Annotated in this window: 52 protein-coding genes (2 of these 52 only partly in view); 41 read left to right on the plus strand and 11 right to left on the minus strand. The window is 60.6% G+C overall.

The features are described 5' to 3' along the window. Both CAK95_RS12865 and CAK95_RS12870 read left to right on the plus strand, forming a co-directional pair. Nucleotides 1-453, plus strand: the 3' portion of a protein-coding gene (locus CAK95_RS12865; RefSeq protein WP_086088275.1) for a permease. Its footprint begins 111 nt before the window's first position; the window shows 453 of its 564 coding nt (coding positions 112-564); its start codon lies off the left edge, out of view; the stop codon is at nt 451-453. Next, nucleotides 450-947, plus strand: a complete 498-nt coding sequence (locus CAK95_RS12870) for a hypothetical protein (protein WP_147413654.1) — start codon at nt 450-452, stop codon at nt 945-947. The genes CAK95_RS12865 and CAK95_RS12870 overlap by 4 nt, the downstream gene beginning before the upstream one ends. A gap of 110 nt (nt 948-1,057) precedes the next feature. On the opposite strand, the gene CAK95_RS12875 is transcribed toward CAK95_RS12870, so the two are convergent. Beyond that, the gene (locus CAK95_RS12875) at nt 1,058-1,984 is read right to left on the minus strand and encodes a sugar kinase (protein ID WP_086088276.1); all 927 of its coding nucleotides are present in this window, start codon (nt 1,982-1,984) and stop codon (nt 1,058-1,060) included. Nucleotides 1,985-2,205: 221 nt separating this feature from the next. Here CAK95_RS12875 and CAK95_RS29190 point away from each other — a divergent pair, with 221 nt between their 5' ends. The 6 genes from CAK95_RS29190 to CAK95_RS12900 all read left to right on the plus strand — a co-directional run bounded on the left by CAK95_RS29190 (nt 2,206) and on the right by CAK95_RS12900 (nt 7,128). Next, nucleotides 2,206-2,364, plus strand: coding sequence for a hypothetical protein (locus tag CAK95_RS29190; RefSeq protein ID WP_157699612.1), 159 nt, complete (start codon nt 2,206-2,208; stop codon nt 2,362-2,364). After that, entirely contained in the window at nt 2,364-3,098 is a 735-nt protein-coding gene (gene aztA, locus CAK95_RS12880; RefSeq protein ID WP_086088277.1) for a zinc ABC transporter ATP-binding protein AztA, read from the plus strand. The genes CAK95_RS29190 and aztA overlap by 1 nt, the downstream gene beginning before the upstream one ends. 114 nt (nt 3,099-3,212) lie before the next feature. After that, complete coding sequence (locus CAK95_RS12885; RefSeq protein WP_086088278.1) at nt 3,213-4,088, plus strand: metal ABC transporter permease; 876 nt, start codon at nt 3,213-3,215, stop codon at nt 4,086-4,088. Nucleotides 4,089-4,105: 17 nt separating this feature from the next. Continuing rightward, nucleotides 4,106-5,008, plus strand: coding sequence for a metal ABC transporter substrate-binding protein (locus tag CAK95_RS12890; RefSeq protein ID WP_086091385.1), 903 nt, complete (start codon nt 4,106-4,108; stop codon nt 5,006-5,008). A gap of 51 nt (nt 5,009-5,059) precedes the next feature. Beyond that, the gene (locus CAK95_RS12895) at nt 5,060-6,109 is read left to right on the plus strand and encodes a CobW family GTP-binding protein (protein WP_086088279.1); all 1,050 of its coding nucleotides are present in this window, start codon (nt 5,060-5,062) and stop codon (nt 6,107-6,109) included. A gap of 8 nt (nt 6,110-6,117) precedes the next feature. Further along, nucleotides 6,118-7,128 carry a WD40 repeat domain-containing protein gene (locus CAK95_RS12900; RefSeq protein WP_245303743.1) on the plus strand — a complete coding sequence of 337 codons (1,011 nt, stop codon included), beginning with the start codon at nt 6,118-6,120 and terminating at the stop codon, nt 7,126-7,128. 2 nt (nt 7,129-7,130) lie between these two features. On the opposite strand, the gene CAK95_RS12905 is transcribed toward CAK95_RS12900, so the two are convergent. Next, nucleotides 7,131-8,114, minus strand: a complete 984-nt coding sequence (locus CAK95_RS12905) for a LysR family transcriptional regulator (protein ID WP_086088281.1) — start codon at nt 8,112-8,114, stop codon at nt 7,131-7,133. 221 nt (nt 8,115-8,335) lie between these two features. Here CAK95_RS12905 and CAK95_RS12910 point away from each other — a divergent pair, with 221 nt between their 5' ends. Continuing rightward, on the plus strand, nt 8,336-8,884 hold the full coding sequence (locus CAK95_RS12910) for a DUF924 family protein (protein ID WP_086091386.1): 549 nt from the start codon (nt 8,336-8,338) through the stop codon (nt 8,882-8,884). Between the two features lie 134 nt (nt 8,885-9,018). On the opposite strand, the gene CAK95_RS12915 is transcribed toward CAK95_RS12910, so the two are convergent. After that, entirely contained in the window at nt 9,019-9,738 is a 720-nt protein-coding gene (locus CAK95_RS12915; RefSeq protein WP_086088282.1) for an SDR family oxidoreductase, read from the minus strand. A gap of 121 nt (nt 9,739-9,859) precedes the next feature. Here CAK95_RS12915 and CAK95_RS12920 point away from each other — a divergent pair, with 121 nt between their 5' ends. Continuing rightward, a complete protein-coding gene (locus CAK95_RS12920; RefSeq protein WP_086088283.1) occupies nt 9,860-10,774 on the plus strand; it encodes a LysR family transcriptional regulator in 915 nt (304 codons plus the stop codon). 52 nt (nt 10,775-10,826) lie between these two features. Here CAK95_RS12920 and CAK95_RS12925 read toward each other — a convergent pair whose 3' ends face one another. From CAK95_RS12925 to CAK95_RS12945, 5 genes are all read right to left on the minus strand, one after another. Further along, nucleotides 10,827-12,260, minus strand: coding sequence for a homospermidine synthase (locus CAK95_RS12925; RefSeq protein ID WP_086088284.1), 1,434 nt, complete (start codon nt 12,258-12,260; stop codon nt 10,827-10,829). Nucleotides 12,261-12,493: 233 nt separating this feature from the next. Further along, nucleotides 12,494-13,066 carry a GNAT family N-acetyltransferase gene (locus tag CAK95_RS12930; RefSeq protein ID WP_086091387.1) on the minus strand — a complete coding sequence of 191 codons (573 nt, stop codon included), beginning with the start codon at nt 13,064-13,066 and terminating at the stop codon, nt 12,494-12,496. Between the two features lie 149 nt (nt 13,067-13,215). Continuing rightward, nucleotides 13,216-14,346 (minus strand): type III PLP-dependent enzyme, encoded by a 1,131-nt coding sequence (locus CAK95_RS12935; protein WP_086088285.1) that lies wholly within the window; start codon nt 14,344-14,346, stop codon nt 13,216-13,218. Nucleotides 14,347-14,930: 584 nt separating this feature from the next. Continuing rightward, nucleotides 14,931-15,092, minus strand: coding sequence for a hypothetical protein (locus tag CAK95_RS29195; protein ID WP_157699613.1), 162 nt, complete (start codon nt 15,090-15,092; stop codon nt 14,931-14,933). A 153-nt stretch (nt 15,093-15,245) separates the two neighbouring features. Next, complete coding sequence (locus tag CAK95_RS12945) at nt 15,246-15,491, minus strand: hypothetical protein (RefSeq protein WP_086088287.1); 246 nt, start codon at nt 15,489-15,491, stop codon at nt 15,246-15,248. 139 nt (nt 15,492-15,630) lie between these two features. Here CAK95_RS12945 and CAK95_RS12950 point away from each other — a divergent pair, with 139 nt between their 5' ends. Further along, complete coding sequence (locus tag CAK95_RS12950; protein ID WP_086088288.1) at nt 15,631-17,727, plus strand: M3 family metallopeptidase; 2,097 nt, start codon at nt 15,631-15,633, stop codon at nt 17,725-17,727. Nucleotides 17,728-18,056: 329 nt separating this feature from the next. On the opposite strand, the gene CAK95_RS12955 is transcribed toward CAK95_RS12950, so the two are convergent. Continuing rightward, the gene (locus CAK95_RS12955) at nt 18,057-19,073 is read right to left on the minus strand and encodes an alpha/beta fold hydrolase (RefSeq protein ID WP_086088289.1); all 1,017 of its coding nucleotides are present in this window, start codon (nt 19,071-19,073) and stop codon (nt 18,057-18,059) included. 187 nt (nt 19,074-19,260) lie between these two features. Here CAK95_RS12955 and CAK95_RS12960 point away from each other — a divergent pair, with 187 nt between their 5' ends. From CAK95_RS12960 to CAK95_RS12980, 5 genes are all read left to right on the plus strand, one after another. Next, nucleotides 19,261-20,856 carry a gamma-glutamyltransferase family protein gene (locus tag CAK95_RS12960; protein WP_086088290.1) on the plus strand — a complete coding sequence of 532 codons (1,596 nt, stop codon included), beginning with the start codon at nt 19,261-19,263 and terminating at the stop codon, nt 20,854-20,856. Nucleotides 20,857-20,932: 76 nt separating this feature from the next. Further along, the gene (locus CAK95_RS12965; RefSeq protein WP_086088291.1) at nt 20,933-21,571 is read left to right on the plus strand and encodes a DUF1007 family protein; all 639 of its coding nucleotides are present in this window, start codon (nt 20,933-20,935) and stop codon (nt 21,569-21,571) included. Beyond that, nucleotides 21,565-22,710 (plus strand): nickel/cobalt transporter, encoded by a 1,146-nt coding sequence (locus CAK95_RS12970; protein WP_086088292.1) that lies wholly within the window; start codon nt 21,565-21,567, stop codon nt 22,708-22,710. Before CAK95_RS12965 ends, CAK95_RS12970 begins: the two co-directional genes overlap by 7 nt. Before the next feature lie 44 nt (nt 22,711-22,754). Beyond that, nucleotides 22,755-23,528 (plus strand): SDR family NAD(P)-dependent oxidoreductase, encoded by a 774-nt coding sequence (locus CAK95_RS12975; protein ID WP_086088293.1) that lies wholly within the window; start codon nt 22,755-22,757, stop codon nt 23,526-23,528. Between the two features lie 105 nt (nt 23,529-23,633). Further along, on the plus strand, nt 23,634-24,860 hold the full coding sequence (locus tag CAK95_RS12980; protein WP_086088294.1) for an MFS transporter: 1,227 nt from the start codon (nt 23,634-23,636) through the stop codon (nt 24,858-24,860). A gap of 58 nt (nt 24,861-24,918) precedes the next feature. On the opposite strand, the gene CAK95_RS12985 is transcribed toward CAK95_RS12980, so the two are convergent. Then, nucleotides 24,919-25,917, minus strand: a complete 999-nt coding sequence (locus CAK95_RS12985) for a Bug family tripartite tricarboxylate transporter substrate binding protein (RefSeq protein WP_086088295.1) — start codon at nt 25,915-25,917, stop codon at nt 24,919-24,921. 303 nt (nt 25,918-26,220) lie between these two features. On the opposite strand from CAK95_RS12985, the gene CAK95_RS12990 reads away from it, so the two are divergent. From CAK95_RS12990 to CAK95_RS13075, 18 genes are all read left to right on the plus strand, one after another. Beyond that, a complete protein-coding gene (locus CAK95_RS12990) occupies nt 26,221-29,694 on the plus strand; it encodes an indolepyruvate ferredoxin oxidoreductase family protein (protein ID WP_086088296.1) in 3,474 nt (1,157 codons plus the stop codon). Nucleotides 29,695-29,777: 83 nt separating this feature from the next. After that, nucleotides 29,778-30,455, plus strand: a complete 678-nt coding sequence (locus tag CAK95_RS12995) for a Crp/Fnr family transcriptional regulator (RefSeq protein ID WP_086088297.1) — start codon at nt 29,778-29,780, stop codon at nt 30,453-30,455. Between the two features lie 243 nt (nt 30,456-30,698). Further along, the gene (locus CAK95_RS13000; protein ID WP_183044275.1) at nt 30,699-32,624 is read left to right on the plus strand and encodes an AMP-dependent synthetase/ligase; all 1,926 of its coding nucleotides are present in this window, start codon (nt 30,699-30,701) and stop codon (nt 32,622-32,624) included. Then, nucleotides 32,621-33,421: an ABC transporter ATP-binding protein gene (locus CAK95_RS13005; protein WP_086088299.1), complete on the plus strand. Its 801-nt coding sequence runs from the start codon at nt 32,621-32,623 to the stop codon at nt 33,419-33,421. Before CAK95_RS13000 ends, CAK95_RS13005 begins: the two co-directional genes overlap by 4 nt. Nucleotides 33,422-33,549: 128 nt before the next feature. Further along, nucleotides 33,550-34,506 (plus strand): branched-chain amino acid ABC transporter permease, encoded by a 957-nt coding sequence (locus CAK95_RS13010; protein ID WP_086088300.1) that lies wholly within the window; start codon nt 33,550-33,552, stop codon nt 34,504-34,506. Nucleotides 34,507-34,693: 187 nt separating this feature from the next. Then, nucleotides 34,694-35,770 (plus strand): branched-chain amino acid ABC transporter permease, encoded by a 1,077-nt coding sequence (locus tag CAK95_RS13015; RefSeq protein WP_086088301.1) that lies wholly within the window; start codon nt 34,694-34,696, stop codon nt 35,768-35,770. Between the two features lie 96 nt (nt 35,771-35,866). Further along, on the plus strand, nt 35,867-37,195 hold the full coding sequence (locus CAK95_RS13020; RefSeq protein ID WP_086088302.1) for an ABC transporter substrate-binding protein: 1,329 nt from the start codon (nt 35,867-35,869) through the stop codon (nt 37,193-37,195). A gap of 129 nt (nt 37,196-37,324) precedes the next feature. After that, nucleotides 37,325-38,656, plus strand: coding sequence for an ABC transporter substrate-binding protein (locus CAK95_RS13025; protein WP_086088303.1), 1,332 nt, complete (start codon nt 37,325-37,327; stop codon nt 38,654-38,656). A 154-nt stretch (nt 38,657-38,810) separates the two neighbouring features. Beyond that, nucleotides 38,811-39,656, plus strand: a complete 846-nt coding sequence (locus CAK95_RS13030) for an ABC transporter ATP-binding protein (RefSeq protein ID WP_086088304.1) — start codon at nt 38,811-38,813, stop codon at nt 39,654-39,656. A gap of 36 nt (nt 39,657-39,692) precedes the next feature. Next, entirely contained in the window at nt 39,693-40,376 is a 684-nt protein-coding gene (locus tag CAK95_RS13035; RefSeq protein ID WP_086088305.1) for a zinc metallopeptidase, read from the plus strand. A 26-nt stretch (nt 40,377-40,402) separates the two neighbouring features. Continuing rightward, nucleotides 40,403-41,635, plus strand: a complete 1,233-nt coding sequence (locus CAK95_RS13040; RefSeq protein WP_086088306.1) for a phenylacetate--CoA ligase family protein — start codon at nt 40,403-40,405, stop codon at nt 41,633-41,635. Nucleotides 41,636-41,689: 54 nt separating this feature from the next. Next, nucleotides 41,690-42,904, plus strand: a complete 1,215-nt coding sequence (locus CAK95_RS13045) for an FAD-binding protein (RefSeq protein ID WP_086088307.1) — start codon at nt 41,690-41,692, stop codon at nt 42,902-42,904. A 2-nt stretch (nt 42,905-42,906) separates the two neighbouring features. Beyond that, the gene (gene glcF / locus CAK95_RS13050; RefSeq protein WP_086088308.1) at nt 42,907-44,259 is read left to right on the plus strand and encodes a glycolate oxidase subunit GlcF; all 1,353 of its coding nucleotides are present in this window, start codon (nt 42,907-42,909) and stop codon (nt 44,257-44,259) included. Nucleotides 44,260-44,293: 34 nt separating this feature from the next. Further along, entirely contained in the window at nt 44,294-44,671 is a 378-nt protein-coding gene (locus tag CAK95_RS13055) for a hypothetical protein (RefSeq protein WP_183044258.1), read from the plus strand. Nucleotides 44,672-44,887: 216 nt separating this feature from the next. Next, nucleotides 44,888-45,856, plus strand: a complete 969-nt coding sequence (locus CAK95_RS13060) for an ABC transporter substrate-binding protein (RefSeq protein ID WP_086088309.1) — start codon at nt 44,888-44,890, stop codon at nt 45,854-45,856. Nucleotides 45,857-46,122: 266 nt separating this feature from the next. Next, nucleotides 46,123-47,190, plus strand: a complete 1,068-nt coding sequence (locus tag CAK95_RS13065) for a hypothetical protein (protein ID WP_086088310.1) — start codon at nt 46,123-46,125, stop codon at nt 47,188-47,190. Nucleotides 47,191-47,501: 311 nt separating this feature from the next. Then, a complete protein-coding gene (locus CAK95_RS13070) occupies nt 47,502-48,425 on the plus strand; it encodes a TorF family putative porin (RefSeq protein ID WP_086088311.1) in 924 nt (307 codons plus the stop codon). A gap of 133 nt (nt 48,426-48,558) precedes the next feature. After that, the gene (locus tag CAK95_RS13075; RefSeq protein WP_157699614.1) at nt 48,559-49,002 is read left to right on the plus strand and encodes an HPP family protein; all 444 of its coding nucleotides are present in this window, start codon (nt 48,559-48,561) and stop codon (nt 49,000-49,002) included. A 1-nt stretch (nt 49,003) separates the two neighbouring features. Here the strand turns inward: CAK95_RS13075 and CAK95_RS13080 are convergent, their stop codons facing one another. Next, complete coding sequence (locus CAK95_RS13080) at nt 49,004-50,749, minus strand: ABC transporter ATP-binding protein/permease (RefSeq protein WP_086088313.1); 1,746 nt, start codon at nt 50,747-50,749, stop codon at nt 49,004-49,006. 284 nt (nt 50,750-51,033) lie between these two features. Between CAK95_RS13080 and CAK95_RS13085 the strand changes: the two genes are divergently transcribed. The 7 genes from CAK95_RS13085 to CAK95_RS13115 form a co-directional block, all read left to right on the plus strand. Continuing rightward, nucleotides 51,034-52,143, plus strand: a complete 1,110-nt coding sequence (locus tag CAK95_RS13085) for a TRAP transporter substrate-binding protein (protein ID WP_086088314.1) — start codon at nt 51,034-51,036, stop codon at nt 52,141-52,143. A gap of 98 nt (nt 52,144-52,241) precedes the next feature. After that, entirely contained in the window at nt 52,242-52,862 is a 621-nt protein-coding gene (locus CAK95_RS13090) for a TRAP transporter small permease subunit (RefSeq protein WP_086088315.1), read from the plus strand. Then, a complete protein-coding gene (locus tag CAK95_RS13095; RefSeq protein WP_086088316.1) occupies nt 52,862-54,370 on the plus strand; it encodes a TRAP transporter large permease in 1,509 nt (502 codons plus the stop codon). The genes CAK95_RS13090 and CAK95_RS13095 overlap by 1 nt, the downstream gene beginning before the upstream one ends. A 29-nt stretch (nt 54,371-54,399) precedes the next feature. After that, nucleotides 54,400-54,600 (plus strand): hypothetical protein, encoded by a 201-nt coding sequence (locus CAK95_RS13100; RefSeq protein WP_086088317.1) that lies wholly within the window; start codon nt 54,400-54,402, stop codon nt 54,598-54,600. 30 nt (nt 54,601-54,630) lie between these two features. Next, a complete protein-coding gene (locus CAK95_RS13105; RefSeq protein WP_086088318.1) occupies nt 54,631-55,992 on the plus strand; it encodes an amidase in 1,362 nt (453 codons plus the stop codon). Between the two features lie 168 nt (nt 55,993-56,160). Beyond that, entirely contained in the window at nt 56,161-57,246 is a 1,086-nt protein-coding gene (locus CAK95_RS13110) for a TRAP transporter substrate-binding protein (RefSeq protein WP_086088319.1), read from the plus strand. Between the two features lie 10 nt (nt 57,247-57,256). Beyond that, nucleotides 57,257-57,671: the 5' portion of a TRAP transporter small permease subunit gene (locus tag CAK95_RS13115; RefSeq protein WP_245303850.1), read on the plus strand. It continues 80 nt past the right edge of the window; only the first 415 of its 495 coding nucleotides appear in the window; the start codon lies at nt 57,257-57,259; its stop codon lies off the right edge, out of view.

The following is a 57,671-nucleotide window of genomic DNA, read 5'->3' on the forward strand; positions in this document are numbered from 1 at the left end:
GACGGGCCGGCGAAATTCCTCGATGTCGTCTGGAATGACACCGACCTTTTCATCTCCATGTTGCCGAAAGTATTGGCCGGCTGCCTGACCGCGGCGTTTCTTGCGATCCTCTTGCCGCGAGAAACCATAAACCGTTGGGTTGGGGCGGATTCCGGGTTCAAGGGCATTCTGGTCTCGACCTTCGCCGGCGTCATTTTGCCGGGGGGACCTTTCACGATTTTTCCGATCGCCGCCGCTTTCGTCGGTATGGGAGCCGATATTGCTGCGGCCGTGACGTTGATCACAAGCTGGACGCTGATCGGCCTGAACCGCGTTGTGACCTGGGAGATGCCGTTTCTCGGCTTCGACTTCGTCGCTTGGCGTTGGGTTGTGGCTCTACCATTGCCGATCCTTGCTGGGCTCTTCGTGCGTGCGATTGAAAAGCGTCTCAAGACCAAGGCATCCGCGTCGTGATTGATGTCATCGTCACCATCGCCTTGTGGTTGATTGTCGTTGCACTCGGATTTCTTGTGGTGCGCCGGAGCAAGCCGCTGTTCCGCGAGAGCGGCAAAAGCGGCGTCTCTGAGTTCCTGCATCTCTTGCCGCGCATCGCCATCGGTGTTCTGGGATCGGGATTCATTGCCGCGGCGCTGCCTCCGGATTTTGTCGGGCAATGGCTTGGCTCTTCATCCGGTATCATTGGGATTGTTCTTGCGATTGTTGCCGGTGCCGCGACTCCGGGCGGGCCTGTAGTGGGGTTTGCGATCAGCGCGGCGGCGTTGAAGGGCGGTGCCGGCGCGCCTCAAGTGATTGCCTACTCGACCGCTTGGGCGCTGTATGCGTTTCCGCGGCTGCTCTCTTACGAATTGCCGATCATGCCGGCGCGCGTCGTATGGCTGCGGGTGCTGGCGAGTCTGCCTCTGCCGTTTATCGCGGCCGCCGCGGCGATGCTGCTCAGCAAACCCTAGAGCATGATGCCGAAAAGTGCGAAGCGGTTTTCGGACGACATCATGCTCTAACGTCTTAGAATCGATCACGTTTATGATTTTGGATCGATTCGATCCAAAATCATCGTGATCTAATGCACCGCATGCGCAGTCCGCGGCATGATTGCGCCGCGATGCTGAATCTTCTCTGATGCAAGACGATGGCCGGCGAGCACGGCCTCGGCGGGATTTTCGTCAGCCAGACGGGCGGCCATATAGCCGGCATTGAAGCTGTCGCCTGCCGCCGTGGTATCGACCGGCACGACGACATCGGGAACGGGGATGAATTCCCGATGGCCCCCCGCGGCGACCAGCGCGCTGTTTGGACCATTCTTGATTGCGATCTCGCCGATGCCGAAGGCTTGCAGTCGCTCGATCGTGGCTTCCGGCGACTGATCGCCCCATAGCAATGCCTCGTCGTCATAGGTTGGCAATGCGATATCGACCCTCTTGAGGGCTTCCGTAAAGACCCGCCGCGTCCGCTGTATATCGCCCTTCCACCCGCGCGGCCGGTAATTGCCGTCAAACACCACCTTCGCACCCGCCTGCCGTGCCATTTCCAGAACCGCGAGAAAACGGCCAAGGCCGGTATTGGAATAAAGCGAGAGCGTGATGCCGGAAAAATAGACGATGCGCGCGGCAATGATGCTCTCGGCGATGCTGGCCCATTGCGGTAATTCGAACAGTTCACGGGCCGGTGCGCTGTCGCGCCAATACTGAAAACTGCGCTCGCCCTTGCTGTCGGTTTCGATGAGGTAGAGTCCGGGGACCCGCCCTGGTACCCGTACGATATGCTCGGTTGCGATGCCCTCTGCGGACGCAAGGGCCACGATGCGGTCCGAATAGGAGTCATCGCCAAGTGCTGTGGCATAGGCAACCGGCAGCCCGTGCCGGGCAAGATAAATCGCGGTATTGAACGTGTCCCCGCCGCAGGCTTGGCTGAAGCGGCCATCGGAGCCGCGGGCCATTTCGATCATGACTTCGCCAACGGAAATGATGCGGGTGCGCTGTTCGGTCATGAATCCAGGCCGGTTAGGGTGGGTTAGGGCGGACGGGCCACAAGCCGACACATGACTCCGTCCAGCACGATTTGGCAACGAAACCCCGCTGAAATGATGGAGGACTGCCAAATCTCCATGTGGGTCTCGGTTCCACTGCGAAGTGCCCCTTGGCAGGCAGAAATGTTATACTATAACAACCTTGGTCGGCCGATGCAGCCGGAAAGCCGTAGTCCGAGATCATGACGGAACAGCACCACCACCATCACCCCCATGGCCAGGCACACCCGCCCGCGGCGGTGGCGCCATCGATCCTGCGGCTTTCGGTGCTTGAACGGCTCGCCTTCGCCACCGTGCTGATCGCGCTGATCTGGGCTGCCGTTTATTGGGCAATGCACTGATGACCGCGCAATTGCAGCTTCGGGATCTGACGCTGGGATACGACCGTCATCCGGCCGTCCATCATCTCAGCGGTTCTGTTACATCAGGTACGCTGCTTGCGGTGGTCGGGCCGAACGGTGCCGGCAAGTCCACTTTGTTCAAAGGCATCGTTGGCGCCCTCAAGCCACTGTCCGGGCAAATTGACCTCAATGGTCTGTCGCCCCGCGATATCGCCTATTTGCCGCAGGCAGCCGAAATCGACCGGACCTTTCCCATCAATGTCTACGATCTGGTTGCCATGGGGCTGTGGCGGCGGACCGGATTATTCGGCAGCATCGGCAAGGCCGACCATGCGAAGATCGAGCAGGCCATGGCTGCCGTCGGGCTTACGGGTTTCGAGAGCCGGGCGATCGGCACACTGTCGGGCGGACAGATGCAGCGCATGCTGTTCGCGCGCCTGCTGTTGCAGGATGCGCGGCTGGTGGTGCTCGATGAGCCGTTCAATGCGATCGATGCAAAGACATCCGCCGATCTGATCGAACTGGTTCAGCATTGGCACAAGGAAGGCCGCACCATTCTCGCCGCCCTGCACGATATCGACCTCGTGCGCACCAATTTTCCCGAAACGCTGTTGCTTGCACGCGAGAAAGTGGCCTGGGGCGAGACTGGGGCGGTTCTGACCGCGGACAATATGCTGAAGGCGCGGCGCATGTGCGAGGCGTTCGACGAACAGGCGCCGGCATGCGCGGCTTAGTCTCAGTTTACTGCGAGCAAGCCGCCCCACGCTCCGCTCATTCCCGCGAAAGCGGGAATCCAGGATTCTTTACGCTGGGTCCCCGCCTTCGCGGGGACGAGCGGGATTAAATCCATGTCGCAACTCTACGATCTCTTCATCGCCCCTTTCACCGAATTCGAGTTCATGCGCCGCGCGCTGGTCGGTGTGTTCGCGCTTGCGCTCGGCGCAGGGCCGATCGGTGTTTTCCTGATGTTGCGGCGGATGTCGCTTGTGGGTGACGCCATGGCGCATGCGGTGCTTCCGGGGGCGGCCATCGGCTTTCTGATTTCCGGGCTGAGCCTGTTCGCGATGACGGCCGGCGGGTTGATCGCCGGTTTCGTCGTTGCGCTGCTCGCCGGCCTTGTCTCGCGCGCGACCGAGTTGAAGGAAGACGCATCGCTCGCGGTCTTCTTCCTGATCTCGCTTGCTGTCGGTGTCACCATCATTTCGGTCCGCGGCACCAATATCGATCTCCTGCACTTTCTGTTCGGCAGCGTGCTGGCGCTTGACGATCAGACACTGATCCTCATCGCCGTGAACGCGACGGTAACGTTGATCGGTCTTGCTTTCATCTACCGGCCGCTGGTGCTGGAATGCGTCGATCCGCTCTATCTGCGCTCGGTCAGCACTGCCGGCGGTCCCGCGCACCTGATCTTTTTGGCGCTGCTGGTGATCAATCTCGTATCCGGCTTCCACGCACTCGGCACATTGCTGGCCGTCGGCATCATGATGGTGCCGGCAGCGATCGGCCGCTTCTGGGCGCGCGACATCACCACGATGATCGTGGTCGCTGTCATTGCCGGCACGATTTCGGGTTATGCCGGGCTGCTGCTGTCGTTCCACACATCGGCGCCCGCGGGGCCCGCGGTCATTCTCGTCGCCGGTGTGCTTTATGCAATATCGCTGCTGTTCGGCAGCGTTGGTGGCCTTGTTCGTCAGCTTTTTCCCGGTCGTCATCTCGAAGCGTGATCGCAAAGGAAGCCATGATGTTCACCAGACGATCCATCATTATCGCAGCGCTGCTGTTTGCGCCGATGTCACCCGCCGTTGCCCAGGACAAGCTGCCGGTTGTTGCGAGCTTCTCGATCCTCGGCGATATCGTCACGAATGTCGGCGGCGATCGCGTCGCGGTGAAAAGCCTCGTCGGGCCGAATGGCGATGCGCATGTCTATTCGCCGTCGCCGGCCGACGCCAAGACGCTGGCCGATGCGAAAGTCATCTTCACCAATGGGCTGGGGTTCGAAGGCTGGATCGGCCGGCTGATCAAATCGTCGAATACCAAGGCGCCCAATGTCGTCGTCAGCAAGGGTGTGAAGTCCCGCAAGATTGCCGGCTCGCATGGTCACGATCATGGCCACGGCGACGGCGATCCCCATGCCTGGCAATCTGTGCCGAATGTGAAAATCTACGTCGCCAATGTCCGCAATGGGCTGATCGCCGCCGATCCCGCCGGCAAGGCGACGTATGAAGCCAATGCGGCCGCCTATCTTGAAAAACTCGATGCGCTCGACCGTGAGGTGAAGGACGCCATCGCAAAAATCCCGCCCGAGCGGAGAAAAATCATCACCACCCATGCCGCCTTCGGCTATTTCGAGGGCGCATACGGCATGGACTTCATCGCACCGCAGGGCGTCTCCACGGATTCGGAGGCATCCGCACGGGACGTCGCCCGCATCATCCAGCAGATCAAAAAGCAGAAAATTCCGGCGGTTTTCCTGGAAAACATCAGCGACCCGCGGCTGCTGAAGCGGATCGCCGACGAAACCAGGGTGAAACTGGGGGGGACCCTGTATTCGGATGCCCTGACGGACGAAAAAGGCGATGCCCCCACTTACATCGACCTCATCCGGCACAATATAAGGACGCTCAGCGCGGCGCTTCAGTCCTAGCCGCCGCGCTCCGCCCCGTCCGGGCGGCCCGTAAATTCGGCTGGAGCCTTCATGTCCGACAAGACCCCCGTCACGGTGCTGACCGGCTATCTCGGCGCCGGCAAGACCACCTTGCTCAATCGCATTCTCTCCGAGCAGCACGGCAAGAAATACGCCGTGATCGTCAATGAATTCGGCGAGATCGGCATCGATAACGACCTCATCGTCAATGCCGACGAGGAAGTCTTCGAGATGAATAACGGCTGCGTCTGCTGCACCGTGCGTGGCGATCTGATCCGGATCATCGAAGGCCTGATGCGGCGCAAGGGCAAGTTCGATGCGATCATTGTCGAGACGACAGGGCTCGCCGATCCGGCGCCGGTGGCGCAGACCTTTTTCGTCGATGAGGAGGTCGGCAAGAAGACGCGGCTCGACGCGGTGGTGACGGTGGCCGACGCCAAGTGGCTGAAGGATCGCTTGAAAGACGCGCCGGAGGTCAAGAACCAGATCGCCTTCGCCGATGTGATCCTTGTCAACAAGGCCGACCTCGTCAGCGAGGCCGATCTTGAGGATGTGGAAGCGCGTATCCGCGGCATCAATCCTTATGCGAAGCTGCATCGTACGACGCGCTCGGAAATCGCGCTCGATCAGGTGCTGGACCGCAAGGCGTTCGATCTCGATCGCATTCTCGATATCGAGCCGGAATTTCTGCATGGCGACGGTCATGCGCATGACCACGACCATCACCACGACCATCATCACGATCATGGTCACGAGCACCATCATCACGACCATCACCATCACGGCGTGAAGCATTATCACGACGAGGACATGCAATCCCTGTCGCTGAAGACAGAAAAGCCGCTCGATCCCGACAAGTTCTTTCCGTGGATTCAGAAGCTCGTCGCGGAAGATGGTCCGGCGATCCTGCGGTCCAAGGGCATTCTCTCGTTCAAGGACGATCCGGACCGTTTCGTGTTCCAGGGCGTGCACATGATCCTCGACGGCGACCATCAGCGTCCGTGGAAGGATGACGAGAAGCGCGAAAGCCGGCTTGTCTTCATCGGCCGGCATCTGCCGGAAGAGAAGATCCGCAGCGGCTTCGAAACCTGCATCGCCTGAGTTGTTACGTGAGCGATCATTCGCAATCGGTTTCGATCACCGAAAGGGTGAGCACCGTCGCCACTGGCGCGCCGGTCATCGCCATTCATTTTCTGAAAGACAAGGTCGCCTTCGTTCTCGCCGAAGAGGCGGTGTTGCTGCTGGCGCCGGATCAGGAGGTCCCGCAGCGCATCGCTCTTCATGATGGCGGCATTCTCGCGTCCGCCGGGGATGGCACGCGGATCGTCACTGGCGGCGATGACGGCAAGGTGGTCGAGATCGACGCTTCCGGCGCGACCCGCACCGTGTTCACCGATCCCAAGGGTAAATGGATCGACCAGATTGCGCTCGGTGCCGATGGCGCCGTGGCATGGTCGGCCGGCAAGGTGGCGCAGGTCGCAACCCGCAAGGGTGAGGTGAAATCGGTCGAGTTGCCATCAAGCGTCGGCGGTCTTGCATTCCTGCCGAAGGGCTTCCGGCTTGCAATCGCACATTACAACGGCGCTTCGCTCTGGTTTCCGAATGCGCAGGCCAAGCCCGAATTCCTGGAGTGGAAGGGCTCGCATCTTGGCATCACCGTCAGCCCCGATGGCCGCTTCATCGTCACTACCATGCAGGAGCCGATGCTGCATGGCTGGCGTCTCGCCGACAGCAAGCACATGCGCATGTCCGGCTATGCGACGCGCGTGCGCTCGATGCAATGGACGGCAGGCGGCGAATATCTCGCGACCGGTGGTTCGGACCAGCTCATCCTCTGGCCGTTTTCCGGCAAGGATGGCCCTATGGGGAAGCAGCCGAAGCTGCTGGCGCCGCACGGCAAGAAACTTGTCGTCGTTGCCTGCCATCCGACGCAGCCGGTGGTCGCGGCCGGCTACGAGGATGGCATGGTGCTTTTGGTGCGGATCGAGGACGGCGCCGAGGTGCTGGTGCATTCGGCCGAGCTCAATACGCCGGTTACCGCTCTCGGCTGGAGCGGCGATGGCAATCAGCTTGCCTTTGCGTGTGAGGATCGCGTCGCGGGCGTGGTCGATCTGGCCTGACGCTATGCATTTGTCCGGCGTTTCTGCATTCGCATAGGGCGCCTGGCTGGCAGCATGTTGCGAAGCAGCCCAAAGAGCCAGGCTACTCCGGCATCGGTCAAGGAAGCTTTCGAGGCTACGGCGCGCAAAGGGTCGCTGCGCAGCGGCATCGGGGCTTCCGTGCATGTCAATCCAAATTGTTTTGCATGGATCTCCGCGAGACGTCTCGGCATAGCGGCGATGAAGTCCGTCTCTGCGAGGATGGCGAGGGCCAACATGAAATTCGGGACCGTCAATACCACGCGGCGCGCGGCACCACGTTGCACGAGCAGGTCGTCGACGAAGCCGCGACTGTCGCCCGTAAGCGAAACCAGCAGGTGCTGCATTTCGCAGAATTTCTCCAAGCTTGGGGATTTCGCATAAGGGTGGCCTGTCCGCGAGACGACGATAAAATTCTCCTCGTACAAGCTTTGCCCAACGAAGCGCGCGGGAATGTCTTTCACGGGCGCGATTGCGATATCGATGGTCCGTGCGTCCAGTTCGGCAAGGGCCGGCGACCAGGCATCTTCACTTGTCCGGCTTCCGTGTGGCGGAAGCAGCTGCCGCATCCTGACATCGACATGGGGCGCGGCAAAGCGCAGCGCCTTTAGCAGCGGCGGCAGCACCACCGCCATCACGGCGTCAGGAGCGCCAATCGTGAAGGTGCGGCGCGATATGGCAGGATCGAAGGGCTCTGCAGTCGAAACAACCTGGCTCACTCTTGCAAGGATGTCGGCAATGGGCGCCGCTAGTTGTGTCGCGCGCTCCGTGGGTACGACGCCTTTGGGCGTCCGCAGGAACAGCGGGTCGTTTAAAAGCAGCCGCAACCGCCCGAGCCCGTGACTGACAGCGGACGCTGTGAGGTTCAATTTCTGCGCCGCTCGACCGACATGACCCTCGTTCATGACCGCCTGAAAGAGGACCAACAGGTTGAGGTCAGTTCGGGAAAGATTAGTTTCATTCAGCATATCGCTGAAATCATATCATTTGATTCATCAAAGGCCAATTGCAATCTCCAGCCCCGGAAGCGGACGCAAAAGCGCGGTCCGCATGAACTGTCCTGGAGATGATGATGTTTCGGCTTTTTAATACCGGTTTTCGCCCGGAAGGGCTTGTGCCGGTGACGCGAGAAGCACTTGTGGAACTGGGCTTTCACCACGCGAGTGAGGCGAACGCGCCATCGGAGGCAATGCCGCCTATCTCGCATGGCGAAGCCTCCGCTGTCATCGAATTCTGGCGTAATGCGGGGCAAGGCGAATGGTTTGCGCAGAGACCGGAATTCGATCGCCAGTTCCGCGATTGTTTCCTGTCACTGCATGAAAAGGCGGTGCGTGCGAACTGGCGCAAGGCAAGCACACCGGAGGGATCGCTGGCGTTGCTGTTGCTGCTGGACCAGTTTCCGCGCAATGCCTTCCGTGGCACGCCGCGCATGTATGCGACGGATACGACGGCGCGGGACGTCGCGAAAGCCGCTCTCGCCGCGCAGCACGACCATGCCGTTGATGAGGAATTGCGGCCATTCTTCTATCTGCCGTTTGCCCATTCGGAAGATCTGGCCGATCAGGATCGCTCGGTCGCTTTGTGTGGGACGCTGAAAGAGCCGGCCCCGTCGCATGCCCGGCGACACCGCGACATCATCCGGCGCTTTGGCCGTTTTCCGCATCGCAATTCCATTCTCGGGCGCGGGATGACTCCGGCGGAGCAGCAATTTCTGGATGAAGGTGGGTATGCAGGCTGACGGATGGCCCGTTACAGCGGCATGATTGGCCGCTGCAGCTTAGCTCTCCCCGCAAGCGGGGAGGGCTAAAAATCTAGCGCACCAGCACGTTCTTGAACTGCCAGGGATCGCGCTTAGAAAGTGCGAACGGCAGACTAGACCAACACCGTTCCGCCATCGACAACGGTCACCTGGCCGGTGCTGAAATTCTCGCGCATCAGGTAGAGATAGGCTTCCGCGATATCTTCCACCTCGCCGACGCGTCCGACCAGCAGCCGTGCACTGGCATCCCGATACATCGCCTCGCGATCATGTTCGCTCATCGCGCCCCAAAGTGGCGAGCGGACCACGCCAGGTGAAACGGCATTGACGCGGACCGGTGCGAGTTCGATCGCAAGCGCGCGTGTCAGACCTTCCATCGCCGAGCAGATACTGGCCGCGACCGTCCAGCCCTTGCGGGGACGCGCGCCGGCGACACCGGTTGTCAGCACGATGGAGCCGCCCGCGCGGATATACGGAGCGCCGTATTTCACCGCGGTGTAAGCGCCCCAATAACGGATATTCCAGAACTGCCGCGCCCAATCGATTGAGAGCTTGCCGATCTCCGCAAGCTCCAGATTCTCGCCGGCGGTGTAGACGAGATGATCGAATTCGCCGGCGCCTTCGAAGAATCGGGCGATGCTGTCCTCACGCGACAGATCGAGCACATGGCCTGCAGCTTTTCCGGGCAATGCGGCCAGCGCTTCATCCACTGCCTTCTGCCGACTGGATGCCACCACAATATTTGCGCCTTCGCTGGCAGCTGCTTGAGCGGTCGCCAGTCCGATACCGGATGTGCCGCCGAGTATGATGATTGTCTTGCCATTGAGTTTCATGGCTGAAATTCCTGTGCTGGGTGTTGAGCGATCAGCCAGGAAATGACACTGGACAAAGAATGATTCCAACGCATTATTATCCTTATGATGATGACTATCAGTCATGCATAGGGAATGGCCAATGGGCTTCGACGGCAGAGTGGTTAGTGGCATCGGTGTCGTCGCGGCGGTCATTGATGCGGGCAATTTCGTCGGAGCGGGGCGCGCGCTCGGTCTGACACAGTCTGGCGTCAGCCGTGCCGTCGCGCGATTCGAACAGCGTGTCGGCGTGCGCCTGTTCGAGCGCAATGCGCGCGCAGTGATGCTTACCGACGAGGGACGGCGATTCTACGAAAAGATCGCACCACTCCTCTCCGATCTCGACGAGGCAGTAACGGATATCGGCCGTGCATCCGCTGCCGTGCGTGGCGTGCTGCGCGCCAGCGTCCACCCGGTCGCTATGCACTACATGCTGGGAGCACGATTGACGGAGTTTCTGGCCGCTCATCCTGAGCTGTCGCTCGATCTCTCCGTCCGCGATGATTCCGGCGCGTTGGCTGCGGAAGGATATGATGTTGCCGTACGGTTCGGTGAACCGGTGCTGTCAGGGCAGATCGTGCGGCGTCTGCTGGAATCGCGCGTCGTCACCTGCGCATCGCCCGGCTATCTGGCGCAGCACGGCAAGCCGCGCCGGCCGCAGGATCTTGCGCAGCACGAATGCATCCAGTTTCCGGATCCTGTGACCAGGCGGCCATTTGCTTGGGAGTTTCAGCGCAAGGGCAAGACCGTGAAAGTCCGGACCACGGGGCGGCTCACCGTCAATGACGGCGCGACCATGCTGATGGCCTGCGAACAGGGACACGGGATTGCGCAGAGCCTGGAATTTGCGGCAACAGGATTGAAGGATGGCCGCCTGATCGATCTGTTTCCGGACTGGAACGAGGAGCGCTTTCCGCTCTACGTCCATTTCCCGTCGCGGCGGCAGCAGGCGGCCAAGGTGCGTGCCTTCGTTGATTTCGTGGCGGCGGTGGCGAAGATCTACGACCAGCCAAGATAGCGTTGCACCTACAAAAATGGCCGGGAATGCCCCGGCCACTTGTCGTTTGTCGTTACCGCACCAGCACGTTCTTGAACTGCCAGGGATCGCGCTTGTCGATGTCTTCCGGGAACAGGCCGGGCCGGCCGGCCAGCGGCGTCCAGTCGGTATAGGTGCCGATCACCGGTCCGAGATACGGCATCTGCACCTCGAGGCAGCGGCGGAAATCCATCTCGTCGGCTTCGACGATGCCTTCGTTCGGATTTTCCAGTGCCCACACCATCCCGGCAAGGACAGCGGACGTCACCTGCAGGCCGGTCGCGTTCTGATAGGGCGCCAGTTCGCGCGTCTCGTCGATCGAAAGCTGCGAGCCGTACCAGTACGCATTCTTTTTGTGGCCGTAGAGCAGCACGCCGAGCTCGTCGATGCCATCGACGATCTCGTTCTCGTCGAGAATGTGGATCGTCTCCTGCTTCTTGCCGGCATTGCCGAACATTTCGTGCAGCGACAGCACCGCGTCGTTGCACGGGTGATAGGCATAGTGGCAGGTCGGCCGGTACGTCACCTTGCGGCCGTCGCGCAGGGTGAAATAGTCGGCGATCGAGATCGACTCGTTATGGGTGACAAGGAAGCCGTACTGGCTCTGTGCCGTCGGCGTCCATGAGCGCACGCGCGTGTCGGCGCCGGGCTGCAAGAGATAGATCGCCGCCTGGCAGCCGGTTTTGTGTTTCTTGCCGTTCTTGGGCATCCACTTCTCGTGCGTGCCCCAGCCGAGCTCGGCCGGCTGCAGGCCCTCCGATACGAAGCCCTCGACGGACCACGTGTTCATGAAGGTGCCTCTCGGCTTCGGATATTTAGCCCGCTGGGTATCGCGCTCGGCGATATGGATGCCCTTCACGCCAAGCTTCTTGGCGAGCTTGCCCCAGTCCTCGCGTGTCTTCGGCTCCTTGAACTTCACGCCGAGATCGCCGGCGATGTTCAACAGCGCCTGCTTGACGAACCATGACACCATGCCGGGATTGGCGCCGCAGCACGACACGGCCGTGGGTGTGCCGGCCGGACGCTTGCGTTTGGCGGCGAGCGTCGTTTCGCGCAGCGCGTAATTCGAGCGCGCCTCCGGTCCCTTCTTGGCGTCGAAATAGAAGCCTGCCCACGGCTCGTTGACCGTGTCGATGTAGAGCGCGCCGACCTCGCGGCACAGCTCCATGATGTCGACCGAGGAGGTATCGACTGACAGGTTGACGCAGAAGCCCTGCCCGCCGCCGTCGGTGAGAAGCGGCTTGAGCAAGTGCTTGTAATTGTCCTTGGTCACCGAGTCGTGGATGAAGCGGATGCCGCGATCGTCCAGGATCTTGCGGTCCTTGTCTTCCGGATCGATGACGACGAAGCGCGCCTTGTCATAGCTGAAGTGGCGCTCGATCAGCGGCAACGTACCCTTGCCGATCGACCCGAAGCCGATCATCACAATGGGGCCGTCGATCTTCCCGTGCACGGGCCAGTCGGTCATCGCTTCCTACTCCAGTCTTGTTCGGTGTCGTCAAAGGGCGGGATGGTCAAAAGGAAGAGGGCGGGTATCGCGGCCTCTGCGATACCCGCCCAGGCTTGATCGCGCAAATTCCTAACGTCGTGACGCGGCGGCCTTGGCGCCCGTTCGTCCCCGCAAGGTCGGGGACCCAGGTTTGGAAACTGGTTTCCCGCCTTTGCGGAAAAAACGGAGCAAGTGATTCACCGCACCGACATTTAGGCTGCGCGGGATGTCGGGCTTTTGACAGCCCGTTGAGCAGCCGCGACCAGTTCGTGCAGGTCGGGCTTCGGTGCAAGGCGCCCGGTGGCGCCGATCAGGCCGCGCGCCCCATCGAGCGCGCCGGCCTGCAGTTCGATGCCCAGCAGCCGATGTTGCTCATAGGCGCCGGGCATCCACAGCGATCCGGTCTTCTGCGTCGAGAAGCCGAAGCGCTGGTAATAAGGCGCGTCACCGACGAGCAGGATCGCGCCATGACCGCGCATGCGCGCGGCAGCGATGGCATGCTTCATCAGCCTGCCGCCAAGGCCTTTGCTGCGGTGCTCCGGAGCAACGGCCAGCGGGCCGAGCAACAGCGCCGCCTTGCCGGGGCCGGCACAGACGTCCCACAGCCTGACAGAGCCAATGATTTGGCCCTTGTCGGTCGCAACGAAGGACAAGCCGGCCGCGGCCAAACGATCCTCGCGCAGGCGCTGCGAGGTCTTGGTGAAACGGCTCGGTCCATAGGCGCGGTCGAGCAGAGCCTCGCGCGCATCGAAATCAGACAATTTTTCTTGGCGAATGGCGGTCATGGCCATCTCCTTCCGTGCCCCGTTTTTCGCGGGACGGCTTCAGTTCGAGAGAATGAAGGGAAGGGGAGCCGAACTTCTCAGCCGGCTCCCGGCGTCATCAGGTGTGGCCCGATCGCGGAGCGATCAGATGTGGCCCGATCGCGGAGCGATCAGATGTGGATCGTCTTCAGCGGCGGGAAGCCGTTGAAGGCCACTGCGGAGTAGGTCGCCGTGTAGGCGCCTGTGCCTTCGATCAGCAGCTTGTCGCCGATCTCGAGGCTCACGGGCAGGAGATACGGCTCCTTCTCGTACATCACGTCGGCCGAGTCGCAGGTCGGGCCGGCGAGCACGCAAGGCTCGAGCGGTGCACCGTCGCGCGGCGTCTTGATCGCGTAGCGGATCGACTCGTCCATCGTCTCGGCGAGACCGCCGAACTTGCCGATGTCGAGATAGACCCAGCGAACCTTATCGGTCTCGCTCTTCTTGGAGACGAGCACGACTTCGGTTTCGATCACGCCGGCATTGCCGACCATGCCGCGGCCCGGCTCGATGATCGTGTCCGGGATACGGTTGCCGAAATGCTTGCGCAAAGCCTGGAAGATGGTCGCGCCGTAGGTCTTCACGCCCGGCACCTTCTTCAGGTACTTGGTCGGGAAGCCGCCGCCGAGATTGACCATCGACAGGCTGATGCCGCGATCGGCCGACTCGCGGAAGATCGCCGCCGCCGAAGCCAGCGCCTTGTCCCAGGCCTTCGGATCGCGCTGCTGCGAACCGACATGGAACGAGATGCCGTGCGCCGACAGGCCCAGCCGGTGCGCATGCTCCAGCACGTCCACCGCCATCTGCGGCTCGCAGCCGAACTTGCGCGACAGCGGCCATTCAGCGCCGGCGCCATCGCACAGGATGCGGCAGAACACCTTGGAGCCGGGAGCGACGCGAGCGACCTTCTCGACCTCGGCCTGGCAGTCGACCGCGAACAGGCGAACGCCATACTGATAGGCGCGTGCGATATCGCGCTCCTTCTTGATGGTGTTGCCATAGGAGATGCGGTCCGCCGTCGCGCCGGCCGCGAGCGCCATCTCGATCTCGGCGACCGAGGCGGTGTCGAAGCAGGAGCCCAGCGAGGCGAGCAGGGAGAGCACCTCCGGCGCAGGATTCGCCTTCACCGCGTAGAACACGCGCGTGTCGGGCAGAGCCTTTGCGAAGGCGTTGTAGTTGTCGCGAACCACGTCGAGATCGACCACCAGCACGGGGCCGTCGTCGGTACGGGTGCGAAGAAATTCGCGGATACGGTCGGTCATCGTCTTCCCCAAACAGCCAATGAACGCGCACGAACGCGTCCGAGTGAGTGTCAGATGATGAAGCCACGCCGTCGTGCGATGGAGGTCACGACAGGCGAGGTGTTCAACACCGGACAATGCTGCCGTGGATTGGTGGGGAGACCCCCGCCGCACACCTGGCAATGAAGGACAAGCCTCTTCGGAACAGATCCGGCCTATGGACAGCCGGCAGTAGCCAAAAAAGCCCGCTCCGTCGTTGCTTTAAGTCGCGTCCTCAGCGGAGAACTGAGTACGCCGGTTTCGCCTCCGGCTGCCGGTCAGATTTCTTGGAGAGACTCTCCGCAGAGAGCTTGGTCTCCCCAGGCGGCTGGCGGGCCTCTTGTCCCGCTACCTACCGACCGACACGCGACCACAGGCACGTGCGAAATTGGGCAAGGGCGGAAATAGTGCATATGCGCCGCGCACGCAAGCATTACGTCGTGTCCAGCGCGAAAAAACTTCGCAGATTACGAGATCGTTAACAGCGTGATGCACGTGAGCGCGCGCGTGCATCTCGCAAGGATGGAGAACGTGACGCAAGCGTGGCGCGCGTGCGGCGTTGAGCATCATCTGCCGCCGCATTTCTCCTGCAGTTCGCCAGTGGGGCTCGCCGGCAGTGAGACGAGATCGTCTTTGAAGCTCATCGCGAAGTCGCAGTGTGCCAAAGCGCCGGACATCGCGTCATCGATCGTCGCCTGCATCGCCTCGCAGCGCTCTTCTTCACGCACCGCGCTGACATCGGTGCAGGCGCGGGGCGCTGTATCGCAGTCGGAGAGCCTATCGCGAACGGCTCCGCTGGTGTCGCTGAAGATGCTCAGTCTGACATCAGGAACGCGAGCGGGTGCCTGCGGAGATGACAGGCTTTTTGCTGTCAGAGGAGCCTAGCGGCTGAACGGCTCGATCTTGCGCGCGAAATTGACGAACTGGACCATGATGAAGGCGCCGCAAGCAAGGAACACAGCATCGAGCACGCGGGCGAAAGTGCTGCCCAGCCCGAACAGATTGGCGATGGCCCAACTGCCGGCAAAAGCCGCCCCGAAAACCTCGGCGCCGATCAGGATCGTTGCGCTCACGACCGTTATGACGTTGATCCAGACGATGCGGCGGGCGGGGGCTTGGGTGCTCATGGCTGTTCCGTTCGAATTTGCGGCGCAATGTCCTCGAAACATGGGCATCAATCAAGGCTGGATTTAGAGCCTGCGGCACCCCACTTCGACATCAAGCCAGCGCCCTTTCCGTCCTCGAAAAGCAAGATATTTCAACGTGATGAACCCGCAGACCGCCATGGATGCCGCCGCCTCCGCCAAAAATCCGCTGCTTGCTCCCTGGAACAACGCGTTCGAGGTGCCGCCATTTGCGGAGATCCTGCCGGACCATTTCGTTCCGGCTTTCGAGCAGGCGATGGCGGAGCACGACAGTGAGATCGCCGCGATCATCGCCAATCCAGCCTCGCCGGATTTCGAGAACACCATCGCTGCTCTGGAACTGTCTGGCCGCGCTCTGTCCCGGACGTCCGACGTGTTTTTCGCTTTGTCCGGTGCGGACACCAATGACGCGATCATGACGGTCGAGCGCGAGATGTCGCCGCGGCTGGCTGCGCATTACGACGCCATCTACCTTAACGGCGATCTGTCCAGCCGCGTCGAAGCCGTGTTCCAGAACGCCGCGTCGCTGAACCTCACCGACGAGCAGACGCGGGTGCTGGAGCGCTACCGCACCGCCTTTCGCCGGGCCGGCGCACACCTGCCTCCCGCGGCCAAAAAGCGGCTCGCCGAGATCGGCCAGCGGCTGGCGACGCTGGGCACCGCCTTCAGCCAGAATGTGCTGACGGATGAGCGTGACACCTTCATCGTACTCGAAACCGAAGCCGATCTTGCCGGTCTGCCGGATTTCCTCCGCGCTGCGGCGCGCGAGGCGGCCGAAGAGCGCGGCCTTGCCGGCAAGCATGTCATTACGCTGTCGCGCTCCATCGTTGAGCCGTTCCTGCAATATTCCTCGCGCCGCGATCTGCGCGAGAAGGCCTTCCGCGCCTGGATGACGCGCGGCGACAACAACAACGCCACCGACAACAAGGCGATCATCGCCGAGACCGTGGCGCTGCGGGCCGAGCGCGCCAAGCTCTTGGGCTTCCGCACCTATGCCGATTACCGGCTGGACGATTCCATGGCCAAGACGCCGGGTCGCGTGCGCGATCTTCTTGGCGAGGTGTGGCCACGGGCGCTGAAGCGGGCCTTGGCCGATCGCGACGCGCTGCAGGCGCTGGCGCAAGCCGAAGGCGGCAACTTCAAGATCGCGCCCTGGGACTGGCGCTACTATGCCGAGAAGCTGCGCAAGAAATTGCACGACGTGGATGAAGCGGCGATCAAGCCGTATTTCCAGCTCGACAAGATCATCGCGGCGGCCTTCGACACCGCGCACCGGCTGTTCGGCCTTCAGTTCAAGCCTCGCGAGGATATCCCGGTCTGGCATCCTGACGTCCGCGTCTGGGACGTGACCGACGCCAAGGGGCAGCATGTCGCGCTGTTCTTCGGCGATTATTTTGCGCGGCCCTCGAAGCATAGCGGTGCCTGGATGACGGCGTTGCGCGAGCAGGAAAAGCTGCGGGGCAATATCCGCCCGCTGATTATTAACGTGATGAATTTCGCCAAGGGCGCCGACGGCGAGCCGACGCTCCTTTCCTTCGACGATGCGCGGACGCTGTTCCATGAATTCGGTCACGCGCTGCACGGCCTCCTTTCGGACGTGACCTATCCGACGATTTCCGGCACCAATGTCGATACCGATTTCGTCGAGCTGCCCTCGCAGCTTTACGAACACTGGTTCGAGCAGCCGGATGTGCTGCGTCGCTTCGCCGTGCATTATCGCACCGGCGAGCCGATCCCCGAGGAATTGCTGGCGCGGTTGCTCAAGGCCCGCACGTTCAATCAGGGCTGCACGACACTGGAATATGTGTCGTCGGCGCTGGTCGATCTCGAGTTCCATTCGCTGGAATCCGCCGATGCGCTCGATGTCACCGAATTCGAACGCAAGACGCTCGACAAGCTTGGCATGCCGGAAGAGATCGTGATGCGGCACCGCTCGCCGCATTTCCAGCATGTGTTCGCCGGCGGCGGCTATTCGTCGGCTTACTACAGCTACATGTGGTCCGAAGTGCTGGACGCAGATGCCTTCCGCGCCTTCGAGGAGACCGGCGACATCTTCGACAAGGCCACCGCCGAGAGGCTGCGGGACAATATCTACGCTGCCGGCGGCCGTCGCACCTCCGACGATGCCTATATCGGCTTCCGCGGCAAGCTGCCGAGCGTCGACGCATTGCTCGCCCGCCGCGGACTGGTGGATGCGGTGCCCTCGGGAGAGGCGTAAGCCAAAGTAACTGCGCCGGACGACTGGCTGTTCCTCCATGTGAAGCGGGGAGGGCGCCTAAAACCGGCGATCTCGGAATAACCGCGATGCTTTTTGCCGAGCTTGCGGGCGTTCAAACGCCTCCACGGCACGCTCGGTTCGAGCAACTGGACTTCTAGGAGCATGAACACGGCGTCAAAGCTGGCCCGGGGCCGCGACGAAAGTCCCGCCAGGCAATGGCTTTCGCTCTTTGTAGGAATATTTTCATGTGAAACATTGTGGCCTTTCCGGTCGTGGTGGGCCCTACGCGTTTATGTTCAGGAAAGATGAGATCGGATCAGCCAACAATGTTACGTCTGCGAAGCGAGGCTGCGGATGAGGGCTTTATGAAACTCGTCCGGCGACTCGACCTGCGGCGAGTGACCGAGCGCAGGAAACTCCACGAGCGTTGCATTGGGGATGGCTTTCGCAGCGCGCCGTCCGAGTTCGTCATAATGGCCAAGTTTGTTGGCGATCTCTTTCGGAGCGCGGTTGGCGCCCGGTGCTGTGCGGTCTTTGCCGCCGATCATTAATAATGTCGGTACGGTCATGCGTCCAAACTCGTGCACGACGGGCTGGGTGAAGATCATGTCCGAGGTCTGCGCCTGATTGCGTGCGACAAGGTCCTTTCCGGGTCCCGCATACATGCCGGCAGCCATCGAAACCCAGCGATCATATTCGGGCTTCCACTGACCGTTGTAATAGAAGCGCTGCTGATAGGCCTTGATGCTGTCGAAGCTCGTCTTCAACTCATTCTGGTAAAGTTGATCGATGGTCGCGTAGGGGACCCCCTCGGCTTGCCAGTCTTCGAGCCCCAGCGGATTGACCATCACCAGCCGTTCGACCGACTGCGGATAACTGAGCGCGTAGCGCGCCGCGAGCATGCCGCCCATGGAATGGCCAAGGATGATGGCGCGCTCGACGCCGAGCGAAGCGAGCAAGGCGTGTGTGTTGGCGGCCAATTGGTCGAAGCTGAATTGATAGCCGTCGGGCTTGGTGGATGCGCAAAATCCGATCTGGTCGGGCACGATCACCCGGTAGCCGGCCTGTGCCAGAACGCCGATCGTCGCCTCCCAGGTCGCGCCGCAGAAATTCTTGCCGTGCAGGAGCACGATGCTGCGACCGTTGGCGGCTCCGGTTGGCGCAATGTCCATGAAGGCCATGGAGAGCTGTTTGCCCTGCGAGGAGAATTCAAAACGGCGAACCGGATGGGGATATTGAAACCCTTCCAATTGTGGCCCGTAGCTGGTGGCCGGCGGATTGGCGCTGGCCGGTACAACACAAATCAGGCTCAGGGCGGCCGCGATCATGGATATGTGCAATTTCATCGTCTTCTCCTCGGAGCGCACGGCTAACGTCTGGCAGGCAGGATCGTTGCGCGGCCGAGATCGTTGCGCGGCAATGTGACCGCCTGATGTGCAGGCGCGCGTCGTGCATTCTGCCGCTCTTGCCGACAGGCATCCGGCGTGAGATGGGACGGTCTGAATTGCTCTCGTTGCCTGTTCTGGTGCATCAATGACCTCCTATACCTCTAGCCATCGCCGCGGCGTTGCTGCCGCTCCGCATCATGCTGCTGCCGAAGCAGGCCGTCTTGTGCTCGCCGATGGCGGCAATGCGCTGGAAGCCATGGTGGCGATGGCGGCGAGCATCGCTGCCGTTTATCCGCACATGACTCACATTGGGGGCGACGGCTTCTGGGTGGTGCGCGAGCCCAATGGCCGTGTGCGCGCAATTATGGCGCCGGGGCCGGCCGGTGCACGCGCGACAATCGAATTCTATCGGGAGCGCGGCTATGACGCGATTCCGGCGCGCGGTCCGTTCGCCGCGCTGACCGTACCGGGCGCGATCGGCGGCTGGATGCAGGCTCTCGATGGCGCCAAGTCGCTGGGCGGGAAAATCCCTCTCGACGTGTTGCTCGCCCCCGCAATCGCGCAGGCCCGCGATGGTTATGTCGTCAGCCGCAGCCAGCACGCGCTGACGCGCGACAAGCTCGGCGAGATGAACGAGGCTGCCGGTTTCGCCGACACGTTCCTCGTTGACGGTAAGGTGCCGGCCGAAGGCGCAACGATGAGGCAGACCGCTTTCGCAGCGACACTCGATCAACTGGCGCATGCGGGGCTCGACGATTTTTATCGCGGCGATATCGGGCGCGAGATCGCTGCCGACCTCGAGCGCATCGGCTCGCCCGTGACGCGCGCCGACATCGAGAGGTATCGCGCTTACGTCACCGAGCCGCTGTCTGTACCGCTGATCGTCGGCACGCTCTACAATTCCCCGCCGCCGACGCAAGGGCTGGCTTCGCTCATCATCCTGGCGCTGTTCGATCGTCTGCGCGTGCCGGAAGCCGAAGGCTTCGATTTCGTGCACGGGCTGGTGGAGGCGACCAAACGCGCCTTTCGCGTGCGCGACAAATTCGTGACCGACCCAAAATATCTCAGCGAGCCGATGAGCAAATTCCTGGACGCGGCATTCCTGGATGGCGAATTGCAGCGGATCGACCGCAAAAAGGCGGCGCGCTGGCCGGCTCCCTATGGCGAAGGCGATACGGTGTGGATGGGGGCCGCCGATTCATCCGGGCTGGTCGTCTCCTACATCCAGTCGATTTACTGGGAATTCGGCTCGGGCTGTGTGCTGCCGCGCACGGGCGTCTTGATGCAGAACCGTGGCGCCAGCTTCTCGCTGGATAAAAACGCCGTAAACCCGCTGAAGCCCGGCCGCTTGCCATTCCATACCTTGAATCCCGCGCTCGCCGTTCTCAAGGATGGCCGTGTCATGGCCTACGGCACCATGGGCGGTGACGGCCAGCCGCAGACTCAAGGCATGGTTTTCTCGCGCCATGTGCTATTTGGAAAGCCGCTGGAAGAGGCGATCGACGCGCCGCGCTGGCTGCTCGGCCGCACTTGGGGCTCTGCGCATACCAACCTGCGGATGGAATCCCGTTTCGACGGCAACCTTGTCGATCGCCTGTTGTCGGCCGGTCACGACGTGGACGTTCTGCCGGAAGCCTATTCCGATACGATGGGCCATGCCGGGGCGGTGGTGCTGCATCCCGATGGGACGATGGAAGGCGCACACGATCCACGCGCCGATCCGGGCGCTTTTGGGGTCTGATGTTATGACCCTCGCCTCCATTCCGCCCTGATCCGTGGTATGGTCGTGGCTACACCTGCTTCAAAAGCTGGAACCCATGATTTCCCGTATCTTTCGCGCATTCGTGCTGGCTGCTTTTGCGTTGCCGCTGGTGGTGACCGCCGCCCGCGCGCATCCTCATGTCTATGTCACAATGAAGAGCGAGATTGTCTATGACGGCGAAGGCCGGATGACCGGCATCCGGCATCACTGGACCTTCGACGACATGTTCTCGTCCTACGCCACGCAGGGACTCGAATCGAAACAGAAGGGCGTATTCACCCGGGAGGAATTGCAGCCGCTCGCGGAAGTGAATGTCACTTCAATGAAGGAATATGATTTCTTCACGCAGGGCACGATGAACGGCCAGAAGGTCGAGTTCGAAACGCCCACCGATTATTTCCTCGAGATGAACGACCAGCTTCTCACTCTGCATTTCACGCTGCCGCTGAAAAAGCCGGTTTCGACCAAGAATGTCGATCTCGAAGTCTATGATCCGCTTTATTTCGTCGCCTTCGAGTTTGCCGAGAAAGAGCCGATCACGCTGAAAGGCGCGCCGGCGCAGTGCAAGCTCAACACGGTGAAGCTTGGGGATGCGACTCAGTCGAGATCCTTGAGCGAAGCCTTGTTCGCCAGGCCCGATCCGAATGCTCAATGGGGCGCTCAATTCGCCAACAAGATTGCCGTGAAATGCTGACAGCCCGTCGGGCGCTTGCCATCGCTCTGATCTGTTTCGGCGCGGCGGTGGTCGTGTCTGTTATTGCCGCATGGATGAGCGACCCGTCGTTCGCGCAGGGTAACCCCTTTGGTGCGCCCCGCGGCGCTCCGCCGCCTGATGGTCTAGTCGGCTGGATCATTGCGAAGCAGTCGGAATTCTATCGCGGTCTGTCCGCCTCGATCCGCGCGGCGAAGGTGGACGGCAGCGCCGTGTGGGGCCTGTTCGGCTTGTCGTTTGCCTATGGCGTCTTTCACGCCGCCGGACCCGGGCACGGCAAGGCGGTGATCTCGTCTTATGTCGTGGCGAATGGTGAGACCTGGCGCCGTGGCGTGGCGCTGTCGTTCGCTTCGGCCTTGCTGCAGGCGTTGGTCGCGGTTGCCATCGTTGGCATCGCGGCGGTTTTGCTCGGTGCGACGCGCCGCGCGATGGACGGCACGGTATGGTGGATCGAAGTGGTCAGTTACGGGCTGATCGCGGTTCTGGGCGTGCGCCTGTTGTGGGTGAAGGGCCGTTCTTTCCTCAATGCGATCGGCAAATACAGAGCGGCAGAGGCAAAGCCCTTGACGGTGGCGCATCACGATGAGGCAAATCACCTCCATTCACATGCGCACGACCACGCTCATGATGACCACGTTCACGGTCCGGCTTGCTCGCATCATTCGCATGCACATCACGGACATCATCATGAACATGGACCGGGTTGCGGCCATGATCACGACGATCATGCGTCGGCCTGGGGCCACGCGCATGGACCAGAGCCCGAGGAGTTGGCCGGACCGGGTGGCTGGAAACGAGGCCTCGCGGCCATCGTCGCCGTTGGCCTGCGGCCCTGTTCGGGCGCGATCCTCGTTCTCGTCTTTGCGCTGGCGCAGGGGCTGTTCTGGGCCGGCGTCGGCGCGACGTTCATCATGGGCCTCGGCACGGCCATCACCGTCGCCGTGATCGCGACCGTGGCGGTTGCGGCGCGTGGTGTGGCCAAGAGGTTCGCCGATGCGCGTCCGGGGCCTGGCATGTTGGTTCTGCGCGGTCTCGAAGTGGCCGCTGCTATTCTGGTGCTCTTCTTCGGCATTGCGTTGTTGATGGGCTATATGGCCAGCGAACGCATGTTCGCGGCCTGATGCTGCCGCTATAGTCCGCGTTGCGGAACCTTGGGCAGCCGCGCATGAAAGCAGAAACGATCTTCGATCTGACCGGCGAAGTCGCACTCGTTACCGGCGCGTCGTCGGGACTTGGTGCGCGCTTCGCGCAGGTGCTGGCGGCGAATGGCGCCAAAGTTGTCCTGGTCGCGCGGCGCAAGGACCGTCTCGATGCGTTGTGCGCGCAAATCGAAGCGTCCGGCGGGCAGGCCATCGCCATCGAGGCCGATGTGCTCGATCGCGCCGCCATGACGGTCGCATTCGACAAAGCGCAATCCGCTTTTGGACCGGTGACGATTCTTCTCAACAATGCCGGCGTCGCACAGACTGCGCGGGCGATCGACATGACCGAGGAGGAATGGCGGCGCGTCCTGTCCATCGATCTCGATTCGGTGTTCTTCTGGGCGCAAGAAGGCGCACGCCGCATGATTGCGGCTGGCCGCAAGGGCGCGATCGTCAATACGGCGTCGGTGCTCGGCTTCGGTGTGTCGAAAGGTGTTGCGGCCTACGCCGTCGCGAAAGCTGGTGTCGTGCAACTGACAAAGGCCCTGGCGCTCGAACTGGCCACAAAGGGCGTTCGGGTGAACGCCATCGCACCGGGCTGGTTCGTTACCGAAATCAACCAGACATTTCTGCAAAGTGAAAAAGGACGGGAGATCGAACGCTCGATCCCGATGGGCCGTTTCGGCGAGGACGGAGATCTCGATGGAGCCTTGCTGCTGCTGGTCTCCAAAGCCGGTTCCTATATGACCGGCGCCAGCATCATCGTCGATGGCGGGCAGACCGTCGTTCTCGGCTAGTGCTTTTCTCGCTGATTTGCACCCGGACCCATCAGCAATGCGAATGCGAGACTTGCATTCAATTTGCTTGATGTGAGCGCCAACAGCGACCAGTGTGCAGCCGCCATGAAGGACGGCCTTGCCGGAAGCCGGCCACAACTTGTCGATTCGCGCTATGCTTGGCTGCGGCTGGGCGTAGCGCTTTTGCTGACCACGGTCGGCAGTGTCGGTATGTGGTCCTACGTCGTCGTTCTGCCGGCAGTGCAGGCCGACTTCGGCATCGCCCGTGCTGACGCGACATTCCCCTACACGATGTGCATGGTCGGCTTTGCGGCCGGCAATGCCTTGCTCGGCCGCCTGGCGGATCGTTACGGCATCATCGCCGCGGTTCTTCTTGGTATCGCGTGCCTCGGTATGGGCTATGTCGGTGCCGGTCTTGCACCCAATATGACGATCCTGTCGTTGGCGCATGTGCTGATCGGGCTTGGCGCGGCCGCGTCTTTCGCTCCAATGATCGCCGACATCTCGCACTGGTTCCTCCGGCGCCGCGGTATCGCCGTGGCGATCGCGGCATCGGGGAATTACTTTGCCGGCGCGATCTGGCCGCCGGTGATCCAGCATTTCACATCGGCGGCAGGCTGGCGTCCGACCCATATCGGCATCGGGTTGTTTTGCGTCGTCGCCATGCTGCCGTTGTCGCTGATGTTCCGTCAGCGCACGGTGATGCTCGAGACGCCCCTGGAGGGCGCCGGTTTCCGCGCACCGAATCTCGGTATTTCTCAGAATGCACTGTTCGTTCTTCTCTGCATCGCCGGCGTTGCCTGTTGCGTCGCCATGGCGATGCCGCAGGTGCATATCGTCGCCTATTGTGGCGATCTCGGTTATGGCGTTGCGCGCGGCGCCGAGATGCTGTCGATCATGCTGATCGGCGGCATCTTCAGCCGCATTGCGTCCGGATTCATCGCCGATAAGGTCGGCGGCGTCATGACGATGCTAATCGGCTCGTTCATGCAGGCCGTTGCGCTGGCGTTGTACTTTTTCTTCGATGGCCTAACGTCACTTTACCTGATCTCGCTGCTGTTCGGACTGTTCCAGGGCGGCATCGTGCCGAGCTATGCGATCATCATCCGCGAATATTTCCCGCCGAAGGAAGCCGGCTCGCGCGTCGGCACCGTCATCATGGCGACGGTGTTCGGCATGGCATTGGGCGGCTGGATGTCAGGCTGGATTTTCGACCTGACCGGCTCCTATCGCATCGCCTTCCTGAACGGGCTGGCGTGGAACCTGCTCAACCTTGCGATCGCCATTTGGCTGCTGCGCGCCGGCGGCCGTCCGAAACCGGCGATGGCGTAGGTGCTGAAGATCCCTCTGTCATGGCCGGGACAACAAGCCCGGCCATGACAAGACAATTTCAAAGCTGCAATTCGATATTCGCAGCCTTGATGACCTTGTCCCACTTGGCCGTTTCGCTTTCGATATACTTGCGCATCTCCTCGGGTGAGGATTGCAGCACGTCAATGCCGGCATCGTTGAGCTTCTTCTTCAGGCCGGCGTCGCTGACGGCCTTGCCGTAGGCAGCGTTAATCGTCTTGATGGCGTCAGGCGATGTCTTCGCGGGTGCGCTGAAGCCTTGCCACGCCCAGGCTTCGTAGCCCGGAAGCGTCGCGGCGATCGGCGGCACACCGGGAAGCATCGAGAATTCGCCGGGCGATGCGACACCGATCGCCTTGATGTTCTTGTTCGAGAGCTGCGAGCGGCCGGTCGCGTAATCGACGAACATCATGCCGATCTGCCCGCCGACGAGATCCTGCACCGCGGGACCAGCGCCCTTGTAGGGAACGTGGTTCAGCTTGATCCCGGCCGTCTGTGCAAACAACTCTGCCGCGAGATGGAACGGGCTGCCGACGCCGGCGCTGGCATAATCGATCTTGCCAGGCTCTTTCTTCGCAAGGTCGATCAACTCCTTGACCGAATTCACTTTCAGCTTGTCAGTATTCACCAGCAGCACGACGGCGAAGCGGCCGGTGAGCGTGATCGGCGCGAAATCCTTCAGTGCGTTGTACGGCAGCTTGCGATACAGCCCCTGATTGGAGGCGTAGGTTGAGGTGTCGCCCAGCAGCAACGTGTAGCCGTCCGGCTCGGCTTTGGCGACGGCATCGGCGCCGATGATGGTGCCGGCGCCCGGCCGGTTCTCGATCACCAGCGGCTGGCCGAGAATGCTGCTCATGGACGTGCCGACCGCGCGGGCGAAGAAATCCGTGCCGCCGCCGGCTGCATAGGGCACGATCATGCGAATCGGTTTGTTCGGATAGGTGCTCTGGGCGCCGGCAAAACCGGACAGGCAACTGGTCGCCACCACAAGGGCAGTCGCAAGCAGGATACGGCGGGTAGGGGTCCGAAGTGGGGTCATTGACGTTCTCCCTGAGCTGCGGCGATTGGCCGTTTTTAAAATTAGTTACAAATGCATCTATCGCACGCGGAGCTATAAAACTGCAAGCTTTCGTGCGTTGTGGACTATTGCTGCATTGCACTAAGTTGCGTCTGTCACGCTCCTCGTGACAATAAATTGCCGGGGCTTCCTGCGATTGACCCGCCATCCCGCAGATGACAGCATTTCCGACGCATCGGCTTCAACTTGCTGTCACGAACCCTGCCGTTAAGACTGGCGTTTGCCACCGGCCGTGCGCACATGTGGCTTGAAGGAAAAGCAAGAATGACCCTGCGGCAGGTCAGCCTCGACGACAAATACGATCTGACAAAGAAACAGATCTTCGTGACGGGCTATCAGGCCCTGGTCCGGCTCTGCCTGATGCAGAAGGAGCGGGACCGGCGTGCCGGCCTGAATACCGCCGGCTACATTACTGGCTATCGCGGTTCGCCGCTCGGCGGCCTCGACCAGCAATTCATGCGCGCGCGCAAGTTCCTGCAGCCGAACGACATCGTTTTCCACCCAGGCTTGAACGAGGACCTTGCCGCCACCGCCCTTTGGGGCACCCAGCAGGCGGAGCTGCGCGGCGAAGGCAAATACGACGGCGTGTTCGGCATCTGGTACGGCAAGGGTCCGGGTGTCGACCGGACCGGCGACGTGTTCCGCCACGCCAACTTCGCTGGCACTTCCAAACATGGCGGCGTGCTGGCGCTGATGGGCGATGACCACACCGCCGAATCGTCAACGACGGCGCATCAGTCCGAATATCACTTTGTCGACGTGATGATGCCGATTCTCAATCCGGCCGGCGTGCAGGAGATCATCGATTATGGTCTCTACGGCTTTGCCATGTCGCGTTATTGCGGCGTCTGGTCGGCTCTGAAGTGCATGCACGAGACGGTGGAATCGACCGCCGTTGTCGAGGGCAGCCTCGATCGCGTGAAGATCGTCCTTCCCGAAGACTTCACGATGCCGCCGGACGGGCTGAATATCCGGCTGCGCGATACCGTGCTTGGGCAGGAAGCGCGCCTCTATGACTACAAGCGCGATGCCATGCTGGCCTTCATCCGCGCCAATAAACTGAACAGGATGATCACCTCCGGCGGCGCGAACCCGAAAATCGGCGTCATCACCACCGGCAAGGCCTATCTCGATGTGCGGCAGGCGCTGGACGAACTCGGAATCGACGAAGTCCGCTGCAACGAGCTTGGGCTTCGCATTTTCAAGATCGGTTGTCCGTGGCCGATCCCGCGCGACGAACTGATCGAGTTCGCCAGGGGCCTCGATCTCATCATCGTCGTCGAGGAAAAGCGTTCGCTGGTCGAAGTCCAGGTGCGCGAAGAATTGTACGGCACGGCCAATCAGCCGGTCTGTATCGGCAAGAAGGATGAGCGCGGCAACTGGCTGTTCCCGGTCAAGGGCGCGCTCGATCCGAACGAGGTGGCAATCACCATTGGCGACCGCATTCTTGCCCGCCGCAATGATGATACGATCGCGATGAAGGTGTCGCGTCTGAAACAGGCCCAGCATGCGCTTGCCGAGTTGCAGGAAGTGGCGCAGCGCACGCCGTATTTCTGCTCCGGTTGTCCGCACAACACATCCACGGTCGTACCGGAAGGCATGCGCGCCTATGCCGGCATTGGCTGCCACTACATGGCGCAGTGGATGGACCGCAATACGCTTGGCTTCACCCATATGGGCGGTGAGGGCGCGAACTGGATCGGTGAGGCGCCATTCTCGACCCGCGATCACGTGTTCCAGAATCTCGGCGACGGCACCTACAATCATTCCGGTTACATGGCGATCCGTGCGGCGATCGCCGCTGGCACCAACATCACCTACAAGATCCTCTACAACGACGCCGTCGCCATGACCGGCGGTCAGACGCATGAAGGCACGTTGACGGTACCGATCATCGCGCGGCAAGTCGCGGCTGAAGGCGTCAAGCGTATCGCCGTCGTCAGCGACGAGCCGGACAAATATCCGAGCGGTACCGAATGGCCGCGTGGCATCACGTTCCACCACCGCGATGATCTTGAGGCTGTGCAGCGTGAATTCGCGACTATTCCGGGCACATCGGTGCTGATCTACGATCAGACCTGCGCCGCCGAAAAGCGGCGGCGGCGTAAGCGCGGTACATTCCCTGATCCCGACAAGCGCGTCATCATCAACGAGCTGGTCTGTGAAGGCTGCGGTGATTGCGGCGTGAAGAGCAATTGCGTGTCGGTCCAGCCGCTTATGACCGAATGGGGTCGCAAGCGCACCATCGATCAATCGAGCTGCAACAAGGATTATTCCTGCGTGAAGGGCTTCTGTCCTTCCTTCGTCACAGTGCACGGCGGCAAGCCGAAGAAAGGTACAGCGGTCGCAGAGGGCGAGCAGCAGGCGCTGCCGGAGCCCATTCTGCCGACGATCACCAAGCCTTACGGCATCATCGTCACCGGCATTGGTGGCACCGGCGTTGTCACCATCGGCGGCGTGCTGGGCATGGCGGCGCATCTGGAAGGCAAGGGCGTCGGCATCATCGACATGGCCGGACTCGCGCAGAAGGGTGGCGCGGTGTACAGTCATATCCGTATCGCCAATGCACCGGACGATATTCACGCCATCCGCATCGCGGCAGGCGGGGCGGATCTGGTGCTGGGCGGCGATATCGTCGTTGCCGGCAACAAGAAGGTACTGGCGGCCGTGAAGCACGGCGCCACGACGATGATCATCAACACGGCCGAATTCCTGCCTGGCGATTTCACCCGCAATGCGGATTTCTCGCTGCCGACCGAACGGCTGAAACGCGCGATCACCTCCGCTGCCGGCAGCGATAATGTCGCCTTCATCGATGCGACACGGCTCGCAACGGCACTGCTCGGCAATTCGATTGCCGGCAACATCTTCATGGTCGGTTATGCTTGGCAGAAGGGCGCCATTCCCTTGTCCGCCGCATCAATCGAAAAGGCGATCGAAATGAACGGTGAAGCCGTGGCGATGAATCAGGCCGCCTTTCGCTGGGGCCGCAGGGCGGCGCTGGATTCGGCCGCGGTTGAAAAACAGATTCCAGCGCCAGCGGCGCAGGACGAAAACCGGCGGCTGTCGCAATCGCTTGACGAGATGATCGAGCGGCGGGTGTCGTTCCTGACCGACTATCAGAACGTTGCTTATGCCCGCCGCTACCGCGACCTTGTCGCCAAGGCGCGTCAGGTTGAAAGCGAAAAGGCGCCCGGCCGCACCGGCTTTGCCGAAGCCGTCGCGCGAAATCTGTTCAAGCTGATGGCCTACAAGGATGAATATGAAGTCGCGCGGCTGTTCACCGACGGCACCTTCCAGAAGCAGATCGACAGCACATTCGAAGCGGGCCCGAAACGGTTCGAATTCCACCTGGCGCCGCCGCTACTCGCACGTGTGGACAAGACAACCGGCGAAGCCAGAAAGATGAGCTTTGGGCCGTGGCTCCTGCGTGCCTTTGGCGCTTTGAAGCACTTTAAGGTTCTGCGCGGGACGCCGTTCGATCCGTTCGGTTATACCTCCGAGCGCCGGACGGAGCGCAAACTGATCGCCGACTACGAGACGCTGCTTGGCGAGATTTTTGCCAAGCTGAATGCCGACAATCATCCGCTTGCGGTTGGTCTTGCGGTGATCCCGGAAAAGATCCGAGGCTTTGGCCATGTCAAGGCACGCAATCTCAAAACGGCCAAAGCCGACGAAGCGGCCTTGCTGGAGCAATTTCGCGCTGGCGGCGTGCCGATGCTGAAGGCGGCTGAATAATCGTGGCTCTGCGGTCTTGAGCTAGTGAAGGTCGCAGCCATAATGGTCTGGACCCTGCCGCGGCGGCAATCAGGGGCCTGACATTGATTTCAGCCGATCATCTCCGCAAGATCGCGTTCTGGTCGCACGACCTCGATGGTGACGAGATTGAGCGCGTGCGGCGTGCGGTCACCGAGAAGCAATATACGCGTGGCGAATATATCTGCCATCGCGGCGACCGGCTTGATTCGTGGACGGGCGTTTCGGACGGGCTGGTAAAACTCGGCACGACCTCGCGTTCGGGAAAAACGGTCACGCTGGCGGGTATCCGCTCCGGCGCCTGGTTTGGCGAAGGCACACTTTTGAAGGATGAGCCCCGCCACTACGACCTTGTCGCGCTGCGCGACACCCGGCTCGCCTTGATGAACAAGGCGACATTCTTCTGGCTGTTCGATCGCAGCGCTGCCTTCAACCGGTTTCTCGTGCGCCAGTTCAATGAACGGCTCGGTCAGTTCATCGCGCTGGTCGAATATGACCGCTCGCTTGACGCGACGGCGCGGGTTGCGCGCAGCATTGCCTGGCTGTTCAACCCGGTCCTCTATCGCGGCAATGAGGAGCGGCATCTCGAGATCAGCCATGAAGAAATCGGCCTGCTGTCAGGTGTGTCGCGGCCGGTGACCGGCCAAAGCCTGAAGCGACTCGAAGGCGAGGGCTTGCTGCGCGTGGAGCACGGCGGATTGACGGTGCTTGATCTGTCCCGACTCCGCGTCTACGGCGAATAGAATTGTGCCAAGCAAAAAGATCCGGCTGCGCACAATCGGGGATACACTAGCCAACAAAGGGCCGGTGCGTCTGTCAAGTGGGACCTTGTGAGGGGACCTTTTTGTTGCAATTTTCGCTATAAGAAGAAGACTGCGGGATACCGCGGGCAGGCGGCAACAAAAGCGCAGAAAGCGCTGCTTCACAGGGAGGATGGCGCCGTGGCGAATGACGCCAGCGCTACAGATACATTTCCGAAGCTTCTGATGCATCACGCGCGTGTGCGCGGTGATCGTCCCGCATTGCGGCATAAGGATCTCGGCATCTGGCAGACCTGGACCTGGTCCGATCTTCATCGCGAGGTCCGTGCCCTGGCTTTGGGCTTAAGCAACCTTGGCATCCGGCGCGGCGACACGGTGGCGATTGCCGGTAACAATCGCCCGCGGCTTTACGCCTCGATCCTGGCCGCGCAGGCTTTGGGGGCCATTCCGGTCCCGGTCTATGCCGACGCGGTGGCGGTCGAGATGGCCTATGTGCTTGATCATGCCGATGTCACCGTTGCGGTGGTGCAGGACCAGGAGCAAGTCGACAAAATCCTGTCGGTGCAGGAACAACTGCCGAAGTTGAAGCATATCGTCTACGACGAGCCGCGCGGTTTGCACGATTACGATCGCAGCCACCTCCACGATCTTGGCGAGCTGATTGCCGAGAATGAGAAACTGATGGCCGACGATCCTGCGGCCAGTGCGCGGATCGATCGCGAGATTGCGGCTGGCACCGCCAGCGATCCGTCGATTATTCTTTACACATCAGGCACGACCGGACGCTCAAAGGGTGTCGTGCTCTCGGCCGGGCGCTGTATCGCCGCAGCAACGGACACCGTTAATTTCGACAAGCTTACCGACGGGGATGTGGTGCTGGCCTATCTGCCGCTGGCCTGGGTCGGCGACCATTATCTGAATTATGCGCAATCGCTGGTCGCCGGCTTTTGCATGGCCTGCCCGGAATCGCCCGATACGGCGCAGCAGGATCTGCGCGAGATTGGTCCGTCTTTCTATTTTGCGCCGCCGCGGGTGTTCGAGAACCTGCTCACGCGCGTCATGATCCGCATGGAAGACGCCGGTTATCTGAAGCGGCGCATGTTTCACTATTTCATCGGCGTGGCGCGGCGTTACGGCGAGGAGATCCTGAACAAGCAGCCGGTACCCTTCGGCGGACGGCTGCTTTATGGGCTGGGTGAAATTCTCGTCTATGGACCGCTCAAGAATGTGCTGGGTTTCTCGCACGTGCGCACGGCCTATACGGCAGGAGAGGCGATCGGGCCTGAGCTATTTTCGTTCTATCGCTCGCTCGGCATGAATCTGAAGCAGCTTTACGGGCAGACTGAAGCATTCCTTTACGTCACCTGCCAGCCTGATCGCGAAATCCGCGCCGATACCGTCGGCCCCGCCGCGCCCCATGTCGATATCCGCATCTCTGATTCGGGCGAAGTGATGTTCAAGTCTCCCGGCATGTTCCTGGGCTATTTCAAGGAACAGGACAAAACCGCCGAAGCGATGACGGTCGATGGCTTTGTCAAAACCGGCGATGCCGGTTTCTTCGATGCCAACGGGCACCTCAAGATCATCGATCGCGCCAAGGATGTCGGCAAGCTCGCCGATGGCTCGCTGTTCGCGCCGAAATACATCGAGAACAAGCTGAAATTCTATCCCAACATTCGTGAGGCGGTGGCCTATGGCGATGCACGTGATTTCGTCACCTGCTTCATCAATATCGATATGACGGCTGTTGGCAACTGGGCCGAACGCAACAATGTCGTCTATGGTTCGTATCAGGAACTGGCGGCCGAGCCGCGCGTCTATGATCTGATCGAGCAGCATGTCGCCGAGGTCAATCGCTCGCTGGCGGGCGAGGAGATCATGGCCGGCGCGCAGATCAAGCGCTTCCTGATCCTGCACAAGGAGCTGGATGCCGACGACGGCGAAGTCACGCGCACACAGAAAGTGCGCCGCGGCTTCGTTGCCGAGCGCTACAAGCCACTGATCGACGCGCTTTATAACGGTGTCACTGAAGCGGACATTTCTACCGAAGTCACCTTCGAGGATGGCCGCAAGGGTATCATCTCCGGCCGGGTGAAGATTCGCGACATGAAGACGGAGCCGGTGCCGGCCCGGGCGGGGAAGGCGGCATGAGAGCGCCCTCTGCTTCCGACATCGCAGCCGGGGAAGTGCTGCTCGCCGTCGAGAATGTGTCGCTGTCGTTCGGCGGCGTGAAGGCGATCCGCGACGTCTCGTTCGACATCAGGAAGGGCGAAATCCGCGCCATCATCGGGCCGAATGGCGCCGGCAAGACTTCGATGCTGAACGTCATCAATGGCTTTTACACGCCGCAGCATGGCCGCATCACCTTCAAGGGCAAGACGCGCACGAAGATGCGCCCCTACGATGCCGCGCGCGGCGGCATTGCCCGCACGTTTCAAAATGTTGCGCTGTTTCGCGGCATGACCGCGCTCGACAACATCATGGCCGGGCGAACGCTGAAGATGCATCGCGGGCTCTTCTGGCAGATGATCCGTTTCGGTCCGGCCTTGCGCGAAGAGGTCGAGCATCGGCGCCGCGTCGAAGACATCATCGATTTCCTGCATATTGAGCACATTCGCAAGACCCCGGTCGGCCGCCTGCCATACGGCTTGCAGAAGCGCGTCGAACTCGGCCGTGCTCTCGCCATGGAGCCAGACCTGTTGCTGCTCGACGAGCCGATGGCCGGCATGAATCTCGAGGAGAAGGAAGATATGTCGCGCTTCATTCTCGACGTGAACCAGCATTTCGGCACGACCATCGCGCTGATCGAGCACGACATGGGCGTGGTGATGGATCTGTCCGACCGCGTGATCGTGCTCGATTACGGCGTCAAGATCGCTGATGGCACGCCGGATGAGGTGAAGGCGAACAAGGCGGTGATCGATGCCTATCTCGGCGTGGCGCATTGAGGTGATGTGATGATCGTCACGCTTCACCATCGCCCGCTCGTCCCCGCGAAGGTGGGGACCCAGTGCTACCCGGAACAAGTTTTCTGGATTCCCGCTTGCGCGGGAATGAGCGGAGGAGAGACCATCTGATGGACCTCCTCTACAAAATCTTCATCGATCCCTTCGTGCAGATGGGCGGCGCGCCGGATCTTCTGATCCAGACGCTGTGGGAAGGGCTTGTGTCCGGCGTGCTCTATGCGCTGATCGCGCTCGGCTTCGTTCTGATCTTCAAGGCCTCGGGCGTGTTCAACTTCGCGCAAGGCATCATGGTCGTGTTTGCGGCGCTGACACTGGTCGGCCTGCATTCCAAAGGCGTGCCGGCTTTTCTCGCGCTGGCCTTGACCATCGGCGTCATGCTGGTCCTGGCCTTTGGCGTCGAACGCCTGATGCTGCGGCCGCTGGTGAATCAGCCCGACATCATCCTGTTCATGGCGACGTTCGGGCTGACCTATTTTCTCATTGGACTTGGCGAAATCATCTTCGGTGGCGAACCGAAAGTCATGATCACGAGCGAGCTTTACCTTCCCAAGGGCGCGCTGGAATGGAAAGTATTCGGCGGCTTCGTCTCGTTCCAGAAGATCGATATCGCCGCTGCGATCATCGCTTCGCTCATGGTCGCGACGCTCGCTGTCTTTTTCCAGAAGACCCGAATCGGCCGCGCCTTGCGGGCGGTGGCTGACAGCCACAAGGCGGCACTCTCGGTTGGTATTTCGCTCGAGCAAATCTGGGTGATCGTGTGGTTCGCCGCCGGCATCGTGGCGCTGGCCACCGGCATCATGTGGGGCGCGCGATCCGATGTGTCGTTCGCGCTGCAGATCCTGGCGCTTAAAGCGCTGCCGGTGCTGATCCTCGGCGGCTTCACGTCGATCCCCGGCGCGATCGTTGGTGGCATCATTATCGGTGTCGGCGAAAAGCTCGGCGAGTTCTATTGGGGGCCGCTGCTTGGCTCCGGCATCGAGAGCTGGCTCGCCTATATGATCGCGCTAGTGTTCTTGCTGTTCCGGCCGCAGGGGCTGTTCGGCGAGCGGATCATCGAGAGGATCTAGAGATGAATCACGGTCCTCATTTCCTTGTCATTATGGGGCGCGAGCATCGCTGGCAAGTTTACGGAGCCAGCGCAGACTTGGCTGCGGGCTCGCGAACCCGGAATCCAGGGCCGCATTCCAAAGTATTTTGTTTTGACTGGATTCCGGGCCTGGCGCTTTACGCCGTCCCGGAATGACGGAGACATAAATGTTCTACCGCGAGACCGGCCAATACAAGACCGACTACGCCGCCGACATGGCGCTGTTTCCGATCCGGCAGGACCGCATCGGCATCGCGCTTATTCTCATCATCGCCTTCGTTGTCATTCCGCTGACCATGTCGAGTTTCACGTTGTCGGCGGTGATGATCCCGGTTCTGATCTTCTCGCTTGCCGCGATCGGTCTCAATCTGCTCACCGGCTATACGGGTCTGATTTCGCTCGGCACAGCCGGCTTCATGGGCGTTGGCGCCTATGCCTGTTACAAGTTCACCACCTGGTTCCCCGGCGTGAACATCATCGTGCTGATCCTGGCATCCGGCTTTGTGGCGGCAGCCGTCGGCGCCGTGTTTGGTCTGCCGTCGCTGCGCATCAAGGGGTTTTATCTCACGGTTGCGACGCTGGCGGCGCAGTTCTTTCTGTCATGGTGTTTCGTGCGGCTGCCGTGGCTGGTCAATTACAACATTTCCAACGCCATCGAAGTGCCGACGCGCACTATCCTTGATATTCCGGTGACGGGGCCGAATGCGACACCGGTGACGCGCTATCTGGTGGTGCTCAGCATTGTTGTGTTCATGACATGGATCGCGTCCAATCTTGTGCGCGGGCGTATTGGTCGAAGCTGGATGGCGGTGCGCGACATGGACATCGCCGCCGAACTGATCGGCATCCGATTGTATCGCACGAAGTTGCTCGCCTTCGCCGTCTCGTCTTACTATTGCGGTGTCGCCGGCGCACTGATGGTGTTTCTGTGGCTCGGCGCGGCGGAAGCCGACTCGTTCAACATCAATCAGTCTTTCATCATCCTGTTCATGGTGATCATCGGTGGACTTGGAAGCCTGATCGGCTCGTTCTTCGGTGCCATCTTCATCTGGGGATTGCCGATTCTTCTCAGGTCGGCGCCTGAGTTTTTCGGCGTATCGATCGCAGCCGCTACCGTAGAACACATCCAGTATATGGTGGTCGGCGCGCTGATCATATTTTTCCTGATCGTCGAGCCGCACGGCCTCGCGCGGCTCTGGCAGATCGCAAAGCAGAAACTGCGGATGTGGCCTTTCCCCTATTAAAGGAGCACAATTACGTCCTATCCGGTGGCAAAAGCCGCCGGCAACATGAGCAAAACCACGGCCGCAAACGGCCGGACCGTTCTAGGGAGAATCGCAATGCTGACCAGACATCTTGCAATGGGAATTGCGCTGGCGGGCTTTGTCGGGACCGCTCCGATCACAGCCTCGGCGCAGGAAAGCATCTATGTTCCGCTTTTAACCTACCGCACCGGCCCCTTCGCAGGCTCCGGCTTGCCGATCGCGAACGGCATGAATGACTATCTGCAAATGCTCAACGAGCGCGACGGCGGCATCGGTGGCGTGAAGCTCACGATCGAGGAATGCGAGACCGGCTACGACACCAAGAGGGGAGTCGAATGCTACGAACAGGTGAAGGCCAAGAAGCCGGTGGTCGTGAATCCCTATTCGACTGGTATCACGCTGCAACTGATCCCGAAGGCTGCGGTCGACAAGATTCCCGTATTGTCGATGGCTTACGGATTGTCCGCCTCCGCGGTCGGCGACGAGTTTCCATGGATCTTCAATCCGCCCGCGACCTATTGGGACGGCCTGTCGATGATCTTTCGCTATATCGGCGACAAGGAAGGCGGGCTTGAAAAGCTGAAGGGCAAGACCATCGGCTATATCTTCTTCGATGGCGGCTATGGCCGCGAGCCGATCCCGCTGCTGGAGCAATTCGCCAAGGATTACGGCTTTGAGGTGAAGCTCTATCCGGTGCCGGCGACCGAGATGCAGAACCAGTCGGCGCAATGGTTGAACGTGCGTCGCGATAAACCGGCCTGGATGATCATGTGGGGCTGGGGCGCGATGAACCCGACCGCGGTGCGCGAAGCGACACGCATCAATTATCCTATGGACAAGTTCGTCGGCATCTGGTGGTCGGGCGGCGAGGATGATGCGCGCGGTGGCGGGACCGATGCCAAGGGCTATCTCACGCTCAACTTCAATGGTCTTGGCACGCAATATCCCGCGCTGCAGGACATTCAGAAATTCGTGCTCGACAAGGGCAAGTCGCAGACACCGAAGGATAAGTTCGGCGAAAATCTCTACAATCGCGGCGTCTATAATTCGGTGTTGATTGCCGAAGCGATCCGAAATGCCCAGAGGATCACGGGCAAAAAGGTTGTGACCGGCGACGACGTGCGGCGTGGCTTCGAATCGCTGAAGATTTCGGCGGCGCGTTGGAAGGAGCTTGGCTTGCCGGAATTCGGCGCGCCGATCGAAGCGGTGTCCTGCTCTGACCATAACGGCCATCACGCCGCTTACATGCAGCAATGGGATGGTACGAAATGGGTGAGGGTTTCCGACTGGATCTCGCCCATGAAGGAACGCGTGCGTCCGCTGCTGGAGGCGGCGGCCAAGGACTATGTCAGCAAGAACCAGCCGTGGCCCAAGCGCACGGAATCCTGCGACAAGTCGTCATGATGAATACGGCCTCCTGCTTCTGCGGCGGGAGGCCGCTTTCCACGAGCGGAATCTTCCTTGGAGTGAATCGTTCGAATCTTTGAAACCAAAGACAAGGCCGATACGAACGGCCAGATGAGAGGAAAACAGATGCGTATGAAATATCTTGCTGCCGGCCTCGTACTGGCCGGTCTTGCCGCGTCCGGCGGTTTCACATCCAAGGCAGATGCCCAGGAACAGATCTACGTGCCGCTGTTCACCTATCGCACCGGACCGTTTGCCGGCTCCGGTATCCCGATCGCCAATGGCATGTACGATTACTTGCAGATGCTCAACGAGCGTGATGGCGGCATTGGTGGCGTCAAGCTCGCCGTCGAGGAATGCGAGACCGGCTATGACACCAAGAAAGGTGTCGAATGCTACGAGCAGGTGAAGAACAAAAAGCCGGTCATGGTCAATCCGTGGTCGACCGGCATCACGCTGTCGCTGATCCCCAAGGCGCCGGTCGATAAAATTCCGATCCTGTCGATGGCTTACGGTCTCTCGGCGGCGGCGGTCGGCGATGAGTTTCCCTGGGTGTTCAACCCGCCGATGACCTACTGGGACGCGCTCTCTGTGATCTTCCGCTATATCGGCGGTAAAGAAGGCGGACTGGAAAAGCTGAAGGGCAAGACCATCGGCTATATCTTCTTCGACGGTGCCTATGGCCGCGAGCCGATTCCGCTGCTGGAGCAATTCGCCAAGCAATATGGCTTCAACGTCAAACTCTACCCGGTGCCGGTCGCCGAGATGCAGAATCAGGCGGCGCAATGGCTCAACGTGCGCCGTGATCGTCCCGCCTATATGATCAATTGGGGTTGGGGCGCGATGAACCCGACCGCGGTGAAGGAAGCCGCCAAGATCAATTACCCGATGGACAAGTTCATCAGCGTTTATTGGGGCGGTGGCGAGGACGATGCACGCCCGACCGGTGCGGATGCCAAGGGCTTTACGTCGCTCGCCTTCAGCGCCACCGGGACGAATTTCCCGGCGCTGCAGGACATCCAGAAGCACGTGCTTGGCAAGGTCGGCAGCCAGACCCAGAAGGAGAGACTCGGCGAGTCGCATTACAACAAGGGCGTCTATAATTCGGTGATGATCGCCGAAGGCATCCGCAATGCGCAAAAGATCACCGGCAAGAAAGTGGTGAGCGGCGAGGATGTGCGGCGCGGTCTCGAAACGCTGAACATCACTGCGGAACGCTGGAAGGAACTTGGCTTGCCCGACTTTGCCGCCCCGCTCGCCACCAATTGCAGTGATCATAGCGGGCATCAGGCCGCATTCTTGCAGCAATGGGACGGTACCAAATGGGTGAAGATCACCGACTGGATTTCGCCCATGAAGGACACGGTACGGCCGATGCTGGAAGCTGCGGCAAAGGATTATGTCAGCAAGAACCAGCCGTGGCCCAAGCGCACGGAGACTTGCGACAAGGCGTCGTGATGTTTGTTAACCTCCTCCCCTTGAGGGAGAGGAGGGGCGCGGCAGCGCGGCGTGAGGGTACATCTAGACCGTAACCCCTCACCCCGCCTCGCCGCTAACGCAGCTCGGCTCCCGCTCCCTCAAGGGGAGAGGGAGGAGCATGTGGAGATACCGGATGTCCTCATCTGCGCTGCAAGAACCAACACCCCAGCCCGCCTCCGAGAAAATCCTCTCCGTCAACAACATCGAGGTGCTGTACGACCACGTCATCCTCGTGCTGAAAGGCGTGTCGCTTGAGGTCGACAAGGGCGGAATCGTTGCGCTGCTGGGGGCCAATGGTGCCGGCAAGACCACGACCCTGAAGGCGATCTCCAATCTCCTGCATTCCGAGCGCGGTGAAGTCACCAAAGGCTCGATCGTGTTCGAAGGGCAGGAGGTGCAATCGCTGTCACCGAACGAACTGGTGCGGCGGGGCTGTATCCAGGTGATGGAAGGCCGGCATTGCTTCGGCCACCTCACCGTCGAGGAAAACCTGCTCACCGGCGCGTTCACCCGCAAGGATGGCAAGGCGGCGATCAATCGCGATCTCGAAATGGTCTACGGCTATTTCAAGCGTCTGCGCGAGCGCCGCAGCTCAATGGCCGGCTATACTTCGGGCGGTGAGCAGCAGATGTGCGCCATCGGCCGGGCGCTCATGTCGCGGCCGAAGATGATCTTGCTCGACGAGCCGTCGATGGGCCTCGCGCCGCAGGTGGTTGAGGAGATCTTCGAAATCGTGAAGGACCTGAACGCCAAGGAGAATGTGTCGTTCCTGCTCGCCGAACAGAATACCAATATGGCGCTGAAATACGCGCGCTACGGCTATATCCTTGAAAATGGCCGCGTGGTGATGGACGGCGATGCAAAAGCGCTGTCCGAGAACGAGGACGTGAAGGAATTCTACCTCGGCATCGCCGAGGGCAAGCGCAAATCCTTCCGCGAAGGCAAACATTACAAGCGCCGCAAGCGCTGGCTTGCGTGAGCTGCCTCACATTGCGCGATCGAAAGCCTTGCTAACATGCCAATTCTTGCCGCTGTTGCGTTCCTCTTCCTGCTGGCGCTCGTGTTCGGGCCAAGCTGGTGGATCAGGCATGTACTGAAGACGCATGGGGTCGATCGACCCGATCTGCCCGGCTCCGGGGGCGAATTTGCTCGTCATTTGCTTGATGAGGCGAAGCTCGAGGACGTGAAGGTCGAAATGACGCACGAGGGGGACCATTACGACCCGAATACGCGCACGGTGCGCCTCTTGCCCGATCATCATGATGGCCGTTCGGTTGCTGCCGTAGCTGTTGCCGCGCACGAGGTCTCTCACGCCATTCAGCATGCGCGCGGAGAACGCGCGTTCGCCTTGCGACTGGATCTCGTTAGCCAGCTTGTCTGGGTGGACCGCCTTGCTACCACCGTTCTGGTGCTCGTTCCCGTCGTCTTCATGCTGGTGAAGTCGCCGGTGCTGGCCATTGTCCAGGTTGCGGCCGCAATCGCGCTGTTTGGTGTTCGAGTCGTCATTCATCTGGTGACACTCCCGGTCGAGTTCGATGCCAGTTTCGGCAAGGCGCTGCCGGTGCTGGAGGGGCGGCGCTATCTCTCCGAACACGACATTCCGGCGGCGCGAAGCGTTCTGCGGGCGGCCGCCTTTACCTATGTCGCGGCGGCGTTGGCGACGCTTCTGAATGTGCTGCGGTGGTTTCGGATCGGGTAAGCCGAGGGACTGAGAGGACGCAGGCGATGACCGAACATTACGACGCTCTCGAAACACGCGACCCGGCGCAGCGCGATCGGGAGAATTCGGTCGAGCTTCCGCGTGTGTTGATGCACGCGTTAGGGGCGGCCGGCTGGTCGAGGCAGTTGGCTGACGTCGATGTGAAATCCGTCGCCTCGCGCGAGGCGCTGGCGAAGCTGCCGCTTCTGCGCAAATCCGATCTGCCAGCCTTGCAAAAGGCAACGCCGCCTTTCGGCAGCTTCAATGTCTCGCCGCCCGGCAAGGCGAAGCGGCTTCTGATGTCGCCGGGTCCGATCTTCGAACCGGAAGGCCATGGCGATGATTTTGCCGGTGTGGCCCGCGCTTTGTTTGCGGCGGGTTTCCGCGAAGGTCATATCGTCCTCAACTGTTTCTCGTATCATCTGACTCCCGGCGCGTGGATGTTTGAATCCGGAGCGCAGGCGCTGGGTTGCGCGGTCATTCCCGGCGGCGTCGGAAATACCGAGCAGCAGGTCGAGGCCATCGCGCGGCTGAAGCCGGATGGCTATGTCGGCACACCCGATTTCCTGAAAATCCTGCTCGATACCGCAGGGAAAGCCGGCAAGGATGCCTCCTCGATCAAACGGGCGCTCGTCTCCGGTGCGGCGCTGCCGGCCTCGCTGCGGCAAGAAATGGCCGCGCGCGGCGTCGATGTGCTGCAATGCTATGCCATCGCCGAGACCGGGGTGATCGCCTACGAGACGCCGGCGCGGGAAGGGCTCGTGGTCAACGAGAATATCTTCGTCGAGATCGTACGCCCCGGCACCGGCGATCCGGTGCCCGAAGGCGAGGTCGGCGAAGTGGTCGTGACTTCGTTCAATCCGGATTATCCGATGATTCGGCTGGCGACCGGCGATCTGTCCGCCGTATTGCCGGGCCGCTCACCTTGTGGACGCACCAACATGCGCATCAAGGGCTGGATGGGCAGAGCCGATCAGACCGCGAAGGTCAAAGGCATGTTCGTGCGGCCGGAGCAGGTGGCTGAAGTGTGCAGGCGCCACGGAGAACTCGGTCGCGTGCGGCTCGTCGTCACGCGTGAGGGCGAACAGGATGCGATGACGCTGCATGCCGAGACCGGTTCGCGCGACGCAAGCCTTGCCGATCAGGTTGCGGCCACGCTGCAATCGGTCACCAAGCTCAAGGGCGCGGTGAAGCTCGTCATGCCGGACAGCCTGCCGAATGACGGAAAGGTCATTGCCGACGAGCGGCCGATCTCTTGACCCTCGCTCCGTTTACGGAGAGAGGTTTAGAAAGGATCCAGAAAGAAAGATATCGTGCCGGATATTCTGAAACCCCGCGACGCCAAGGACGTGGAAGACGCGGTGGTCTGGGCGTTGGCCGAGGGCAAGACGCTTGAAGTCGCCGGCCATGGTTCGAAACGCGGGATCGGGCGGCCTAACCAGTCGGATATCACGCTGGATCTGTCGGCCTTGTCCGGCGTCACCTTGTATGAGCCCGAAGAGCTCGTGCTGTCGGCGCGGGCCGGCACGCCGATCGCCGAAATCGAGCAGCTTGTTGCGGCCAATGGACAGGAATTGGCTTTTGAGCCGATGGACTATGGCCCGCTCTTTGGTGATCCGCAGGGCGCCGGAACGATTGGCGGTGTGATTGCCGCGAACCTCTCGGGTCCGCGCCGTATCAAGGCCGGCGCCGCGCGCGATCATTTCCTCGGTGTGACGGCCGTGTCGGGCCGGGGCGAGACCTTCAAATCCGGCGGCCGCGTGGTGAAGAATGTCACCGGCTACGATCTCTGCAAATTGCTGGCGGGTTCATACGGTACGCTGGCTGCGATGACCGATGTCACGATCAAGACCTTGCCGCGGGCCGAGACGGAATCGACGGTAATGGTCTTTGGCCTCGACGATACCAAGGCGGTCAGCGCCATGGCGGAGGCGATGGGGTCGTCCTGCGATGTGTCGGGCGCCGCGCATCTGCCCGTTCAGGTCATGGGCGATCTTCAGGGGCTGCTTGGCGAGCAGCCGGTCACACTCTTGCGGCTCGAAGGCGTGGTACCATCGGTGTCGCACCGCCTGTCGATGCTCGCTGCCTTGCTCAAGCCATACGGGCTGGTGGAGACGTTGGGGGAAGAGAGCTCTCGCTCGATCTGGCGCACGATCCGCGATGTACGCCTCTTGGCGGACGCCGCTTATCAGCCGGTGTGGCGCATATCGACTGCGCCGACGAAAGGGGCGGCCCTGGCGCAGGCGATCGCTTCCGAGACCGGCGCGGCTTATTTCTTCGATTGGGCCGGCGGGCTGATCTGGATTGCCATCCCGAAATCGCGTGATGCCGGTGCGGACCTGATCCGCCGCTCCGTCATTCAGGTCAGCGGCCACGCGACATTGATCCGGGCGCCGGCCGCCATTCGAGCGGCCGTTGACGTGTTCGAGCCACAGGATGAGGGTGTCGCGGCCTTGACCAAGCGGGTGAAAGACAGCTTCGATCCCAAAGGCATTCTCAATCCCGGTCGCATGTGGGCAGGGGTGTAATCATGCAGACCCATTTCTCTCTTGCGCAGCTTGCCGACCCCGCCATCGCGGAATCCAACAAGATCCTGCGTGCCTGTGTGCATTGCGGCTTCTGCACCGCGACCTGTCCAACCTATGTGCTGCTGGGCGATGAGCTCGATTCGCCGCGCGGCCGCATCTACCTGATCAAGGAGATGCTGGAGAAGGACCGGCCGGCGACCTCCGATGTGGTCAAGCATGTCGACCGCTGCCTCTCTTGCCTTGCGTGCATGACCACCTGTCCCTCGGGCGTGCACTACATGCACCTCGTCGATCATGCGCGTGCGCATATCGAGACGACCTATAAGCGCCCGTTCCGCGACCGGCTGGTGCGCTGGTTGCTGGCGACGGTGTTGCCCTATCCGGGACGGCTGCGTGTGGCCCTGGCCACGGCCTGGCTGGCGAAGCCGTTCGCTCCATTGCTGACAATGGCAGGCCTCAGACCGCTGGCGGCGATGCTGAGCCTCGCGCCAAAGGCAACGCCGGTACCGCATGAGCGGCGCACCGTCTATCCCGCCGAGGGCGAGCGCAAGGGCCGTGTCGCCATGCTGTCCGGCTGCGCCAATCAGGTGCTGGGCGCTCATATCAACGACGCGACGATCCGTCTGCTCAACCGCAAGGGCATCGAGGTGGTGACGCCCGCGGACGAAGGCTGTTGCGGTGCGCTGGTCCACCACATGGGGCGCGAGCACCAGGCTCACGCGCAGGCCAAAGCCAATATCGACGTCTGGACAGCGGAGATGAACGGCGAGGGTCTCGATGCCATCGTGATCAATGTGTCGGGCTGCGGCACCATGGTGAAGGATTATGGCTTCATGCTCCGCAACGAGCCGGCTTATGCGGCCAAGGCGGCGCAAGTGTCTGCTTTAGCGAAGGATATCAGCGAATATCTGGCTAGTTTGCCGCAGGATGAACCACTGCCATCGTCGGGTTTGACGGTCGCTTATCACGCCGCTTGCTCACTTCAGCATGGTCAGCGCATCACGCGTCAGCCGAAGGAGCTCCTCGCGCGATATGGCTTCATCGTTAAAGACATCGCCGAAGGTCATCTCTGTTGCGGATCGGCAGGAACTTACAATATCCTGCAAAGCGAGATTGCGCAGTCGTTGAGAGATCGTAAGATCGCAAACATCGCGCAAGTGAATCCCGATGTGATCGCTGCAGGCAATATTGGATGCATGACTCAGATCGCGTCTGGAACGTCGATACCGGTGGTTCATCCGGTCGAGTTGATCGATTGGGCCACTGGAGGCCCGAGACCGGCGGGATTGACCGGTCGCGCGCATACGATGCCTTCGGCCGATCCGGCGACGGCAACATCGTTCGCTCTCGTGTAACGACAGCGTAGCGCAAACATTCGGAGACGATTTCATGGCGAAGAAGGCGAAGAAGGGTAAAAAGGCGAAAAAAGCCAAGAAGGGCAAAAAAACCAGGAAGGTAACTGCGGCGAAAAAGAAGAAAACTGCGAAGAAGTCTTCCAGGAAGTCTTCAAAAAAGTCCGCCAGGAAAGGTGTGAAGAAGGGCGCCAAGAAGTCTTCCAAAAAGGCATCTAGGAAGAGCGCACCCAAGGCCAAGAAAGCCAAGACGAAGAGAAAGTCTGCTCCTCGGAAGGCGAAGGTTGCAGCGCCCGCACCGGCTCCGGTCGCCGAACCAGAACCCGTCGAAGAGAAAGAATCCACGGGCGGCGTCGGCTCGCTCCTGACGGGTGGCTATCGTCCCTTTGGCAGCTCCAGCGAAAGCGACACGTGATCTTGCGATTGCACAGCCAGTTGTCGATGCGGTGACGGCTGGCGAAATAACCTCGGCCCGGACCTGAGTAAGGCTGGGCCGAGGTCATTTTATGGATCGCACGCCGGCCACGATATCGGGCTAAGATTGTCCGGTGGCCTGACGTAAAACTATAAATGGCCATACCAACTGGACCGGACGCGACAGAACGCCGGCAGCCACTCTAGGGAGAGACTGATGACGAAGCTGGTGCTCGCCGCTTTTGCGGTGCTGTTTTCAACGTTTGCTCCGACAGCCGGCGCCATGGCGCAGGCGGACAAGCTGAAGGTCGCGGTATCGCAACGCTTCTTCTGGGATTCGTCCTTTGTCGATTTTGCGGAGAGGAACGGCTTCTTCAAAGAAGAAGGCATCACCGTCGAACCGTTCTACACCGACGGCGGCGCCGCCACCCTGACCGCCGTGTTGTCCGGCAGCGTCGATGTCGGCATGTCCAACGGATTGCTGGGCGTCATTGGCGCCTATGTGAAGGGCGCGCCCGTGCGTGTCATTTCCGCCCAGATGACCGGCGCCGGTGAACTTTACTGGTATGTGAAGGCGGACAGTCCGATCAAAAGTCTCAAGGACCCGGCTGCCAAGACCACCTCGTTCTCGTCACCGGGATCGTCGTCGCATCTCATCCTTCTGGCTCTCCAGAAGCAGGCTGGGTCCAGTGCGAAGCCGGTGCCGACCGGCGGCACACCATCCACGCTGACGCAGGTGATGACGGGTCAGATCGATGTCGGTTGGGCGGCGGCGCCGTTCGGGCTGCGGCAATTGAACGAGAACCAGATCAGGGTGATCGCGCGCACGTCCGATGTGCCGCAGATCGCCGGCCAGACCATCCGGGTCAACGTCGCCAATGAGAACGCATTGAAGACCAAGCGCGCGGCGATCGAGAAATTTCTTCGCGCCTATCAGCGGGCGATCGACTGGGCCTACAAGGATCAGCGGGCGATCGACATCTTTGCCGAGAACAACAAGCTGACGTCCGATATCGCCAAGAAGGCGGTGCAGGAATTCTATCCGAAGGAGGGGCTGCAGATCGGCGAGATCAAGGGGCTCGACCTGACGCTGCAGGACGCGCTGGACTATAAATACATTCCAAGCGCCAAAACCGCACAGGATATCGCCCCTCTGTTCGATATCCTCTACAAGCCCGCTCGATAGGCTGGCTTTGTCAGACCATAGGCCCGCTGTGTTGCATCGGACCGCCTGCGCCAATAGTGTGGCGGTTCAGTAGTCCGCATCATTCCCGCAGCGAGTCCGAGTGCGGACTTCTGTACCAAAGCCACAATAGATTCAATGAGTTGCTAGGTGTCCTTCGCTTCCGAAGTTCGTATAAGAGGCCGCTGCGAAAGGACACGAACTTTGGAAGCGGGACACTAGCATCGCGGCCCAATCAACGAGCGCCAACCAGCCGGGAGGTTTTTTCGATGGCTTACAATATTCTCATCATGGGCGCGGCTTATGGGTCGCTCCTTGCTTCCAAGATGCTGTTTGGCGGGCACAAGATTCATCACGTCTGCCTGCCTGCCGAAGCAGACCTGATCAATGCTGAAGGTTTTCGAGTCCGGCTGCCGGTGAAGGGTCGAAAAGATCCTGTGGTGCTGGATTCGCGCAAACTGCCCGGTAAGGTCACCGCTGGCGGTGCCGCTGGGGTCAATCCAGCCGATTACGATCTGGTCGGCCTCGCCATGCAGGAGCCGCAATACCGCTCGCCAGGCGTGCGCGAATTGCTCGATGCGGTCGCCAAGTCGCGCGTGCCGTGCATGTCGATCATGAACATGCCACCGCTCCCCTATATGCGGCGCATTCCTGGTTTGAATGCGGATTCGCTGAAAGCCGCCTATACCGATCCGACCGTCTGGGACAATTTTGAACCCGGCAAATTGACCCTGTGCAGCCCCGATCCGCAGGCCATTCGTCCGCCGGATGAGCCGGCGAATGTGCTGATGGTCACCCTCCCGACCAACTTCAAGGTTGCGAAGTTCGATGACGAGAAGGATACCGCGATCCTGCGCCAGCTCGAGCAAGAGATCGACGCGATCCGGTTCGATCCGGGCGACGGCACCAAGATCGAGCTGCCGGTGAAGCTTCGCGTCTCCGACTCCCTGTTCGTGCCGCTGGCCAAATGGGCGATGCTGCTGGCTGGCAATTATCGCTGCGTGACGCCGGACGGGATGCGGACGGCCCAGGAGGCGGTGCACAGCGATATCGAGACCTCGCGGACGGTCTATAACTTCGTCAACGACTTGGTCGTGAAACTCGGCGCCAATCCGAACGATCTCGTGCCGTTCGAGAAATATGCGGCCGCAGCGCAGAGCCTGTCGCGTCCGGCCTCAGCCGCGCGCGCCCTGAACAACGGAGCTCCCAATATCGAACGGGCCGACAAGCTGGTGCAGCTTATTGCCAAACAGAAGGGTCTCAGCCTGCCGGCCATCGATGCCCAAGTGGCACTGGTCGATCAGCGGCTGGAGGCGAATCGTAAAAAGGCAGCCTGAGTCCAGCTTCAATCTGAGGTCGAAAAGGCGCTGAAAACGTCGTGTTTTCAGCGCCTTTTTCGTGACCTTTCTGCAACACCTTACCCGATTGTGACAGCCCGCGTGTGAATTGGAGCTGTTCTGAGGCGGAAACGCCCAAAAAGTCAGCAATTGCCAAAATTATTGCATTGGAGTTTTTCGTTGTTCAGTGCGGAATTGGCTCAACTGCAAGAGACGAAGCAGGGGGTTGGTGTTCGGAGTGTGGCGCGTCGGGTTGCGAACAGTCGCCGAGCTCAGGACTGCCAAGGACGTCGAAATTGAAGGGGCTAACCATGAAGAAATTTGTACTGCCGGCTGTGTTTGCCGCAGCTGTTGTTACCGGCGCGCCGGCTCTCGCTGCTGATATGGCGCCGGTCTATAAGGCGCCGCCGCCGCCGGTGTCTTACAATCCGTGGGATGTCGCCATCGGCGGCGCCGTGATGACCGATTACAACTTCCGCGGTATCAGCCAGTCGGATCGCGGGTTTTCAGCGACCGCCTATATCGAAGGCCGCTACAACGTCACGAAAGATTTTCAATGGTACCTCGGCGTCGCCGGCTACGGCGTGAAGCTGGTCACCGATCCGTCGGCTGAAATCGACTTTTACGGCGGTTTTCGTGCAACGTTCGGCGCTCTGCAACTCGATCTGGGCCTGCTCTACTACTATTACCCGAAGGAGCAGCAGCAATTCATCGATCCGACGCTGTCGTTCGTAACGTCCAATCCGAACCTGGGCTTTGCTCCCTACACGGTGAGCAACACGGACTTTCTCGAGTTCTACGCCAAAGCGACCTATACGTTTAACGACAACTTCGCCATCGGCGGCGGCATCTACTACACGGACGATTGGCTGGGCCTGAAGGCGAGCGGTACGTTCGCATCGGTGAACGCCAAATACACCGGCACCGCGCTTCCGAATGGCGCAGGCTGGTACGTGTCGGGTGAAGTCGGCAAGTACTGGTTTGGCGAAGGCGAGTTCTTCGGCGCCCCGCTGACGCTTCCGGATTACACGACCTGGAACGCCGGTCTCGGCTTTACCTACAAGGCGGTCACGCTTGATCTGCGTTATTACGACACGGACGCAACGCCGACCGAATGCTTCCTGCTGACATCTGACGTCAGAGGCGTAAACAACGGCACCGGCACCTCCAACTGGTGCTCGGATGCCTATATCGCCAAGCTGTCCTTCGACACCACGCTTGATGCTCTGAAATAAACCCAATCTGAGCTCCAAGTAGCTTCAGCGGCGGCCCGACGGGCCGCCGCTTTTTTATTTGCCGGAACTGGCATTGTTTGGCATCTGCCCTGCAACACGGGTCCGCATGCAGCTCGATCGAAAGCATATATCCATGATGGCCGGCGCCGCCGGTGGCGGTCTCGCCGTGGGCATTATGTATCTGCTGTCGCTCGAGACCGAATTTCCGCTGGCATCGATCCCGTTCGCCACCTCGATCGTGCTGATGACCGGTTCGCCGGAGGCCGCACCGGCCCGACCACGGGCTCTGGTCGGCGGTCACGTTTTGTCGGCATTGGTCGGCGTCGCGGCCTTCAAGCTGGCAGGGCCGGAGGCCTGGGTCGCCGCTTTGGCCGTGGGGGTGGCGATGCTGGTCATGCTCGTGAGCGACAGCTTTCATCCACCGGCCGGCATTAGCCCGCTCATCATTGTGATGAACGGGATGTCCTGGAGCTTCATCCTGGTTCCCGTTGCCGCCGGCGCCCTCATTTTGCTCGCTTATAGCTGGGTCTGGACCAATTATGTGCGGCGTCAGCGCTGGCCGGATCGCTGGTGGTGATTTACTCGGCCGCCGTTTTTTGGACCCTCTCCGCCAGCCTGTGAGCCTCACCGTCGCGTTCCAATGCAATGTGACGTCCGTGCAGCGCCGTCAGGGTCGACCGATGGCCGATCGACACGATGGTGGTGCCTTTCAGTTTTTCATGCAGCAGCGCATAAAGCTTTGCTTCCGCCGGTTCGTCGAGCGAAGCGGTTGCCTCGTCGAGGAACAGGAAATCCGGCGCCTGCAGCAAGGCGCGGGCGATGCCGAGGCGTTGCTGCTCGCCGAGCGACAGAATACGGTTCCAGTGCGCTTCCTCATGCAATCTCTCGACGAGGTCTGGCATGCCCACGGCTCGCAGGGCCTCCGCCAATGTTGCGTCGTCGAAGGTGCCGGCGTCGGCGGGATAGGACAGGGCCAGCGCGAGCGTCGTCACGGGAAAGTAAGGCCGCTGCGGCAGCACCATGACGCGGGCGTTCGCGGGAATCGTGACGCGTCCCTTGCCGAAGGGCCATAGCCCGGCGATCGCGCGAAACAATGTGGACTTGCCGGAGCCCGAAGGGCCGGTGAGCAGCACACGTTCACCGGCGCCGATTTCAGCATCTGCCGGCGTCAGCAGATCCTTGCCGTCCGGGCGATCGACCGAAAGATCGTCGATACGCACCGACTTTGCCGCCGCGTCCGGTGTCACTGCAATTTTTGCGGCGGTCTGCATCGCTTCCGCATTGTCGAGCGAGCGGTTGAAGCCGCTCAGGCGCTCGATGATTGCGGCCCATTCCGCCACCGTGCGGTAAACGGTGACAAAGAATGAGAGCGATTCCTGGACGCTGCCGAAGGCACTGGCGGTTTGTGTCAAAGTTCCGAGCGGTACCGAACCTGAGAAATACGCCGGCGCCACGAGTATATAGGGAACAACAACCGCTGCCTGTGTATGGCTCGCTTGGACGAAGATGATTTTCTTCTGCCGCGACATCAGTTGCATGAAGTTGCGGATCACATGGCTGAAGCGATCGCCGAGCCGGCTGTTCTCCGCGGTCTCCCCCTGCAATAGCGCGATTTGCTCCGAATTCTCGCGCACCCGGACGAGATTGAACCGGAAGTCCGCTTCATATCGCTGTTGTTGGAAATGCAATCCCGCCAGCGGCCAGCCGACCCAGTGCGTGAAGACAGTGCCAAGCACCGAATAGATCAGCGCCGCCCAGACGAGATAGCCTGGAATATTGACCGGCGAGCCGAACAGCGTCAGCGGCGCGGCTTCCGACAGCGACCACAAGATCGCGAGAAAGGAAAACAGCGTGACGATCGCGCCCAGCAACCGAACGGTAATCAGCAGCGTTCGTTCGATGAACTGATTGATGTCTTCGGCGATACGCTGGTCCGGGTTGTCGGCGGCGTCGCCGAGAAGCTGCATGCGGTAATGCGCTGAATGGGCAAGCCAGCGGTCAAGGTAATTTTTGGTCATCCAGGTCCGCCAGCGAATCTGGAGCCACTGATTGAGGTAAAGCTGGTAAACGGCGAGGACGACAAAGATCGCGGCCAGCCCGCAGAAAATCCAGATCTCGGTGACGAAAGAATTCCAGTCGCGGTCCTGCAGCGCGTTGAAGAAACGCGCGTTCCATTGATTGATCAGGACGTTGATAACGACGATCGATAATTCAATCGCAACGACGGCTGCCAAAAGCAGCAAACCGGGCCCGCGGTCTTCCGACCGGAAATAGGGGATGGACAATCTCCAGATATCGCCGACAAAGCGGGACAAGTTGCTCACGAACGGCCTTTATTTTTGGTGCAGTGCAAGATGAGATAGGAGGCTAATCCAAAACCGGCAATGGCTCACGGCCGGCAGCGGTGCGCTCAGACATGGTGACCGCGTGCCTATGCCCGCCGACCTTCGACGCAAAGTGTGCGACATCGACGAAGGTACGCTTGTGCAAAAGAAACATCCCGTCCAAACTATGACGAAGCTGCCGGAATACCGCACGGGTACCGGTGGTTAATGATGAAAACCGGCAAAAAAGGCCGGAACGATAAATGGTCTCTTGGGAGGATCTCATGACCGCGAAGTCAAGGACAAGTCGCCGTAAATTCCTCTTGGCCGCCGGTGCAACCGGCGCAGCCACGATTGCCATGCCGCAGGTCTCGCGCGCGCAAACCACCACCTGGAAATATCAATCGACCTGGCCGACCAAGGATATTTTCCACGAGATGGCGGTCGATTATGCCAAAAAGGTTAACGACATGACCGGCGGACGTCTGAAGCTCGACGTTCTCGCCGCTGGCGCCGTCGTTCCGGCCTTCCAGATGGCCGATGCCGTGCATTCGGGCGTGCTCGATGCTGGTCACGGCGTCACCGCTTACTGGTACGGCAAGCACAAGGCATATTCGCTGTTTGGCACGCCGCCTTCCTTCGGGTGGGATGCGCACAGCATGCTGGCTTGGTTTTATTACGGCGGCGGCGAGCCGCTCTATAAGGAACTGGTCAACGACATTCTGAAACTCAATCTCGTTGGCTTCCTTTATTTCCCGATGCCGACCCAGCCGCTTGGCTGGTTCAAGAAGGAAATGAAGACCGGCGATGACTTCAAGGGGCTGAAATATCGTACCGTTGGTCTGTCCGCCGATGTGTTCAAGGATATGGGCGCTGCGGTGACAATTCTTCCTGGCGGCGAAATCGTGCCGGCAATGGATCGCGGCCTGCTCGATGCGGCGGAGTTCAACAATCCGTCGTCCGACATCCTGCTTGGTTTCCCCGACGTCTCGAAATTCTTCATGATGGGCAGCCATCATCAGCAGTCGGAAGCATTCGAGATCATCTTCAACAAGCAGAAATTCGATGCCCAGCCGGCTGAAGTGAAGTCGATCCTGCGCAACGCGGCTTTCGCAGCGACCGCCGATCAGTTTGCCATGGCGCACGACCGCTATTCGAAGGATCTCGAAGCGATCAAGAAACGTGGCGTCAATGTCATCAAGACAGGTGAGCCTCTGCTCAATGCACAGCTTGCGTCCTGGAACAAGGTGATCGCGGAGCAGTCGAAGGAACCCTTCTTCGCCAAGGTGATCGCCTCGCAGAAGGACTGGGTGAAGCGTACCGGCGCCTACTTCCTCACCAACAACCTGGACTCGACCGCCCTCAACGCGGCCTACAAGAACGCCTTCGGCTAAGCTCCGGTGATTGAAAAAGCCCGCGCGGAGAATGTCCGCGCGGGTCTATCTGTTGTGGGGGGCAGGGGAGCGCCGGCAGGCGCAATCTGGGAGAAGCAATGAATCGCGTCTTGTTTCTAGTGGACGAGTTAAGCACGTGGGTCGGCAAGACCGTCGCATGGTGCATCCTCATCTTGACGTTCACCACCAGCTACGAAGTCTTCTCGCGTTATTTCTTCGGTGCGCCTACAGACTGGGCTTTTGACGTCTCCTACATTCTGTACGGCACGCTGTTCATGCTGGCCGGTGCCTATACGCTGGCGCGCAACGGCCATGTCCGCGGCGATTTTCTCTACCGCGCTTGGCAGCCTCGTACCCAGGCCAAGCTCGATCTTGTGCTGTATCTGCTGTTTTTCTTTCCCGGCATTCTTGCGCTGATTTATTCCGGTTACGGCTTCGCCAAGATGGCCTGGCTGATGGGCGAGCGATCTTCGGCGAGCCCCAACGGCCCGATCATTTGGCCGTTCAAATGGATCATCCCCATCACCGGCGTCCTGATGCTGTTGCAGGGGATGGTCGAAGTGGTTCGCTGCGGGATTTGCATCCGGACCGGCGAATGGCCGCCGCGGCTCCACGATGTGGAGGAAATCGACAAGATCGTGCTGGAAAAAGCGGAGCATGGTGAGATCGCGGTCGTCAAGGAGCTTGAGGAAATCGGGCAACGCAAGGGTGCAATCTGATGTTCGGCTTCGGCAATCCGGAACTGGGAGTGCTGATGCTCTTCCTGTTCGTCATCTTCATCATGCTCGGCTTCCCGATTGCATTCACCCTCATGGCGCTTGGCATTTTCTTTGGTTATTACGCGATGGGCGATCTGGTTTTCTCGCTCGCGGTCCAGCGCACCTATTCGGTGATGACCAACGACGTGCTGATCTCGATCCCGCTTTTCGTGTTCATGGGCTATGTGATCGAGCGCGCGAATATTCTTGATCGCTTGTTCCGATCGCTGCAGCTTGCAGCAGGCCCGATGCCGGCGTCTTTGGCAATCGCGACGCTCGCCACCTGCGCCATCTTTGCGACCGCGACCGGCATCGTCGGTGCGGTCGTGACGTTGATGGGGCTGCTGGCATTCCCGGCCATGCTGCGCGCCGGCTACGACGTCAAGATTTCGGCTGGTGTCATCTGCGCGGGTGGTTGTCTCGGCATTCTGATCCCGCCCAGCGTCATGCTCATCCTCTATGGGGCGACTGCAGGCGTCTCGGTGGTGAAGCTCTATGCGGGCGCATTCTTTCCCGGCATCATGCTCGCCAGTCTCTACATTCTTTTCACCATGGTCATGGCTCTCCTCAATCCGAAGCTGGCGCCGCGGTTGCCGGCTGAGCAGCGCAATGTTCCTATCGCGACAGTGTTTTGGTCGCTGGTAACCTCGTTTCTGCCGCTCTTTGCGTTGATCGCGGCCGCTCTTGGATCGATTGTGTTCGGTCTGGCAACGCCGTCGGAAGCTGCCGCCATGGGGTCTCTCGGCGCCTTGCTGCTCGCTGTCGGCTATGGTGCCGATTATTCGCAGCGGTGGAGGCTGCTTCTCATTCGAGCCTACGGTATTGCCGCAGGTCTGTTTCTTCTTTACCTGCTCGTCGCCGGCTTGTTGGCCCATGTCAGTGTCGACCGCCATGTTCTGATGGTGTTCGGGTTCCTGACATTGGGTGTCGGTATCGTCCTGATCCCGGGCACGAGTTTCACGCTCGGGCAGCTCAAGGAATCGGTGTTCCTGACGGCGCGGACAACGGCGATGGTGTGTTGGCTGTTCGTCGGCTCGTTCCTGTTCTCGGCGGTCTTTGCCTATCTCGGCGGCCATGAGCCGATCGAAAAATTCGTGCTGGCGCTCAACCTCAATTCGACGGGCTTCATGATCCTCGCCCAGATCATCATTTTCGTCCTGGGCTGGCCGCTCGAATGGACGGAGATCATTGTGATCTTCATGCCGATCTTCCTGCCACTGCTGAAGACCTTCAATGTTGATCCGCTGTTTTTCGGGCTGCTGGTGGCGCTGAATATTCAGACTTCGTTCCTGTCGCCGCCGGTGGCGATGGCACCGTTCTATCTGAAGGGGGTGGCGCCGAGCTGGGTGAACATCAACGATATTTTTCGCGGTGTTCTGCCCTATCTCATGATCGTTATCGTCTCGATGATCATGCTCTATACATTTCCACAGATCGGACTCTGGCTGCCGAATTATCTGTACCAGTAATTTGCGCAGTCGGTTTGGAGTTTGGTAGCATGTTTCTTCTGATCGCCGGCTTGGTCATTCTCGTCATCACGGGTGCCGTGTTCTGGTATTGTTTGCCGCGTAACGGCAACGCTCACCGTTTCGTTGGAACCGAGTTCGAGCCTTATGTCGGTGTGGCTTTCACCACGGCGGTGGCGCTGAGTTTTACTTTGACCTTGTCGGGCGTGCTCGACATGATCGGCAATCAGTAAATGCCGCACTTCGCCTGTTGAGATTTGGTTTTGACCGACGTTGCACTTTCAAACCTGACAGCCTGCCAGGCCGCTACGGAGATCGCGCGCGGCGCAATTTCCGCGCAGGATTACACGCGCGCGTGTCTTGCACGCATCGAAGAGGTCGAGAGCGAAATCCAGGCCTTCGCTCATTTCGATCCTGCGCATGCCATCGCACAAGCGCGGGAACTCGACGCGCATAAGGCGCGCGGCGGGACGCTGGGGCCGTTGCACGGTATACCTGTTGCCATCAAGGACATCATCGACACCAGCGACTATCCGACCGAATTCGGCTCGCCGCTGTTCAAGGACCGCCGCCCATTTGACGACGCGACCATTGTCGCCAAGCTGCGGAGCGCAGGCGCGGTGATCCTTGGCAAGACGGTCACAACCGAATTCGCCTACTTTCACCCCGGCAAAACCCGCAATCCGCACGATACGGCCAGGACCCCTGGCGGTTCTTCGTCCGGGTCGGCCGCAGCCGTCGCGTCCGGCATGGTGCCGCTCGCGATCGGGTCGCAGACCAATGGTTCGATCATCAGGCCCGCCTCTTTCTGTGGCGTCTTCGCCATCAAACCGAGTCACGGTCTGGTGTCGCGTCACGGCGTGCTTACTCTCTCGCGTGCGCTCGATCATGTCGGTCCCTTCGCGCGCACACTGGAAGATCTCGGATTGATCCTGGAAACGCTTGCCGGGTTCGACCCGGAGGATCCCGATACGCGTCCCATTGCGGTGCCGCCATTCCGCAAGGCCGTGACCGAGAAATTTCCGTTGGAGCCGCGCATTGCATTTGTGCGCACGCCAATCTGGGACAAAGCCGATATTGCAACGCGGACGGCTTTCGAGGGTCTGGCGGAAGCACTCGGACCTGCCTGCTACCCGGTCGAATTGCCGGAGCGCTATGCCGAAGCCTGGGAGGCGCATCGCGTGGTGATGGCGTCAGACATGGCGCATCGCTTTGGCGCGCTCGTTGACCAGCGCGGAGACGGTGTTAGCTCCGTATTGCACGATCTGGTTGCCGAGGGCCGCAAGGTGACGGCGACGCAATATCTCGCCGCACGCGATCTTGCGCAGTCGCTCGCGAAGGGCCTCAATGAAATTTTTGAGGAGTGCAACGCGATCATCACGCCAGCCGCGCCTGGCGTGGCGCCGATCGGTCACAATTCCACCGGCAATCCGGCTTTCTGCTCGCTATGGACGCTGGTCGGCCTGCCGTCGATATCGTTGCCGCTGTTGGAAGGCGAAGGCGGCATGCCGCTTGGCGTTCAGCTCATCGGCGCGCGCAACGACGACGTCCGCTTATTTCGGACTGCGAAATGGCTGGCGGAAAAGATCACACCAAAAGGCAAGAAGCGCGCGAAGAAATCCTGAACATGATCCAATCGTGATCCAATGTCTGATTGCCGATTGATCAGATCTGCCTAAACTATTATCAATTCACTTGTCGTGAATGCGAGCACGCCCCCGGCAGCAAAAAATCGGGCTGGCCTGCAACTTGCTTAAAAATGACGCTTCGTAACCGTTTCGCGGGAGAGTGTCATGAAACGTCGGGATTTCACAAAAATTGCTTTGGCGGGAGCCGCGGCGAGTGTTGCCGCGCCTGCGGTGGTGCGCGCGCAAACCACCTTTAATTGGAAAATGACCAGCTTTTATGGGCCAAATGCGGCGTTTTATTCAACCGGTCCGGGCGGTGCGAAAGACCTCTGCAAGCGCATCGAGGACATGTCCAATGGCCGGATCAAGATCCAGTTCTATGGCGCCGGCGAACTGATCCCGGCGGCTGAAGGTTTCGACGCCGTCTCATCCGGCACGGTCGAGATGAACTACGCCAATTCGTATTTCTGGACCGGCAAGAGCTTTGCCGCGCAATACTTCACAGCGGTGCCGTTCGGGCTGAATTTCCAGGGTTTCAACGGCTGGATGTATGATGGCGGTGGCCTCGGTCTGTGGCGCGAGGTCTACGACCGTTTCAATCTCGTGCCGTTCGTTTGCGGCAATACCGGCGTGCAGATGACCGGCTGGTTCCGCAAGCCGATCGAAAAGCCCGAAGACCTGCAGGGTCTCAAGATGCGCATCCCCGGCCTTGCCGGCCGTGTCTACAAGGAGCTTGGGGTCGACTCGCGCCTGATTGCGCCGGGCGAAATCTTTCCCTCGCTCGAACGCGGCGTCATCGATGCTGCGGAATTCGTCGGCCCGTATCTCGATCGTCAGCTCGGTCTGCAGAAGGTCGCGAAATATTACTACACGACCGGCTGGCACGAGATGGCGACCGCGAGCGAACTCACCATCAACAAGGCGAAGTGGAATTCGTTGCCGCCCGACCTCAAAGCCATCGTGGAAAATGCATGCGCCGCCTGCAACACGATCAGCGAGGCCTGGTGCCAGAAGAACAATGCCGAAGCGATGGAAGATCTGGTGAAGAACCAGGGCGTGATCGCGCAGCCGCTGCCGGATTCAGTGGTGAAGGCGCTCAAGGTTGCGACCGACAAAATCCTCGCCGAAGCGGTTGCCAAGGATCCGGTCACCAAGAAGGTCAATGACTCTTACATGGCGTACAAGGCGAAATACGATGCCTGGGCCGATCTGAGCGAAGCCGTCTACCATAGCAAGATCAGAAAGGCGTAATTTGAATTCAGTGGAGAAACTGGCCCACGGGATCGACGCATTCGTCGATCTCGTGGGCCGTGCTACGTCATGGCTGGCGCTGGGTATCGCGCTTGTCATGGGCGCGAACGTACTGCTGCGTTATGCGTTTTCCTACGGCTTCATCTGGGCGCAGGAACTGGAGTGGCACATTTTCGTGCCGATCTGTCTGTTCGGTATGTCCTATGCGCTGCTTCACGGCGAGCATGTTCGGGTCGACGTGCTGTTCCAGTATTACACGCCGCGCAACAAGCATCTCGTCGAGGTGATTTCGGCGTTCATCTCGATGGCCTTCTGCGTCATCGTGATCTGGCTGTCGATCCCGTATGTCTACCAATCCTGGTCGATCGGGGAAGGGACGGCCAATCCCGGCGGCATCGATTATCGCTATATCGTCAAGTCGCTGA

It is taken from the genome of Pseudorhodoplanes sinuspersici, from assembly GCF_002119765.1.
GTDB classification, from domain to species: domain Bacteria; phylum Pseudomonadota; class Alphaproteobacteria; order Rhizobiales; family Xanthobacteraceae; genus Pseudorhodoplanes; species Pseudorhodoplanes sinuspersici.

Coding starts and splice junctions, on each gene's coding strand:
- CAK95_RS13030 (WP_086088304.1), top strand. CDS start 38,811: ATGTCCTCATCTGCGCTGCAAGAACCAACACCCCAGCCCGCCTCCGAG.
- CAK95_RS12965 (WP_086088291.1), top strand. CDS start 20,933: ATGATTTCCCGTATCTTTCGCGCATTCGTGCTGGCTGCTTTTGCGTTG.
- CAK95_RS13035 (WP_086088305.1), top strand. CDS start 39,693: ATGCCAATTCTTGCCGCTGTTGCGTTCCTCTTCCTGCTGGCGCTCGTG.
- CAK95_RS13095 (WP_086088316.1), top strand. CDS start 52,862: ATGTTCGGCTTCGGCAATCCGGAACTGGGAGTGCTGATGCTCTTCCTG.
- CAK95_RS13040 (WP_086088306.1), top strand. CDS start 40,403: ATGACCGAACATTACGACGCTCTCGAAACACGCGACCCGGCGCAGCGC.
- CAK95_RS12925 (WP_086088284.1), bottom strand. CDS start 12,260: ATGACCGACTGGCCCGTGCACGGGAAGATCGACGGCCCCATTGTGATG.
- CAK95_RS12990 (WP_086088296.1), top strand. CDS start 26,221: ATGACCCTGCGGCAGGTCAGCCTCGACGACAAATACGATCTGACAAAG.
- CAK95_RS12885 (WP_086088278.1), top strand. CDS start 3,213: ATGTCGCAACTCTACGATCTCTTCATCGCCCCTTTCACCGAATTCGAG.
- CAK95_RS13025 (WP_086088303.1), top strand. CDS start 37,325: ATGCGTATGAAATATCTTGCTGCCGGCCTCGTACTGGCCGGTCTTGCC.
- CAK95_RS13055 (WP_183044258.1), top strand. CDS start 44,294: ATGGCGAAGAAGGCGAAGAAGGGTAAAAAGGCGAAAAAAGCCAAGAAG.
- CAK95_RS12985 (WP_086088295.1), bottom strand. CDS start 25,917: ATGACCCCACTTCGGACCCCTACCCGCCGTATCCTGCTTGCGACTGCC.
- CAK95_RS12970 (WP_086088292.1), top strand. CDS start 21,565: ATGCTGACAGCCCGTCGGGCGCTTGCCATCGCTCTGATCTGTTTCGGC.
- CAK95_RS13015 (WP_086088301.1), top strand. CDS start 34,694: ATGTTCTACCGCGAGACCGGCCAATACAAGACCGACTACGCCGCCGAC.
- CAK95_RS13060 (WP_086088309.1), top strand. CDS start 44,888: ATGACGAAGCTGGTGCTCGCCGCTTTTGCGGTGCTGTTTTCAACGTTT.
- CAK95_RS12935 (WP_086088285.1), bottom strand. CDS start 14,346: ATGACCGACCGTATCCGCGAATTTCTTCGCACCCGTACCGACGACGGC.
- CAK95_RS13075 (WP_157699614.1), top strand. CDS start 48,559: ATGATGGCCGGCGCCGCCGGTGGCGGTCTCGCCGTGGGCATTATGTAT.
- CAK95_RS12920 (WP_086088283.1), top strand. CDS start 9,860: ATGGGCTTCGACGGCAGAGTGGTTAGTGGCATCGGTGTCGTCGCGGCG.
- CAK95_RS12950 (WP_086088288.1), top strand. CDS start 15,631: ATGAACCCGCAGACCGCCATGGATGCCGCCGCCTCCGCCAAAAATCCG.
- CAK95_RS13005 (WP_086088299.1), top strand. CDS start 32,621: ATGAGAGCGCCCTCTGCTTCCGACATCGCAGCCGGGGAAGTGCTGCTC.
- CAK95_RS12955 (WP_086088289.1), bottom strand. CDS start 19,073: ATGAAATTGCACATATCCATGATCGCGGCCGCCCTGAGCCTGATTTGT.
- CAK95_RS29190 (WP_157699612.1), top strand. CDS start 2,206: ATGACGGAACAGCACCACCACCATCACCCCCATGGCCAGGCACACCCG.
- CAK95_RS13090 (WP_086088315.1), top strand. CDS start 52,242: ATGAATCGCGTCTTGTTTCTAGTGGACGAGTTAAGCACGTGGGTCGGC.
- CAK95_RS13085 (WP_086088314.1), top strand. CDS start 51,034: ATGACCGCGAAGTCAAGGACAAGTCGCCGTAAATTCCTCTTGGCCGCC.
- CAK95_RS13100 (WP_086088317.1), top strand. CDS start 54,400: ATGTTTCTTCTGATCGCCGGCTTGGTCATTCTCGTCATCACGGGTGCC.
- aztA (WP_086088277.1), top strand. CDS start 2,364: ATGACCGCGCAATTGCAGCTTCGGGATCTGACGCTGGGATACGACCGT.
- CAK95_RS12895 (WP_086088279.1), top strand. CDS start 5,060: ATGTCCGACAAGACCCCCGTCACGGTGCTGACCGGCTATCTCGGCGCC.
- CAK95_RS13010 (WP_086088300.1), top strand. CDS start 33,550: ATGGACCTCCTCTACAAAATCTTCATCGATCCCTTCGTGCAGATGGGC.
- CAK95_RS12980 (WP_086088294.1), top strand. CDS start 23,634: ATGAAGGACGGCCTTGCCGGAAGCCGGCCACAACTTGTCGATTCGCGC.
- CAK95_RS12890 (WP_086091385.1), top strand. CDS start 4,106: ATGTTCACCAGACGATCCATCATTATCGCAGCGCTGCTGTTTGCGCCG.
- CAK95_RS13000 (WP_183044275.1), top strand. CDS start 30,699: ATGCATCACGCGCGTGTGCGCGGTGATCGTCCCGCATTGCGGCATAAG.
- CAK95_RS12960 (WP_086088290.1), top strand. CDS start 19,261: ATGACCTCCTATACCTCTAGCCATCGCCGCGGCGTTGCTGCCGCTCCG.
- CAK95_RS13020 (WP_086088302.1), top strand. CDS start 35,867: ATGCTGACCAGACATCTTGCAATGGGAATTGCGCTGGCGGGCTTTGTC.
- glcF (WP_086088308.1), top strand. CDS start 42,907: ATGCAGACCCATTTCTCTCTTGCGCAGCTTGCCGACCCCGCCATCGCG.
- CAK95_RS13065 (WP_086088310.1), top strand. CDS start 46,123: ATGGCTTACAATATTCTCATCATGGGCGCGGCTTATGGGTCGCTCCTT.
- CAK95_RS12875 (WP_086088276.1), bottom strand. CDS start 1,984: ATGACCGAACAGCGCACCCGCATCATTTCCGTTGGCGAAGTCATGATC.
- CAK95_RS13070 (WP_086088311.1), top strand. CDS start 47,502: ATGAAGAAATTTGTACTGCCGGCTGTGTTTGCCGCAGCTGTTGTTACC.
- CAK95_RS12930 (WP_086091387.1), bottom strand. CDS start 13,066: ATGACCGCCATTCGCCAAGAAAAATTGTCTGATTTCGATGCGCGCGAG.
- CAK95_RS13110 (WP_086088319.1), top strand. CDS start 56,161: ATGAAACGTCGGGATTTCACAAAAATTGCTTTGGCGGGAGCCGCGGCG.
- CAK95_RS12910 (WP_086091386.1), top strand. CDS start 8,336: ATGCCGCCTATCTCGCATGGCGAAGCCTCCGCTGTCATCGAATTCTGG.
- CAK95_RS12945 (WP_086088287.1), bottom strand. CDS start 15,491: ATGAGCACCCAAGCCCCCGCCCGCCGCATCGTCTGGATCAACGTCATA.
- CAK95_RS12905 (WP_086088281.1), bottom strand. CDS start 8,114: ATGCTGAATGAAACTAATCTTTCCCGAACTGACCTCAACCTGTTGGTC.
- CAK95_RS12915 (WP_086088282.1), bottom strand. CDS start 9,738: ATGAAACTCAATGGCAAGACAATCATCATACTCGGCGGCACATCCGGT.
- CAK95_RS12975 (WP_086088293.1), top strand. CDS start 22,755: ATGAAAGCAGAAACGATCTTCGATCTGACCGGCGAAGTCGCACTCGTT.